This window comes from Erwinia psychrophila, from assembly GCF_039023475.1.
Taxonomy (GTDB): domain Bacteria; phylum Pseudomonadota; class Gammaproteobacteria; order Enterobacterales; family Enterobacteriaceae; genus Erwinia.
The window spans coordinates 57672-114109 of the sequence record NZ_JBCHVB010000008.1 but is presented as its reverse complement, the minus strand read 5'-3'; the positions used below and the strand labels follow the sequence as shown (position 1 = coordinate 114109).

The 56438-nt window shown below is 57.0% G+C and carries 56 protein-coding genes (2 of these 56 cut by a window edge); 34 read left to right on the top strand and 22 right to left on the bottom strand.

Annotated elements, in window-relative coordinates:
- The 6 genes from ubiI to AAH446_RS17375 form a co-directional block, all read left to right on the top strand.
- Positions 1–885, top strand: the 3' portion of a protein-coding gene (ubiI, locus tag AAH446_RS17400) for an FAD-dependent 2-octaprenylphenol hydroxylase (protein ID WP_342907934.1). 318 nt of this gene lie to the left of the window's left edge; 885 of the gene's 1203 nt are visible here — the last part of the coding sequence; its start codon lies off the left edge, out of view; its stop codon occupies positions 883–885.
- A gap of 470 nt (positions 886–1355) precedes the next feature.
- A complete protein-coding gene (gene yacL / locus AAH446_RS17395; RefSeq protein WP_342907933.1) occupies positions 1356–1718 on the top strand; it encodes a protein YacL in 363 nt (120 codons plus the stop codon).
- A 442-nt stretch (positions 1719–2160) separates the two neighbouring features.
- On the top strand, positions 2161–3120 hold the full coding sequence (locus AAH446_RS17390; protein ID WP_342907932.1) for a 2-keto-3-deoxygluconate permease 1: 960 nt from the start codon (positions 2161–2163) through the stop codon (positions 3118–3120).
- A complete protein-coding gene (gene dtnK, locus AAH446_RS17385) occupies positions 3117–4385 on the top strand; it encodes a D-threonate kinase (RefSeq protein ID WP_342907931.1) in 1269 nt (422 codons plus the stop codon). Before AAH446_RS17390 ends, dtnK begins: the two co-directional genes overlap by 4 nt.
- Positions 4386–4401: 16 nt before the next feature.
- Positions 4402–5358: a D-threonate 4-phosphate dehydrogenase gene (locus tag AAH446_RS17380; RefSeq protein WP_342908010.1), complete on the top strand. Its 957-nt coding sequence runs from the start codon at positions 4402–4404 to the stop codon at positions 5356–5358.
- 6 nt (positions 5359–5364) lie between these two features.
- Positions 5365–6126, top strand: a complete 762-nt coding sequence (locus tag AAH446_RS17375) for a DeoR/GlpR family DNA-binding transcription regulator (RefSeq protein WP_342907930.1) — start codon at positions 5365–5367, stop codon at positions 6124–6126.
- A gap of 49 nt (positions 6127–6175) precedes the next feature.
- On the opposite strand, the gene speD is transcribed toward AAH446_RS17375, so the two are convergent.
- The 3 genes from speD to AAH446_RS17360 form a co-directional block, all read right to left on the bottom strand.
- Complete coding sequence (gene speD / locus AAH446_RS17370) at positions 6176–6985, bottom strand: adenosylmethionine decarboxylase (RefSeq protein ID WP_342907929.1); 810 nt, start codon at positions 6983–6985, stop codon at positions 6176–6178.
- 27 nt (positions 6986–7012) lie between these two features.
- On the bottom strand, positions 7013–7870 hold the full coding sequence (speE, locus tag AAH446_RS17365) for a polyamine aminopropyltransferase (RefSeq protein ID WP_342907928.1): 858 nt from the start codon (positions 7868–7870) through the stop codon (positions 7013–7015).
- Between the two features lie 114 nt (positions 7871–7984).
- Entirely contained in the window at positions 7985–8332 is a 348-nt protein-coding gene (locus tag AAH446_RS17360) for a YacC family pilotin-like protein (protein WP_342907927.1), read from the bottom strand.
- Positions 8333–8530: 198 nt separating this feature from the next.
- Between AAH446_RS17360 and cueO the strand changes: the two genes are divergently transcribed.
- Positions 8531–10144 (top strand): multicopper oxidase CueO, encoded by a 1614-nt coding sequence (gene cueO / locus AAH446_RS17355; protein ID WP_342907926.1) that lies wholly within the window; start codon positions 8531–8533, stop codon positions 10142–10144.
- Between the two features lie 170 nt (positions 10145–10314).
- Here the strand turns inward: cueO and AAH446_RS17350 are convergent, their stop codons facing one another.
- A complete protein-coding gene (locus AAH446_RS17350) occupies positions 10315–11328 on the bottom strand; it encodes a zinc-dependent alcohol dehydrogenase family protein (RefSeq protein ID WP_342907925.1) in 1014 nt (337 codons plus the stop codon).
- A gap of 97 nt (positions 11329–11425) precedes the next feature.
- On the opposite strand from AAH446_RS17350, the gene AAH446_RS17345 reads away from it, so the two are divergent.
- Entirely contained in the window at positions 11426–11806 is a 381-nt protein-coding gene (locus AAH446_RS17345) for a winged helix-turn-helix transcriptional regulator (protein WP_342907924.1), read from the top strand.
- A gap of 276 nt (positions 11807–12082) precedes the next feature.
- The gene (locus tag AAH446_RS17340) at positions 12083–12685 is read left to right on the top strand and encodes a LysE family translocator (protein WP_342907923.1); all 603 of its coding nucleotides are present in this window, start codon (positions 12083–12085) and stop codon (positions 12683–12685) included.
- Positions 12686–12794: 109 nt separating this feature from the next.
- Here the strand turns inward: AAH446_RS17340 and AAH446_RS17335 are convergent, their stop codons facing one another.
- A complete protein-coding gene (locus AAH446_RS17335; RefSeq protein ID WP_342907922.1) occupies positions 12795–13694 on the bottom strand; it encodes a LysR family transcriptional regulator in 900 nt (299 codons plus the stop codon).
- Between the two features lie 98 nt (positions 13695–13792).
- Here AAH446_RS17335 and AAH446_RS17330 point away from each other — a divergent pair, with 98 nt between their 5' ends.
- A complete protein-coding gene (locus AAH446_RS17330; protein ID WP_342907921.1) occupies positions 13793–14320 on the top strand; it encodes a GNAT family N-acetyltransferase in 528 nt (175 codons plus the stop codon).
- Positions 14317–14928, top strand: a complete 612-nt coding sequence (locus AAH446_RS17325) for an MFS transporter (protein WP_342907920.1) — start codon at positions 14317–14319, stop codon at positions 14926–14928. The genes AAH446_RS17330 and AAH446_RS17325 overlap by 4 nt, the downstream gene beginning before the upstream one ends.
- A gap of 169 nt (positions 14929–15097) precedes the next feature.
- Here the strand turns inward: AAH446_RS17325 and AAH446_RS17320 are convergent, their stop codons facing one another.
- Positions 15098–16213 (bottom strand): lactonase family protein, encoded by a 1116-nt coding sequence (locus tag AAH446_RS17320; protein WP_342907919.1) that lies wholly within the window; start codon positions 16211–16213, stop codon positions 15098–15100.
- Positions 16214–16293: 80 nt separating this feature from the next.
- Positions 16294–16458 carry a hypothetical protein gene (locus tag AAH446_RS17315; protein ID WP_342907918.1) on the bottom strand — a complete coding sequence of 55 codons (165 nt, stop codon included), beginning with the start codon at positions 16456–16458 and terminating at the stop codon, positions 16294–16296.
- Between the two features lie 308 nt (positions 16459–16766).
- Here AAH446_RS17315 and AAH446_RS17310 point away from each other — a divergent pair, with 308 nt between their 5' ends.
- From AAH446_RS17310 to AAH446_RS17275, 8 genes are all read left to right on the top strand, one after another.
- Positions 16767–17192 (top strand): RidA family protein, encoded by a 426-nt coding sequence (locus tag AAH446_RS17310; RefSeq protein WP_342907917.1) that lies wholly within the window; start codon positions 16767–16769, stop codon positions 17190–17192.
- Positions 17193–17204: 12 nt separating this feature from the next.
- Positions 17205–17879, top strand: a complete 675-nt coding sequence (locus AAH446_RS17305) for a DUF1028 domain-containing protein (RefSeq protein ID WP_342907916.1) — start codon at positions 17205–17207, stop codon at positions 17877–17879.
- Positions 17880–17895: 16 nt separating this feature from the next.
- Positions 17896–19047, top strand: coding sequence for an acetylornithine deacetylase (argE, locus tag AAH446_RS17300; protein WP_342907915.1), 1152 nt, complete (start codon positions 17896–17898; stop codon positions 19045–19047).
- Positions 19048–19178: 131 nt separating this feature from the next.
- On the top strand, positions 19179–20321 hold the full coding sequence (locus tag AAH446_RS17295) for an ABC transporter ATP-binding protein (RefSeq protein ID WP_342907914.1): 1143 nt from the start codon (positions 19179–19181) through the stop codon (positions 20319–20321).
- A 23-nt stretch (positions 20322–20344) separates the two neighbouring features.
- Positions 20345–21343: an NAD(P)H-quinone oxidoreductase gene (locus AAH446_RS17290; protein WP_342907913.1), complete on the top strand. Its 999-nt coding sequence runs from the start codon at positions 20345–20347 to the stop codon at positions 21341–21343.
- The gene (locus tag AAH446_RS17285; RefSeq protein ID WP_342908009.1) at positions 21343–21954 is read left to right on the top strand and encodes a glutathione S-transferase; all 612 of its coding nucleotides are present in this window, start codon (positions 21343–21345) and stop codon (positions 21952–21954) included. Before AAH446_RS17290 ends, AAH446_RS17285 begins: the two co-directional genes overlap by 1 nt.
- A 12-nt stretch (positions 21955–21966) precedes the next feature.
- The gene (locus AAH446_RS17280) at positions 21967–22416 is read left to right on the top strand and encodes a type II 3-dehydroquinate dehydratase (protein ID WP_342907912.1); all 450 of its coding nucleotides are present in this window, start codon (positions 21967–21969) and stop codon (positions 22414–22416) included.
- A complete protein-coding gene (locus AAH446_RS17275; protein WP_342907911.1) occupies positions 22413–23342 on the top strand; it encodes a 2-hydroxyacid dehydrogenase in 930 nt (309 codons plus the stop codon). The genes AAH446_RS17280 and AAH446_RS17275 overlap by 4 nt, the downstream gene beginning before the upstream one ends.
- 29 nt (positions 23343–23371) lie before the next feature.
- On the opposite strand, the gene AAH446_RS17270 is transcribed toward AAH446_RS17275, so the two are convergent.
- Positions 23372–24334, bottom strand: coding sequence for a LysR family transcriptional regulator (locus AAH446_RS17270; RefSeq protein ID WP_342907910.1), 963 nt, complete (start codon positions 24332–24334; stop codon positions 23372–23374).
- 359 nt (positions 24335–24693) lie between these two features.
- On the opposite strand from AAH446_RS17270, the gene AAH446_RS17265 reads away from it, so the two are divergent.
- The 5 genes from AAH446_RS17265 to AAH446_RS17245 all read left to right on the top strand — a co-directional run bounded on the left by AAH446_RS17265 (position 24694) and on the right by AAH446_RS17245 (position 30058).
- Positions 24694–25722, top strand: a complete 1029-nt coding sequence (locus AAH446_RS17265; protein ID WP_342907909.1) for a polyamine ABC transporter substrate-binding protein — start codon at positions 24694–24696, stop codon at positions 25720–25722.
- 73 nt (positions 25723–25795) lie between these two features.
- Complete coding sequence (locus tag AAH446_RS17260) at positions 25796–26650, top strand: ABC transporter permease (RefSeq protein ID WP_342907908.1); 855 nt, start codon at positions 25796–25798, stop codon at positions 26648–26650.
- Position 26651: 1 nt separating this feature from the next.
- A complete protein-coding gene (locus AAH446_RS17255; RefSeq protein WP_342907907.1) occupies positions 26652–27470 on the top strand; it encodes an ABC transporter permease in 819 nt (272 codons plus the stop codon).
- Between the two features lie 116 nt (positions 27471–27586).
- A complete protein-coding gene (locus tag AAH446_RS17250; protein WP_342907906.1) occupies positions 27587–28837 on the top strand; it encodes a flavin-containing monooxygenase in 1251 nt (416 codons plus the stop codon).
- Positions 28838–28912: 75 nt separating this feature from the next.
- Positions 28913–30058: an alpha-hydroxy acid oxidase gene (locus AAH446_RS17245; protein ID WP_342907905.1), complete on the top strand. Its 1146-nt coding sequence runs from the start codon at positions 28913–28915 to the stop codon at positions 30056–30058.
- A gap of 57 nt (positions 30059–30115) precedes the next feature.
- Here AAH446_RS17245 and AAH446_RS17240 read toward each other — a convergent pair whose 3' ends face one another.
- A complete protein-coding gene (locus tag AAH446_RS17240; RefSeq protein ID WP_463322829.1) occupies positions 30116–30337 on the bottom strand; it encodes an LbetaH domain-containing protein in 222 nt (73 codons plus the stop codon).
- Positions 30338–30388: 51 nt separating this feature from the next.
- Positions 30389–32569, bottom strand: coding sequence for a catalase/peroxidase HPI (katG, locus tag AAH446_RS17235; protein WP_342907904.1), 2181 nt, complete (start codon positions 32567–32569; stop codon positions 30389–30391).
- Between the two features lie 228 nt (positions 32570–32797).
- Between katG and AAH446_RS17230 the strand changes: the two genes are divergently transcribed.
- The 4 genes from AAH446_RS17230 to AAH446_RS17215 all read left to right on the top strand — a co-directional run bounded on the left by AAH446_RS17230 (position 32798) and on the right by AAH446_RS17215 (position 37321).
- Positions 32798–34033 carry an MFS transporter gene (locus AAH446_RS17230; protein ID WP_342907903.1) on the top strand — a complete coding sequence of 412 codons (1236 nt, stop codon included), beginning with the start codon at positions 32798–32800 and terminating at the stop codon, positions 34031–34033.
- Positions 34034–34048: 15 nt separating this feature from the next.
- Complete coding sequence (locus AAH446_RS17225) at positions 34049–35122, top strand: sugar phosphate isomerase/epimerase family protein (RefSeq protein ID WP_342907902.1); 1074 nt, start codon at positions 34049–34051, stop codon at positions 35120–35122.
- Positions 35115–36266, top strand: coding sequence for a Gfo/Idh/MocA family protein (locus AAH446_RS17220; RefSeq protein WP_342908008.1), 1152 nt, complete (start codon positions 35115–35117; stop codon positions 36264–36266). The genes AAH446_RS17225 and AAH446_RS17220 overlap by 8 nt, the downstream gene beginning before the upstream one ends.
- A 74-nt stretch (positions 36267–36340) precedes the next feature.
- On the top strand, positions 36341–37321 hold the full coding sequence (locus AAH446_RS17215; RefSeq protein WP_342907901.1) for a LacI family DNA-binding transcriptional regulator: 981 nt from the start codon (positions 36341–36343) through the stop codon (positions 37319–37321).
- 6 nt (positions 37322–37327) lie between these two features.
- On the opposite strand, the gene AAH446_RS17210 is transcribed toward AAH446_RS17215, so the two are convergent.
- Positions 37328–38176, bottom strand: a complete 849-nt coding sequence (locus AAH446_RS17210; RefSeq protein ID WP_342907900.1) for a sugar phosphate isomerase/epimerase family protein — start codon at positions 38174–38176, stop codon at positions 37328–37330.
- A gap of 213 nt (positions 38177–38389) precedes the next feature.
- A complete protein-coding gene (locus AAH446_RS17205; protein WP_342907899.1) occupies positions 38390–39670 on the bottom strand; it encodes a cystathionine gamma-synthase family protein in 1281 nt (426 codons plus the stop codon).
- Between the two features lie 206 nt (positions 39671–39876).
- Between AAH446_RS17205 and hpt the strand changes: the two genes are divergently transcribed.
- The gene (gene hpt / locus AAH446_RS17200) at positions 39877–40413 is read left to right on the top strand and encodes a hypoxanthine phosphoribosyltransferase (RefSeq protein WP_342907898.1); all 537 of its coding nucleotides are present in this window, start codon (positions 39877–39879) and stop codon (positions 40411–40413) included.
- Between the two features lie 93 nt (positions 40414–40506).
- On the opposite strand, the gene can is transcribed toward hpt, so the two are convergent.
- The gene (can, locus tag AAH446_RS17195) at positions 40507–41169 is read right to left on the bottom strand and encodes a carbonate dehydratase (protein ID WP_342907897.1); all 663 of its coding nucleotides are present in this window, start codon (positions 41167–41169) and stop codon (positions 40507–40509) included.
- A 107-nt stretch (positions 41170–41276) separates the two neighbouring features.
- Between can and AAH446_RS17190 the strand changes: the two genes are divergently transcribed.
- Complete coding sequence (locus AAH446_RS17190; protein ID WP_342907896.1) at positions 41277–42203, top strand: ABC transporter ATP-binding protein; 927 nt, start codon at positions 41277–41279, stop codon at positions 42201–42203.
- Positions 42200–42970: an ABC transporter permease gene (locus AAH446_RS17185; RefSeq protein WP_342907895.1), complete on the top strand. Its 771-nt coding sequence runs from the start codon at positions 42200–42202 to the stop codon at positions 42968–42970. The genes AAH446_RS17190 and AAH446_RS17185 overlap by 4 nt, the downstream gene beginning before the upstream one ends.
- A gap of 155 nt (positions 42971–43125) precedes the next feature.
- Here the strand turns inward: AAH446_RS17185 and panD are convergent, their stop codons facing one another.
- The 9 genes from panD to thpR form a co-directional block, all read right to left on the bottom strand.
- The gene (gene panD / locus AAH446_RS17180; RefSeq protein WP_342907894.1) at positions 43126–43506 is read right to left on the bottom strand and encodes an aspartate 1-decarboxylase; all 381 of its coding nucleotides are present in this window, start codon (positions 43504–43506) and stop codon (positions 43126–43128) included.
- A gap of 70 nt (positions 43507–43576) precedes the next feature.
- On the bottom strand, positions 43577–44431 hold the full coding sequence (gene panC / locus AAH446_RS17175; protein ID WP_342907893.1) for a pantoate--beta-alanine ligase: 855 nt from the start codon (positions 44429–44431) through the stop codon (positions 43577–43579).
- Positions 44432–44446: 15 nt separating this feature from the next.
- Complete coding sequence (gene panB, locus AAH446_RS17170; protein ID WP_342907892.1) at positions 44447–45241, bottom strand: 3-methyl-2-oxobutanoate hydroxymethyltransferase; 795 nt, start codon at positions 45239–45241, stop codon at positions 44447–44449.
- 96 nt (positions 45242–45337) lie between these two features.
- A complete protein-coding gene (gene folK, locus AAH446_RS17165) occupies positions 45338–45817 on the bottom strand; it encodes a 2-amino-4-hydroxy-6-hydroxymethyldihydropteridine diphosphokinase (protein WP_342907891.1) in 480 nt (159 codons plus the stop codon).
- Positions 45814–47232 carry a polynucleotide adenylyltransferase PcnB gene (gene pcnB / locus AAH446_RS17160; RefSeq protein WP_342908007.1) on the bottom strand — a complete coding sequence of 473 codons (1419 nt, stop codon included), beginning with the start codon at positions 47230–47232 and terminating at the stop codon, positions 45814–45816. Before pcnB ends, folK begins: the two co-directional genes overlap by 4 nt.
- Positions 47233–47314: 82 nt before the next feature.
- Positions 47315–48199: a tRNA glutamyl-Q(34) synthetase GluQRS gene (gene gluQRS / locus AAH446_RS17155; protein ID WP_342907890.1), complete on the bottom strand. Its 885-nt coding sequence runs from the start codon at positions 48197–48199 to the stop codon at positions 47315–47317.
- 63 nt (positions 48200–48262) lie between these two features.
- The gene (dksA, locus tag AAH446_RS17150; protein WP_024965698.1) at positions 48263–48718 is read right to left on the bottom strand and encodes an RNA polymerase-binding protein DksA; all 456 of its coding nucleotides are present in this window, start codon (positions 48716–48718) and stop codon (positions 48263–48265) included.
- Positions 48719–48888: 170 nt separating this feature from the next.
- Complete coding sequence (gene sfsA, locus AAH446_RS17145) at positions 48889–49593, bottom strand: DNA/RNA nuclease SfsA (protein ID WP_342907889.1); 705 nt, start codon at positions 49591–49593, stop codon at positions 48889–48891.
- Positions 49594–49600: 7 nt separating this feature from the next.
- Positions 49601–50128 carry an RNA 2',3'-cyclic phosphodiesterase gene (gene thpR / locus AAH446_RS17140; RefSeq protein WP_342907888.1) on the bottom strand — a complete coding sequence of 176 codons (528 nt, stop codon included), beginning with the start codon at positions 50126–50128 and terminating at the stop codon, positions 49601–49603.
- 77 nt (positions 50129–50205) lie between these two features.
- Between thpR and hrpB the strand changes: the two genes are divergently transcribed.
- The 3 genes from hrpB to fhuA form a co-directional block, all read left to right on the top strand.
- On the top strand, positions 50206–52647 hold the full coding sequence (gene hrpB / locus AAH446_RS17135) for an ATP-dependent helicase HrpB (RefSeq protein WP_342907887.1): 2442 nt from the start codon (positions 50206–50208) through the stop codon (positions 52645–52647).
- 107 nt (positions 52648–52754) lie between these two features.
- On the top strand, positions 52755–55334 hold the full coding sequence (gene mrcB, locus AAH446_RS17130; protein ID WP_342907886.1) for a bifunctional glycosyl transferase/transpeptidase: 2580 nt from the start codon (positions 52755–52757) through the stop codon (positions 55332–55334).
- A gap of 441 nt (positions 55335–55775) precedes the next feature.
- Positions 55776–56438: the 5' portion of a ferrichrome porin FhuA gene (gene fhuA / locus AAH446_RS17125; RefSeq protein ID WP_342907885.1), read on the top strand. It continues 1536 nt past the right edge of the window; only the first 663 of its 2199 coding nucleotides appear in the window; its start codon is at positions 55776–55778; its stop codon lies off the right edge, out of view.

Genomic DNA, 56438 nt, shown 5'->3' with positions numbered 1-56438 from the left:
ATTATTGAAAACAGCGTTATTCATCAGGCGCTGTGGCAGAAAGCCAGCGAGCTTAACGATATCACGCTGATCTCACCGGCTGAGCTACAGCAGGTAGCCTTTGGCGATAACGAAGCCTTCGTTACGCTGGCCGACGGCACCATGATGACCGCCAGGCTGCTGGTGGCTGCCGACGGCGCCAACTCCTGGCTGCGCAATAAAGCGGATATCCCGCTGGCGTTTTGGGACTATGAACACCATGCGCTGGTTGCCAATATCCGTACCGAAATGCCGCACGATGCCGTGGCGCGCCAGGTTTTTCATGGCGACGGCATTCTGGCGTTTCTGCCGCTCAGCGATCCAAACCTCTGCTCTATCGTCTGGTCCCTGTCGCCGCAGGAAGCGACACGGCTGCAGTCAATGCCAAAGGCGCTGTTCGATCAGCAGCTGTCGGTCGCCTTCGATCTACGGCTCGGCCTCTGCTCGGTAGAAAGCGAGCGTCAGACGTTTCCGCTGATGGGCCGCTATGCGCGGAACTTCGCGGCCCACCGGCTGGCGCTGGTAGGGGATGCCGCCCATACGATCCATCCGCTGGCCGGGCAGGGCGTAAACCTGGGCTTTATGGATGCCGCCGCGCTGGTGGGTGAGATCCGTCGCCTGCATCAGCAGGGGAAAGATATTGGTCAGCATCTCTATCTGCGCCGCTATGAGCGCAGCCGCAAGCACAGCGCGGCGATGATGCTGGCCGGTATGCAGGGCTTTCGCGAGTTGTTTAACGGCCACAACCCGGCGAAAAAGCTGCTGCGTGATATTGGCCTCAGCCTGGCGGATAATCTTCCGGGCGTTAAACCCCGCCTGCTGCGTCAGGCGATGGGGCTTAACGATCTGCCCGAGTGGCTGCGTTAAGCGCTTCTTTACCGCACGCGGCGGAACGGGGATTCGTATCAGGCTGCTGCAAACGTAAAGCGAAGGGAAAAGGGACTGGGAGTAAAGCGTCCCGCGCCATGGACGGCGCGGGCCGGGCTATCAGGGACGATGCTTTTTGCGTCTTTACGAGCAGGCCCTGTTCCCGGAGCCAGCATTTCATCCGTAACATCAGGCAAATCGGTGATTCGCCTTTCTCTCGCCTGCGGCACGGGCAGATGAACGCTGTGCCATCCCTCTTATGCCTTCTTTTCATCCTCCTTACGATTATGCAGTTTCCCCTTAAATGCAGGCAGAAGCAGATAAACGCGGTGAAATCGCGCATCCAGCCTGAAATCATGCTGAACCCTCTCTGAAATCGCTGTTTTTCGCCTGAGGGGCTGCAATAATAGAGATATACGCTTTTTAATATGCAGGGTGCCGGACTTCAGGCCTGGCACGGAGATATCAGCATGGAATACGAATTTTTGCGGGATGTGACGGGCGGTGTGAAGGTAGGCATGTCGATGGGCCATGAGGCCGTCGGTCACTGGTTTAATGAGGAAGTCGAAGGGGATCTGTCTTTACTGGATGAAGTGGAAGCGGCCGTCAGCAGCGTTAAAGGCAGCGAGCGGCAGTGGCAGCGTATCGGTCGCGAATATACGCTGTGGCTGGATGAGGAGGAGGTGATTGTCCGCGCCAACTTGCTCAGCGTTGAGGGTGATGAGATGGAAGAGGGGATGAATTACTACGATGAAGAGAGCCTCTGCTTTTGCGGCGTGGAGGATTTTCTGGCGGTGATTGCCGCCTACCGGGCCTTTTTGCAGGGGCGCTGAGGCCTCTCTGGCCTGTCGTACATCGGCTTCTTATCTGGAGAAGCGCTGCCGGCGGTCCCGGTGATATCTCTCTTGTAAGAGCCTCGCGGCAAGCTTTAAGACGTAAGTTTCTGTTTTCCCTGAGGCTGTTTTAGGTCACGCGGTGCCTGACCGCTTACTGCCATAAAGTAAGTTAAAACCACACCCTCTGCCGTTATCCATTACGGATATCGCTGCCATCCGGCTCTGCTCTCTGAAAGCGGCTGAGCCGCTTTTATGCCTTCGACAGTTTTATCCCTCGTTCTAACACCTCCAGCGTCGGTTTATATAACAAGTCCTCTCATTTTGATTTTTTTTAATCAAATGCTATCTGTTTTTTGTGATTATGATCGCTTTAAATCATTCATGATTGATTAGAATCATTCACAGCGACTTATATCCAACACCAGGGTTGTGACAAAAGATGAAACTAAAACAGGCTATTGAGAAAATACCCGGCGGTATGATGGTAGTGCCTTTAGTTGTCGGCGCACTGATTAACACTTTCGCGCCGCAGGCGCTGGAGATCGGTGGTTTTACGTCGGCCTTATTCAAAAACGGCGCCGCGCCGCTTATCGGAGCGTTTCTGCTCTGTATGGGGGCCGGTATCAGCCTGAAGGCGGCGCCTCACGCCGTTATGCAGGGAGGAAGCATCACGCTGACCAAGCTTATTGTCGCCGTGGCGATTGGGCTGCTGGTCGAAAAGCTCGCGGGTCCGGAAGGGATCTACGGCCTGACCGGCATTGCGATTATTTCGGCAATGAGTAATTCCAACGGCGGCCTTTACGCTGCGCTGGTGGGCGAGTTCGGCAATGAGCGCGATGTGGGGGCTATTTCCGTACTGTCATTGAATGACGGGCCGTTTTTCACGCTGATCGCCCTTGGTGCGGCCGGCATGGCCAATATTCCCCTGATGGCGCTTGTCGCGGTGCTGGTGCCGCTGGTGATTGGCATGATCCTGGGCAATATGGATAGCGAGATGCGCCAGTTCCTGACCAAAGGCGGCCCGCTGCTGATCCCTTTCTTTGCCTTTGCGCTGGGCGCCGGGATCAATCTGCACATGCTGCTTGAAGGCGGGATTGCCGGCATCCTTCTGGGCGTTCTGACCACTTTCGTCGGCGGTTTCTTTACTATCCGCGCCGATCGCCTGGTCGGCGGCACGGGCGTGGCGGGCGCGGCGGCATCAAGTACCGCAGGCAACGCGGTGGCAACGCCGCTGGCCATTGCGCAGGCCGATCCTTCGCTTGCCCAGGCAGCGTCCGCCGCCGCGCCGCTGATCGCCGCCTCGGTCATCACCACCGCGATCCTGACGCCGCTGCTTACTTCCTGGGTGGCTAAACGGAATCTTCGTCGCGGAATAACGGAAGGAAAAGAGACGCCATGAAAATGCTGGTTATTGCGGATGATTTTACCGGTGCCAACGACACTGGCGTTCAGATGGCCAAAAAAGGCGCGCGTACCGAGGTGCTGCTGCATGGCAAAGTTGCCGCTAACAGCAAGGCTGATGTGGTAATCATCAACACCGAAAGCCGCGCCTGCGATGCGCAGACCGCCGCCGCGCGCGTCGCTGAGGCGATTAACAATCAGGCCGTTGCCGTACCGCTCGTCTATAAAAAGATCGATTCAACCTTTCGCGGCAACGTCGGGGCGGAGATTGCCGCCGCCATGAAGGCAACCGGGGCGCGGACAGCCATTATTGCCGCAGCCATCCCTGCGGCTGGCAGAGTGACGGTTGACGGCTGCTGTCTGGTAAATCAGGTTCCCGTGCATGAAACGGAATTTGCCAGCGATCCAAAAACCCCCGTCACCTCATCCCATATAGCCACGATTCTGGCCCGTCAGTGCGATCTCCCGGTGGCAGAACTCCCGCTCGCGGAGGTTCGTTCTGCCTCGCTGGGCCAGACGCTTGCGCGGCTTACCGCCAGCGGCGATACCCTGGTGGTGGCCGATGCGGTAACCGATGCGGATTTAACGGCGATTGCCGCTGCGGCTGCCGGGCTGACGTGCCGCTATCTGTTGGTTGGCGCGGCGGGACTGGCAAATGCGCTGCCGCCTTCGCTCTATCTGACCTCACGCTCTCATCTTCCGCTGCTGGCCGTGGCCGGTTCCATGAGTGAAGCCACCCGGCAGCAGATTGCCAGCGCCGCCCGTGAAGAGCAGCTGGCGATCCTGGACGTTGATGTGACCGCGCTACCCGGTGAAGAAGCCTCCAGAGAGATTGACCAACTGGCGGCAAAAGCGGCAGACATTTTACAGCGCAGGCAGCACTGCGTGATCAGAACCTGCCGCGACGAGCAGGATCGGCTGCGGATTGACGCGCTCTGTCAGCGCTGGCACCTGAGCCGGGCGGAGCTGGGCGACGTCATCAGCCAGCGCATTGCGGAACTGACGCTGGCGATCCTGAACCGTGCCCGGATTGGCGGGCTCTTTCTGACGGGCGGCGATATTGCCATTGCCGTCGCCCGCATACTGAATGCGCAGGGCTACCGCATTGAAGGTGAGATTGCGCCCTGCGTTCCCTGGGGCACGCTGACCCAAAGTGATATTGACGACCTGCCGGTGATCACCAAAGCGGGTGGGTTTGGCGATGAAGATACGCTGCGTAAAGCAATCTGGTTTACAGAGGAGTTGTACCGTGAAGAAAAATAGAGTGGTGGCGATTACCATGGGCGATCCGGCGGGAATAGGACCGGAAATTATTATCAAATCGCTGGCGGAAGGCGAGCTGTCAGGTATACCGGCAGTGGTGGTGGGCTGCGCCGCCACGCTTCGCCGGGTGCTGGAGAGGCAGATCACGCCCCAGGCGGTTATTCGCGTGCTGGAGAGCGTGAGCGATGCGCAGTATGCGCCTGGCGTGATTAACGTGATCGACGAGCCGCTGGCAGAGCCGGAGAAACTGCAACCGGGCGTGATACAGGCGGCGGCGGGCGATCTGGCTTACCGCTGCGTGAAGCGGGCGACCGCGCTGGCCATGGCGGGGGAGGTGCAGGCGATAGCGACCGCACCGCTGAACAAAGAGGCGCTGCATCTGGCTGGTCATGCTTATCCGGGCCATACAGAATTGCTGGCGCAGCTGACCGGCAGCAAAGACTATGCGATGGTACTTTACACTGACCGTCTGAAGGTGATTCACGTCACCACGCACATTGCCCTGCGCAAGTTTCTGGATACGCTTAACCGCGAGCGCGTGGAAACGGTTATTGGTATGGCGGACAGCTTTCTGAAGCGGGTCGGTATCGCACAGCCGCGCATTGCCGTGGCGGGCGTTAATCCCCACGCCGGAGAGCATGGTCTGTTTGGCGATGAAGAGATCACTACCGTCGGCCCCGCCGTAGAGGCGATGAAAGCGCAGGGTTATCAGGTCACCGGCCCCTGCCCACCGGACACGGTTTTCCTGCAATGCCATCAGGGTCACTACGATATGGTGGTGGCGATGTACCACGATCAGGGGCATATTCCACTCAAGCTGCTTGGCTTTTATGAAGGGGTCAATATTACCGCCGGCCTGCCGTTTATCCGCACTTCGGCAGACCACGGGACGGCGTTTGATATTGCCTGGACAGGAAAAGCGAAGTCTGAGAGCATGGCGATTTCCATCCAGCTAGCCATGCAGCTTGCATAGGGATTTATGAAGGGACAAAGTCGCCTTGAACAGATTATGGACTATCTGAAGAGCCATAATCTGGTGACCGTCGATCAGCTGGTGAACGCCATTTCCGCGTCACCGGCGACCATCCGGCGGGATCTGATTAAGCTCGATCGCGAAGGCGTGATCAGCCGCACCCACGGCGGCGTCACGCTGAACCGTTTTATCCCCGCTCAGCCGACCACGCTGGAGAAAATGCAGCGTAATCTTACCGAGAAACAGGCCATCGCCCAGGCCGCCGCCGCGCTGGTCAGCGCGGGCGATGCTGTATTGCTGGATGCGGGTACGACGATGCTTGAACTGGCGCGCCAGCTTACCCATCTCCCGCTACGGGTGATCACCTCGGATCTGCATATCGCCCTGTTCCTGTCAGCGTTTAAGCAGATTGAAGTCACCATTATCGGCGGACGAATCGATGATTCCAGCCAGTCCTGCATTGGCGATCATGGTCGCCGGCTGCTGAGAAATCTTAATCCGGATCTGGCCTTTGTCAGCTGTAACTCCTGGAGCATGGAGAAGGGAATTACCACGCCAACGGAGGAGAAAGCGGGTCTGAAATCGGATCTGCTGCTTAACGCCCGTCGCCGGGTGTTGCTGGCGGACAGCAGTAAATATGGCGCTTGGTCGCTGTTCTGCGTGGCCCCGCTGCAAAACCTCACCGATATCATTACCGATACCCGACTCAGCGAGGAGGCGAGAGAGACGCTGCATGGCCAGGCGTTCAGCCTGACGCTGGCCCGCTAACAAAAACGGGCGACCCAGAGGCCGCCCGTTTTCTGCCGTTCACCGTGCGTTACAGCGTTTTGATGCCAATGGCGGGAATATTACGGCCATAGTAAATCTCACGCATCTCTTTCCACAGCAAATCGGTAATGCGCTTATGCTCCTGCGGGCTCAGCTCTTCCGGTTTGGTGTTGAAAAGGTAGTGTTTGAGATCGAACTCTTTCAGCAGCATCTTGGTGTGAAACATATTTTCCTGATAGACGTTAACATCCATCATGTCATACATCGCCTTCATATCTTCCGACATAAAGTTCTGTATGGAATTGATCTGATGATCGATGTAGTGCTTCACGCCGTTCACATCGCGGGTAAAGCCGCGTACGCGATAGTCGATGGTCACGATATCGGATTCCAGCTGATGGATCAGATAGTTCAACGCCTTCAGCGGTGAGATCACGCCGCAGGTAGAGACTTCGATATCGGCACGGAAGGTGCACAAACCGCCTTCAGGATGGCTTTCAGGATAGGTGTGTACGCAGATATGGCTCTTATCAAGGTGCGCCACGACGGAGTTCGGTAGCGGACCTGGGTGCTCGGAGGTGTCAATATCCTTGGGATCGACCGGCTCTTCGCTGACGAGGATCGTCACGCTGGCGCCCTGCGGCTCATAGTCCTGGCGGGCGATATTCAGCACGTTTGCGCCAATTATCGAACAGGTCTCGCTGAGGATCTCCGTCAGTCGGTTAGCATTATACTGCTCATCAATGTACGCAATGTATCCGTCACGCTCTGCATCTGTATTCGCGTAACAGATATCGTAGATACAAAAACTCAGGCTTTTGGTCAGGTTGTTGAAGCCATGTAGTTTAAGCTTTTGCAATTTCGTTCACCCCCTTAAAATGCCCGGTCAGTCGGCCAGCGCATTCAACAGATATTGTGGCAGGGCAAAGCTGCCAGTATGGATCGCCGGATTGTAGTAGCGGCAGTTCAGGCCTGCGGCCGCAAAGCGTGCCGCCAGCGTTTCCGCATCAATCTGGCGCAGCGCCGGGTTATCACTTGCCCAGGCAAAGGTCATGATGCCGCCGTAATAGGTCGGGATCGCGGCCTGGTAAAAGCTGACGTCATCAAAATAGTGGCTCAGCTTGCGATGGCTGTTAATCGCCTCATCCTGCTGCAGGAAGCAAACGCCATTCTGCGCCACAAAGATGCCATTTTCATTAAGGCAGCGGCGGCATCCCTCATAAAATTCGGAGGTAAACAGGCTCTCTCCCGGACCGATTGGATCGGTACAGTCGGAGATGATCACATCAAACTTGTCGCTGCACTGATTGACGAAATTCACGCCGTCATCAATCACCAGCGTAAAGCGCGGATCGTCATAGGCACCCGCGCTGTGATTCGGCAGGTATTGCTTACAGAAAGTCACCACGCCAGCATCGATCTCCACCATGGTGATCTGCTCGATGTTTTTGTGACGGCTCACTTCACGCAGCATGGCACCGTCGCCGCCGCCGATTATCAGCACGCGCTTCGCGTTGCCGTGGGCCAGCAGCGGAACGTGCGTCATCATCTCATGATAAATGAACTCATCCCGCTCGGTGGTCTGTACCACGCCATCCAGCGCCATCACGCGGCCTAAAGCGGCGTTTTCAAAGATGATCAGATCCTGGTGGCCGGTCTGCTCACGGTACAGGACATTATCGACAGAAAAATACTGTCCAAACCCGGCATGAAGCGTTTCATGCCACATTTCTTGTTCGGCCATGGTGGGGGCTCTCCTTCCTCATAACAGCCACGAAAAATGGGCGCGACATAATAGCTAACTCTGACCGTGGTTGCACGGTCAAATTATCAGCAGGGACGGATCACGCAGGGGGGATTACTTCACGTAGGCGAGCAGGCTCAGGGAATCCCGCGCCAGTGACTTACATTTCGTATCGTTAGGCACGGCGATACCGCTTAAATCGCGATAGCTCTCTTCACCCAGCACTTTCATATCAAAATTGCTGTAGTTGCTTAAATCCCAGCGGTTTTGCTGGGCAAAAAAGATCAGCGCCCGACGGATTTGACCATCCGGCAGTTCCTGATAACCACAGTCGTTTTTCAGATAGACAAAAACGGCGGTCAGATCCGCCAGATCTTCCGCTTCAGACTCGCTCAGCGCAAAACTTGTCGATGAGAAGCTAAAGAGACTCAGTAACAGCAGAGTCTTGATGCTTTTCTTCATAATTGTTCTCAACCATTTCCGGTAGCCTGACGTTAGCACAGTTATCGGCAGGCTTCAGACAATTTTGCCGGAAAAAGCGCGGCCTGCCGCCTTGTTAAGCCGCCGTTGAAAAGCGCGCATTTGCAGGACTTGACCTTACCGTTAGGGGAAGGGTTATGCTTCGGCAGGGTATTCGCCGCCAGGATGAGGACAGAAGTAATGCAACGTCGTGAATTTATTAAGCTGAGTGCCGCCATGGGGGCCGCCAGCGCGCTACCGTTCTGGAGCCAGTCGCTGATGGCCGCGCAGCCCCGGGTCAGCCTGCCGCTGCCGAAACAGCTAACGGCCGATGCTCAGGGCGTGATTAATATCACCGCGCAGCAGGGTAAGACAGTCTGGCAGGAAAAAACCGTTTCCACCTGGGGCTATAACGGCGATCTGCTGGGGCCGGCGATCGTGCTCGACAGCGGCACGCCGGTCACCATTAACGTGCGGAACACGCTGCCGGAGGCGACCACCGTGCACTGGCATGGCCTGGCGCTGGCGGGCGATGTTGACGGCGGCCCGCAGGCGCTGATTGCGCCCGGCGCCACCCGCACCGTCAGCTTTACGCCCGATCAGCCCGCCGCCACCTGCTGGTTTCATCCTCACCAGCATGGGCGGACGGGGTATCAGGTCGCGCAGGGGCTGGCCGGCCTGGTGTTGATCAAAGATGCTGCCAGCGAAAAACTGCTGTTGCCAAAAATCTGGGGCGTGGATGATATCCCGGTCATTCTTCAGGACAAAAGGGTGAGCGAAGCGGGCGATAAAATCGACTATCAGCTGGATGTCATGAGCGCGGCGGTGGGCTGGTTCGGCAACATTATGCTGACTAACGGCGCCATCTATCCGCAGCTCGCCGTCCCCCGTGGCTGGCTGCGCCTTCGCCTGCTGAACGGCTGCAATGCGCGCTCGCTCAATCTGACCGCCAGCGACAACCGCACGCTCTATGTGATCGCCAGCGATGGCGGACTGCTGGCTGAACCGGTAGCCGTAACGCAGCTACCTATGCTGCCGGGCGAGCGCTTCGAAGTGCTGGTGGATACCGGCGATGGCAACGCGTTCGATCTGCAAACGCTGCCCGTACGGCAGATGGGCATGACGCTGGCGCCGTTCAGCCAGCCGCTCCCGGTACTCACCATCACGCCTTTGCAGGTCCTTGCCAGCGGCACGCTGCCGGACCAGCTGGTGGCGCTGCCTCCGCTACCGTCACAGGAGAAGGGAAAAAGCCGCCTGTTGCAGCTCACCATGGATCCCGAGCTGGATCGCCGTGGCATGCTGGCGCTGATGGAAAAGTATGGTCATGCGGCGATGGCAGGCATGAGCGGTGACGGACACGGTAATGAAGGTGCCGGGAGCGCCGGCGGCCACGAGGGACATGCGCCAGCGATGGGCGGGATGCATCACACGTCGCCTACGGAGCAGGTGGATGATTTCCATAACGGCAATAAAATCAACGGTAAAGCCTTTGATATGACGACGCCGTCATTTGATGTGAAGCGGGGCGAAGTGGAGAAGTGGATCATCTCCGGCGAGCATGATGCCATGCTCCATCCGTTCCATATTCACGGCGCGCAGTTTCGCCTGCTGTCCGAAAACGGTAAGCCACCGGCCCCGCATCGCCGCGGCTGGAAGGATATTGTCAGCGTGGAAGGCGCGCGAAGCGAGGTGCTGATCCGGTTCGATCATCTCGCCGCTAAAGAACACGCCTATATGGCGCACTGCCATCTTCTGGAACACGAAGATACGGGAATGATGCTTGGATTTACGGTGAGTGAAACGGATGATGCGTAACCGGGAGCAGTGATGGTGTTGTGCCCCCATGATATTCACTTCAATCAGTCCGATAAGATCGGTATTTAGATAGTTCCGGTATTGGTTGAGAGGGACATCAGAGGGGCAGTAGCAACGAATCAGAATGTCCGCTTTGAGCGAGAAGCGGACATTGCGAGTCCGCCCTGCGCTTAGTGAGCTACGTCGATAACAATTTTACCAATGTGACTCCCGCTTTTAAGCCGCTTGTAGGCTTCACGGTATGTTGCAAAAGGGAATACTTTATCAATTACTGGCCTGACTTCGTGTTGTTCCATGGCAGCCATCAATGCATCAAAATTCTGCCGTGGGCCGATAGCCGTACCTGCAACGGTAAGACTGCGGGACAGAATATCAATAGGTGGCAATCCGCCTCCGAATCCGCTCGTAAAGCCAACCAGCGTTATATCTCCACCTTTTCGGGTAGAAGCAGCGGATTTCACGATGGTTTTTTCTCCAGCAATGTCAACGACCTTATCGACGCCTTCACCACTCGTAAGTTCCAGAATCTTCTTTTCCCAGTCAGGAAAAGTGCTGTAGTTAACAACTGATTCAGCCCCCATGGCTTTGAGCTTTTCAGCCTTCTCATCTGTTGAGGTAATTGCCAGCACACGAGCACCAAACATTCTTGCAACCTGAAGTGAAAAGAGCGCCACTCCACCTGTCCCCTGAATAAGCACTGTCTGTCCGGGCTGAAGTGGAGATGACAGATTAAGGCCTGTCCAGGCCGTGACAGCAGCGCACGGTAACGATGCCGCTTCAACGTAAGACATATAATCAGGAATTTTAACGACAGCATTCTCATTCAACAGAATATATTCGGCAAGCCATCCATCTGTGGTCATGCCCAGGCTGTCATTTTGATATTCAGGAAGAGCAGGACCACCTATCCAGGCTGGATGACACCCGGATGTAACACGATCCCCCACTTTCGCACGTTTAACCGCGGCCCCTACTGCAACCACCTCGCCAGAGCCGTCTGAGAGAGGAACTCCATTTTCCTGACGGGGTCCACCGTACGCGCCATCAAGAATTGCCTGATCGCGAAAATTCAGTGAAGCTGCCTCTACACGGATCAGTACGTCATGAGCTCCAGGCGTCGGCACTGCTTCGTCATGCATCTCTAAATCGGGTTTGGGACCGGTAGTCCATCGAATTGCTTTCATATCTGTAGCCTCCTGTTTAAGGTTCTGCCAAAATAAAAGACTACTGAGATTTTAACAAGAACCCACTATTTGGTGTGCTACACACTTAGAGGTAAGTATGGTAAAGCAACGTGACTGGCGGTGTGAGGATCCACAACAGCAACTGGTGTGGGCGGCTGCGACACGGGAAGCATTACAGGTCCTGGAAGGTAAGTGGAAAATTGTCATAATCTGCCAGCTTTTTGGCGCAAAAGGTCCATTGCGGTTCTCAGAACTGGAACGACGCGTCGAAGGCGTAAATCAGAAGATGCTTATTCAACAGCTCAGGCAGCTCGAAAAAGACGGAATAATTACCCGTACGATATATCCTGAAGTGCCGCCCAGAGTGGAATACGCACTCACTGAGATCGGTATCAGGTTAGGGCCGTCAATGGCTGAACTAATCGACTGGGCATTCATGCGCAGGGAAGCGTTGGAAAAAGACAAGAGTGCTGTTTGATGTCTGGATTTAAAAAGTACGAACAGATTTTATGAGAGTATGTCCTGAAATATGAGTAATACTTACTGACTCTTCCTGTGAATTAACCTACATCAATGTTTGTAATGTCCGCTTTTGGCACTTAGGAGACGCCGACTGCGCGACCTTTATCTGCTATGAGCGAGGAGCGGACCTTAGATTCATGACGATTACGTGTTTTCGTTGTGCTGAACATTACATCCTTACGGAGCGCCTTGGCTAGCAATCTAAGAGCGCGTCAATTACTATCCAAAGCCTATGGATGTGAACATTTTTGGTTTTATGCCAGCACTACTCCCTGTTGCACTATCCCCCGGAGCAAGCTTCACTCTCGTTATGAACAGTGCTCTCGCAGGAGGTAACAAAGGTTTATTCAGAACTCTTGCCGGAACAGCTTTGGGCATATATACCCATGCGGTTTTTATAGGGCTTGGTATAACCGCTGTGCTCATCTCGTCGCCATCAGCTTTTGCTGTACTTAAAGTTGTTGGAACTGCCTATCTGCTTTGGTTAGGAGTAATGCTAATCCGCAGTGGGATAACTGTGAATACAGGCGGGTTTACTATTACAAAGCATTCGGTGACCTTAAAAGAGGCCTGGCTGGCTAATGTTTTAAACCCTAAAGCCATCCTTTTTTATCTGACTGTCGTTTCACAGTTCGCAGGGATAAAGGGAGGCGTTTGCAACTACCTGATGCTGGCATCAGTTCATATAGTAGTTATGAGCGTCTGGCTTTTAGCAATTAGTCAAACGCTCATATTTTCTGCAAAAAAAACCAACCCATTGATACTCAAAAGATACGTCAACATTGTCGGCGGGATGTTGCTCATTGCTTTTTCGCTACACAGCCTAATCTATTAACTCCTCAGCTATAGCGATGATGTCCGCTCCTGGCACAGAGCGGACGTTTATAATTTTATGAATAATAAGGGATTGTCAGCCTCTTTATAAAAAAACCGTCACACGAAGTTTATTTTTCTTCAGTGAAGATTTTAACTAACTCGTTTAATACCTCATTCATCCCCCTGCTGAGGATCCGATCCTCCCGCATTACCGTCCCGAGAGTCCGGTAAAGAGGGGGCGTCATGGAATAGAGGCTTAGACCCTTTCTTTCTCCCATGCTTGCAACGGACATGCGGGGGACGATGCTGTAACCCAAGCCGGCACGTACCATCCTTTTGATGGCTTCAATACTGCCAAGCTCCATCACAGGGCAGGCAACGTGCCCGGTAAACCGGAACCATTCGTTAATCAGGAAGCGTGTCCCGCTTCCGGGTTCAAAAATAATCAGTGGCATTGACAAAAGGGCTGCTGGAGAAAGCGGTTTTGCGTTCTGCTCTGATGCATCCTTTTCCATAATGATAACAAATTCATCCGGACCCAGCGGGTTGACGTTCAGGCACTTACCTGTTGCTGGCAGGGTTACCAGGCCAATGTCTATACGATTTTCCTCTACGCCTCGGATAATATCTGAAGTATTGCCAGTGCGTACGTCCACTTTCAACAGGGGATGCGCCTGTCGCAGTTGCTGCAGTAAGGGAGGCAGAAGATGAATGCAGGCCGTTGCGCCTGTGCCGACAGTAACGGTGCCGGTTATATCGTCTGAATGCAGGGACACAGATTCAACAGCTGTACGTACCACTGCATCAATTTTCATGCAGTGCTCAGAAAAAGTCAGTCCGGCAGGCGTTGGCTTTATCCCGCGGCTGGTTCGTTCAATAAGCCGGGCTTGTAGCGCCTGTTCCAGCTGTCTTATCTGCAGACTTACTGCCGGTTGCGACAGGCCGAGTGCTTCTGCCGCTCCGGAGAAACTGCCCCGGCTGATGACCAGCCTGAAAGTATTCAGGTGATCGAGGTTCAGCGTTGCCATGCCAAAGTTTTCCTTATGCCACTGATAAGCCTTGCCGCCTGTCTGAGTTTATTCATCCGGGTTAGTCTCTGTATCTGACCGAAAAAGGAACTGTATTAATGGAAATAACCGAAGCAGATGAACTACATGTTCCTGCCATACAACAGATTTATGCATATCACGTATTACATGGCACCGCCACGTTTGAAACCGTGCCGCCGGATGAGACTGAAATGGCAATGCGCCTGAAAAAGGTGTGTGCAGCAGGGTTGCCCTGGTTTGTGGCGGTTGATGAAGGGCGGGTCCGGGGATACTGCTATTTATCATTTTACCGTGAACGGCGTGCTTACCGATTCACCCTGGAAGATTCCGTATACATTGACCCGACGTTTCAGGGCCGGGGTATCGGCAAATTGCTGTTGTCCCATGCGTTAGCGTGGGCAGAAGCCCGTGGCTTTCGTCAGCTCGTGGCCGTGGTGGGTAACAGCGAAAACACCGCCTCCCTGGCCCTGCACCGTGCTGCGGGCTTCAGTATCACTGGCACACTCAGGTCCGTGGGATTCAAGCACGGACGCTGGCTTGATACGGTCATCCTGCAGCGCACGCTCGGAACGGGTGACGCAAAGCTTCCGGGGAGCACAGATTGACAGAAGGACATCTGACAGGTCGCACCATTTTCTGTATCGGCATGACGCAGCTTATTAACTGGGGAATCACGTTTTACATGCCGGGTGCCTTAGGGGCCGCTATCATGGCTGATACGGGTTGGTCTCAGGTTGTCACTTTCTCGGGCCTGACCGTTGCCATGTTCGCCATGGGACTGGTTTCACCTCTGACTGGTCCCATTATGGCCCGTATTGGCGGACGCACGATGATGATGGCAGGCACGTTGACTGTTGCTGTCGGCTGTTTTCTGATGTCGTTTATTCATACCACGCCAGCCTGGATTGCCGTATGGGCCCTGGTAGGGGCTGGGATGCGGTTCGCCCTGTATGACGCCGCGTTTGCGCTGCTTGTCGAAACTGCCGGTGCACGGTCTCGCCGGGCAATCTCTCTGATTACCCTGTTGGGTGGTCTTGCTTCAGCTGCGTTCTGGCCTTTGGGCACCGCACTGCTGCATATCACCGACTGGCGGCACGCCGTCATCGTTTACGGCAGTGCGGGACTGGTAAGCCTGCTTTTTCTGGTCCCTGTTCCGGCAGGCAGTAGGATAAAAATCCCCGTATCCGTCCAGTCCGGACTCCCGGCGTCCTGAAGCCTAACCCTGATACATCGCGCACTAAGTCCCTTTTTTGAGAGTACAGAAAACAGAGGTTTTGTGTACGCTTTACCTTGATGTCACACCCCATGCGAACTTACAAAATCCGCGCAGGGCTGGTCGCTATTTATGGCGACCAGCCCCAACCACACCTTACAACGCAACCTTAATACGCCACTACCGTTACCCAATTTGCATCACCTCCGGCAGGCGCTTCGCTTACCCGCTTAAGCGTTCCGCTTTCAGCATTAATTTCATAGCTGCCGGTAACCGCGCTCTTTTCACCGCTGGCAATCAGCCAGCGGCTATCAGGCGAAATCGCAAAGCCGCGCGGCTGTTTTTCAACCTGCCAGCTATCAATCAGCGTCAGCTTGCCGTCCGCCTTATTCACCCGGTAACCGCTAATTGTGCTGCTGGTCCGCTCGCTGACGTAGAGAAAACGTCCATCCGGCGTCAGGTGAATATCGGCTGCCCAGATACGCGGCGTGGTGTCGCTGTAGCCCGGCGGTCGCTCTTTTCCATGTTCCAGTTTGTATTTTTCAGCAACGGCATTCGGCACCTCCGCCACTTTTACCAGCTCGCCGCTGGCTTCACGACGGAACTGCGTGATAAGGCCGCCCATCTCGCCAATGTTGTAGAGATAGCGGTTATCCGCTGAGAGCACCGAGTGGCGCGGTCCATTCTCTGCGGCAGTGTCGACATAACCCTTACCGAGCGCCGTCAGTTCACCCCCGGCGTTCAGTTTCAGCTGCAGTACGCGATCGGTGCCGAGATTACCGACATAAGCATTTTTCCCGCTGGCATCAACAATCACCGAATGGGCCGCGTGTCCGGTTTTATAGCTACCGACCGGCGGCGCAATCACTTTGCCATCGCTGGCGAGCCGGTAGACGTGCACCACGTCGCCGTCATATGAGGCACCAAGCAGAAAGCGCCCCTGCTGGTCTGTGCTGATATAGGGATAACTGGCCGCCGCGGCCACGGCGTCGGGCTGGCTCAGATCGCCGGTTTTGCTGTCGATGCGCCAGCTCACCACCTGTAGCGGCTTACTGCGAATCGCCGCATAAAGATGTTTGCGATCGGCGCTCAGTACCGTCGGCATCACTTTTCCTGGCGTTTGGGTGTGTCCCAGCAGTTGCAGCGCACCCGTTTGTTCGTTCAGCGCGTATCGCGCGATGGTGCCATCACCGGCTTCTGACACGTAGACGAATGTTTGCGCCAGCAGGGGCGCGCTGGCGGCCATCGATGCTAATAGCGTCACCGCACGTAATATTTTCTTCATGCTGTTTCCTTTGCGTACCAACTACGGACGTTTGGCGTCACAGCGCCAGTTATCGATCAAAAACGGCATCGTTACGCTTCTTATGCGGCAGCGCGTTGCGGGCGCATGCGTCGAAAGCGGCGGCGCTGATAAGCATCGCTTTGCAGTGAGGCCTTAACGAAACCCATGCTGGCGCGGTCAGTCTGGTTAACGTTAAGCGTCAGAATGATGCGGCGGAAAAGCGAGCCTTCATATTGTTGTGTCATGCGTCACCTGTAGGGTTAAAAGCACCGCTATAGGTATACGCAGCAACAGGGGGAAGCGGATAGGGAGTATTGCCAGGTAAAACTTATGCAAACGCCCTGGGGTTTTTGAAATTCATGAGGTTACATCAATTCCCGACGAAGAGTTTATGCCTGGTTTGTGCGCTGGCTCACTGGCAGTTTTTTACTGTCTGGGCAGAGAACCAGGAGATTCGGTTTTTTTAAAGCAGCCCCTCGGTTAATGCTGTTTTGTCTGCCGGGAAGAGAGCGGTATACCTTACCGGGCTTTCCACCCTACACAGCAGGCACATATGAGTACACACACGCGTATCCGCAAATTCAATACCAAAGAAACCTATCCCAACCAGTCGCTGGACAACGATCTCTGTCAGGCCGTCCGTGCGGGCAACACCGTTTATGTGCGCGGGCAGATCGGCACCGATTTTGAAGGGAATCTCATTGGGCTGGGCGACCCGGCTGCTCAGGCCGAACAGGCGATGAAAAACGTCAGGCAGCTGCTGGAAGAAGCCGGTAGCGATCTTTCACACATCGTAAAAACCACCACTTACATTATCGATCCCCGCTACCGCGAGCCGGTCTATCAGGTAGTTGGAAAATGGCTGAAAGGGGTATTCCCCATTTCTACGGGCCTGGTGATTTCCGGCCTGGGGCAGCCGCAGTGGCTGATGGAGATTGACGTCATCGCGGTGATCCCCGACGACTGGCAGCCACAATAAGGAGCGCATGCGATGACGTTATCAATCGTCGGGCGCTGCGCCCGGACCGGTCAAATGGGAATAGCCATCAGCTCTTCCAGTATTGCCGTAGGCGCGCGCTGTCCATGGTTAAGAGCGGGAGCTGGCGCGGTTTCCACACAAAATATCACGCTACCGTCGCTTGGCCCGCAAATTCTGGATCGTCTGCAGCTGGGCGATACGGCAGAAGCGGCGCTTCAGGCGGCTCTTAAGAGCGATCCGCATTTTCAGTATCGCCAGGTTACGGTGCTTTCAGCCGATGGGCAGGCGGCCTGCTTTAGCGGTGATAAAACGCTTGGCGTTAATCATGCGCTGACCGGCGTCAACTGTGTTGCCGCAGGCAATCTGCTGGCGAACACCGATGTGATCCCGGCAATGGTCGTGGCATTTGAGCAGCACGAAGGTCACCTGGCTGACCGTTTGATAGCCGCGATGCAGGCCGGCATGACATCCGGTGGAGAAGCGGGTCCCGTGCACTCGGCGGCCTTGTCGATTGTTGACGATCGGGTCTGGCCGCTAGTCGATCTTCGCCTGGACTGGACCGAGGCGGATCCTGTAAAGGGCCTGGAACGGTTGTGGCAGGCCTACCGGCCACAGATGCAGGACTACATTATTCGTGCGCTCGATCCGACCCAGGCGCCCAGTTACGGCGTGCCGGGCGACGAGTAGAATTTGGAGAAACCTGATGTTAACCAGTCGAACGCTGCTTGAAAAGCTGGTGGCCTTTGATACCACCAGCCGGGAGTCCAATCTGGCGCTGATTGATTTTGTCTGGCGTTATCTGACCGATCTCGGCGTCAGCTGTGAACTGATCCACAATACGGAACGCAGCAAGGCCAATCTCTATGCCCGCCTGGGGCCGGCAGGGAGTGGCGGCGTGATGTTATCCGGCCATAGTGACGTGGTGCCGGTGGATGGGCAGGCCTGGAGCGTGCCGCCCTTTACCCTTACCGAACGTGACTGCAAGCTCTACGGGCGCGGCACGGCTGATATGAAGGGTTTTATCGCCAGTATGCTGGCGGCGGTTCCTCACTTCCTGGCGCAGCCCCTGACCCAGCCGCTGCACCTTGCGATTTCCTACGATGAAGAGGTTGGCTGCCTGGGCGTGCGCAGCCTGCTTGACGCGCTGGCCCAGCGCCCTGACAAGCCAGCTATCTGCCTGATTGGCGAGCCGACCGGGCTAAAAGCGGTCTCAGGACACAAGGGCAAGTCCGGCATGCGCTGCGAGGTGAAAGGCGCTGCCTGCCACTCGGCTTACGCGCCGCAGGGCGTCAACGCCGTTGAATACGCCGCTAAGCTGATCCAGCGCCTGACGGTGATTGGCGAACGCCTGGCTGCGCCGGACCGGCAGGATGCACGATTCGATCCGCCGTTCACTACCGTGCAGACCGGGGTGATTGCTGGTGGCACCGCCTTAAATATCGTGCCGGCTGACTGCACATTTGATTTCGAGGTGCGGACGCTGCCGCAGCAGGATGCGCAGCAGGTGGTCAATGAGTTGGAAGACTACGCACAGAGTGACCTGCTGCCGCAAATGCGCGCGGTAAATCACCACACGGCAATCCACTTTTATTCCCTCAGCAGCTATCCCGGACTGGATACGCCAGCGGACAGTCCCGCCGCCAGGCTGATTGCTCATCTGACGGGCTCCGGCGAATTAAGCACCGTTGCTTTCGGCACCGAAGGTGGGCTCTTTCATCAGAACGGGATTTCCAGCGTGGTTTGCGGGCCGGGCAGCATGGAGCAGGGCCACAAGCCGGACGAGTTTATCACTCTCGATCAGCTGAACGCCTGCGATGAGATGCTGCGTCGTCTCGCGGCCTGGATGAGCCGTTAACCCGTTCAGCGCAGGCTCAGCCCCTGCTTTATGTTTTCCAAACGTCAGCTTCAGGAAGCACTAACCGCGTAAGGCGCAAAGAAGCCGTATGCTGCTGGCAAGCAATAACAGCCCCGTTTTCTGGAGATCTCATGGTAAGCGCAGAAGTTACCCCATTCCCACAGGCCGAGCGTATCCCTGACGCGCCGGTAAAAACCCCAATCGCCGTGCGGCTGGATGGCGTGCTGAAACGCTTTGGTGACGCCATCGCCCTGCATAAAATTTCCCTGACCATTAAAGAGGGGGAATTTATCACGCTGCTGGGGCCATCCGGCTGCGGCAAAACCACCTTGCTCAACCTGATGGCCGGCTTTGCCGAGGCCGACGGCGGCGAAATATTTATTGATGGTGAGCTGGTAACGGAAATCCCGCCCTATCAGCGCGAAATTGGCATTGTGTTTCAGAACTATGCACTTTTTCCGCACATGACGGTAGAAAAGAACGTGGGGTATGGACTGCGGATGCGTGGCGTGCCAAAGGCCGAAATCGCCGGACGCGTCGAGCAGGCTTTGGCGCTGGTTAAGCTGGCAGGGTTCGGCCATCGTAAACCGCGTGAACTCTCCGGCGGCCAGCAGCAGCGCGTCGCACTGGCGCGTGCACTGGTGATCCGCCCGAAGGTGCTGCTGCTGGATGAACCTTTTTCTGCCCTGGATAAAAACCTGCGTCTGTCGATGCAGGTAGAGCTGAAGGCTATTCAGCGCAAGCTGGGTGTAACCACCGTGTTTGTGACACACGATCAGGGCGAGGCGCTAAGTATGAGCGATCGAGTGGTAGTGATGTCGGCAGGGCATGTGCGGCAAATCGGCTCGCCGGATGAGATCTACCGGCGGCCAGACGATCCTTTTGTTGCAGGCTTTGTCGGCGACGTGAATATTTTGCCTGGCCGCTATGCTGGCCGCGATACCCTGGCGGTGATTGAACTGGGCGGTAACACGCTGCGCCTTCCCGCTGAACGGGTGCAGGGCACCATTGGCGAACGGCTGGATGTATATGTCCGGCCTGAGAACATGCAGCTCGGCCCACTTGGCCCGGATTCCTGCCTCAGCGCCACGGTGATCGCCCATGTGTTTCAGGGCGATCATGTCGATGTGCATCTGGATGCACCGGCCTTAGGCAGCGCCATGCTGTTTGCGCGTCAGTCCGGACTGGATTCACTCACCCGCTGGCCGGTCGGCAGCGTGGTCGGCGTGAGTTTTGCCGACGAGGGCGTATGCGCCTTTACCAGCGAAAAGTAGGGACAACATTCATGATACCCGAAATGATGAACGCCATAATCGCCAGCAAGCCGGGCGGTGCAGAAGTGTTACAGGTTGTGCAGCGTCCAGTGCCGGAGGCGGGCGCTGGTGAGGTACTAATCCGCGTGGCAGCCGCAGGCGTTAACCGTCCCGATATTATGCAGCGCAACGGCATGCCGCTGCCGCCCGGCAGTATGGATATTCTGGGTCTCGAAGTCTCCGGCATTGTAGTCGCGTTGGGTGATGGCGTGAAAAGCCCTGCGGTCGGCACCCCGGTTATGGCGCTTCTGAGCGGCGGTGGCTACGCCCAGTATGCCCTTGCAAGGGCCGAACTTTGCCTGCCAGTGCCCGAGAACCTGTCTTTACGTCACGCGGCTGGTCTCCCGGAAGCCGCTTTCACCGTCTGGCATAATCTGTTCGAACTGGGACGGCTGATGCCCGGCGAAACTGTGCTTATCCACGGTGCGGCCAGCGGCGTGGGGACTTTTGCTATTCAGTGCGCTCAGGCCTTCGGTGCTCGCGTCATTGCGACAGCCGGCGGCAGTAAGAAAATTGCTTCGCTACAGCAGCTCGGCGTATGGCGGGCGATCGATCGCCATAACGAAGATTTTGTTGCCGCGATCCTGGATGAAACTCACGGCACGGGCGTGGATGTAGTGCTGGATAACGTCGGCGGCGACTATGTTGCGCGCAATCTGAGCGTTCTTGCGCCGGGTGGTCGCCATGTCAGTCTCGCCTTTATGCAGGGAGCAAAAATCGAGCTGGATCTCCAGCTAGTGATGCGTAAAAGCCTGAGTCTGACCTCCTCGACGCTACGGCCAAAAAGCGTGGCTGAGAAAGCACGGCTGGCTCAGTGCATCCGCGACCATCTGATGCCGCTGGTGGCCGAAGGCAAAATCTTGCCAACGCTTTATCAGACGCTGCCTTTGCAGCAGGCGGCTGAAGCCCATCGCATTCTTGAAGCTAACGCTAACATCGGCAAAGTAGTGTTGCAGACAGATAGCGCCGGAGGTGTTCTTTGATGCAGCTTTATTACGCTTCCACCTCGCCCTACGTGCGTAAGGTGATGGTGGCGGCGCGTTGTCTTGGCCTGGCGGAGGAGATTGAGCTGCTGGCGTCGGCGGCTCATCCAGTCGAACGTGACGAGCGCATCGCCGCTTTTAATCCGTTAGCCAAAGTGCCTGCCCTGCGGACAGAAGAGGGGATATGCCTGTATGACAGCCGGGTGATTTGCGACTACCTCAACGCCAGAGCCGGCGGCACATTAATCCCTGCGCATGGTGATGCCCGCTGGATCTCGCTCACGCGGCAAGCACTGGGCGATGGCCTGCTGGATGCAGCCCTGCTGGCACGCTACGAGTTTAGCGCCCGCCCGCAGGAAAAACAGTGGAAAGCGTGGGCTGAGGCGCAGCTGAATAAGGTTGCCGCCGCGCTGGCTGAAATCGAACGTCATGCGTCCTGTTTCCACCCATTGCCTGACGATCTGGGGCTGATTACCGTCGGCTGCGGGCTGGGCTACCTCGACTTCCGCTTTGCCGGACTTAACTGGCGGAGGGACCATCCGCAAACCGCCGCCTGGTTCGCCACTTTCGATGCGCATCCGGCTATGGCGGCCACGCGCCCTCATGTTTAACCAGGAGCCTGCATGTCACAGCAGATCTATTTTCTTAACGGGCCTAACGCCAACCTGTACGGCCTGGATAAAAGCGGCATCTACGGCAGCGAGAGCTTTGCCAGCATCGTTGAATGCTGCCATCGTCGTGCTGAATCACTTGGCATCACGCTGGTCTTTCGCCAGAGCAATCACGAGGGCGTGCTGGTCGACTGGATCCAGGAAGCGCGTCAGCACGCTGCCGGGCTGATCATCAATGCGGCAGGCCTGACCTACAGCTCAGTGCCAATCCTGGACGCGCTTCTGATGTTTGACGGTCCGGTAATCGAGGTACACATGAGCAATATCTGGCAGCGCGAGCCGTTCCGCCATCATTCAATGGTCTCTAAAGCGGCGACCGGCGTCATTGCCGGGCTGGGCGTACTGGGCTATGAGCTGGCTATCGACGCGGTGGTCAGCCTGGCCGGAGCAAAAAACGCATGAGTACCCTGGTCTTTTACAGCGAGTTCGACAGCTTTGAGGAGTGGTCAGCGTTGCTGTCACCTTATCTGCCGGGAATAACCCTCTGCCGTGCCGGGGAAGTCAAAGATCCCGACGCCGTTGAATTTGCGCTGGTCTGGAAACCCCCGCACGGCTTTTTTGGCCCCTATCGCAATTTAAAACTGCTGGTTAACCTTGGCGCAGGCGTTGATTCACTGGTGGGGCGGGATGATTTGCCTGAGATCCCCATTATCCGTTTATCTGACCCCAACATGGGGCGAATGATGGCGGGGTATGTGCTGTTTGCCGTCTTGCGCTATGCGCGCGATATTCCGGCCTTCGAGCGTGCGCAGCGTGAGCGTCGCTGGCACTATCTGCATCCACGGTTGCCGTCAACAGTGCGCGTTGGCGTGCTGGGGCTGGGAGAACTGGGATCGTATGCGGCGATGGAGCTGGCCAGGCAGGGCTTTGACGTACACGGCTGGTCCCGCTCGCAAAAATCGCTGGAAGGGATCGTTTGCCGCAGCGGCATGACGTCGCTGGATGAGTTTCTCGCCGGGAGCGACATTTTAGTGGTTATGCTACCGCTGACGCCGCAAACGCAGGGTCTGCTCAGCGCAGAGAGGCTGGCGAAGCTGCCTCGCGGAGGCGCTTTTATCAACGTTTCCCGCGGTGCCATTGTGGATCAGGCCGCCCTGACGCAGGCGTTAAGCAACGGAAATATCGGCGAGGCCACGCTGGATGTCTTCGATCGTGAGCCGCTGCCGCCGGACGATCCGCTGTGGGCGATGGACAATGTGCTGATAACGCCGCATCTGGCCTCGGTAGCGATTCCCGCCACCGCCGCGCAGCAGGTAGCCGAAAATATCCAGCGTCTGGCGCGGGGTGAGCCGGTTCTGAACCAGGTCTTTCCAGCACGTGGCTACTAATCGCCCCTCTGCCAGGAAAGACGTCTGAGTTACGCCACGTTCACCACCTGCGGGTCGAAATAGCTTGGTGCGGCCATGCCTGGAATGTACTGGTCCGAAATAAACATCCGGCAGCGTTCGGCGAAGGCATTGACCACCATCGACTGCTGCACGTGTGCCACAGTGGCATAGCCGAGCTGCATCGGTTTATTCACTCCCGCAAGCCGCACGCGGATCACCCGCTTGCCGTCCTGAGAGAGGTTAGCCTTTGGCCGCACATTGGCGATGCCAAAGCCGACGCCGTTAGCCACCATAGCCCGCACCACCTCAATATTGCTGGAGCGCATAACGATATTGGGCGTCACGCCAGCCTCGCTGAACAGGCTGAGAAAGTATTCACGGCTCCAGGGCATATCCAGCAGCACCATAGGCTGGCTGGCTAAATCCTGTAGGGTTACCGCCGACTGGGTGGCAAAAGGATGATGCTCCCCCACCATCACATAGGGCGGCAGCTGGGCCAGCGACTGAAAAGAGATATCATTAGCCGGCACCAGATCGTAGGTCAGCGCGATATCAATATCGGCAGAGCGCAGCTGCTTCAGCAACTGTTCATGGTTGCCCTCTACCAGCGTAATGCGCACGCCGGGAAAGGCGCGGCCAAAGCCGAATACCAGCTCAGGCGTCAGCATAGGGGCCAGCGTATCCAGACAGCCCACGCGCAGCGGGCCACGCACGCTGTTGAACGACTCTGAGGCAATGGTGTAAAGGTTCGACATCTGCACCAGGATCAGCTTCGCCTCTTTCAGTACCAGGTGGCCAATCGTGGTGAGCGAAACCCCCTGCGCATGATGGCGTACAAACAGCTGCACGCCCAGCTCAGCCTCAATATGGGTGATGGCGGCGGAAATCGACGGCGAGGAAACATGGATACGCTCCGATGCGCCTATGATGCTGCCCGCCTCTCCGGAAGCGACAAAATATTCCAACTGGCGTTGGGTTATGCGACTGAGCATGCAGGTTCTCCTGGCAGCGCTGACGCGATCTTGTCGCGTCAGTCATTATGATAGTGCTTCTTGCCATGCATTTATCATGCCTGTGGGCAGATAAAAGCATAATCACCTGCCAGAGCAGGATGTCCCATTCGCTTCTGCCTCATCACTGCTTAAGAAAACCCGTTGTAAAGCCGCGCGACTTTTAGCGTCAGAAATTCTGACGCAAGGGCGAGGGAAATGCTGTTTTACCGGCTTAACGACTCACGGCAGAATCGATCCCACACCAGAAGACCGCCTTTGCACTATTTTGGAGCAGTGCGTGACGCCGACGGTGGTCAATACCCACTACAACAGTCATTTCATTCATTGGGGACGAGAATATGTTGCGTAAGATTTATGCCTTAACATTGTTGACCAGCGTGCTGAGTACGGGAAATGCGATGGCCGCAGAAAAGCTCATCGTCAGCACCTGGGGCGGCAGCTTCAAAGATCTGATCGATCAAACCATCGCGAAAGAGTTCACCAAAGAGACCGGCGTGGAAGTGCAGTTCGTTACCGGCGGCACCATTGACCGTCTGAATAAAGCCAAACTGGCTGGCGGCTCGCCGGAAACAGATGTGACCTTTACTACCGCGCACATTGGCTTCCTGTATGCCAACAGCGGCCTGTTCGAAAAGCTGGACATGAGCAAAATCCCCAATGCAGTTAACCTGGTTAAACAGGCTAAGGTCAGCCCTTATCACCTGGGCGTGTGGGGCTATGTCTACACCATAGGTTATCGTCCGGACCTCGTACCCGAAGGCGAAACTTTCACCAGCTGGAACGATCTGTGGAAGCCTGAACTGAAAGGCTCGCTGGCTCTGCCAGACTGGGACCCCAGCCATATTATTGCGGTTTCGGCAAAACTCTCCGGCGGCGATGCCGCGCACTGGGAACAAGGGCAGGCGAAGCTGAAAGCACTTATTCCCAATATCAAATCTTTCTATACCAACGACGCCAATAGCCAGCAGCTGATCTCCACCGGCGAAACCCCGGTGCAGGTGATGCTGTCGATGAATGCCTACAGCATGATGGCGGAAGGCGTCAACATTAAGCTCGCTATTCCTGAAGAAGGCGCGATCCTTGGCGTAGATACCGTTGGTATCAACAAAGGGACTAAACATGCGGAGTTAGCTTACAAGTTCATGAATATCGCGCTAAAACCCGAAATTCAGGAGCAGGTGGCGAAGATCTATCGCGGCAGCCCAACGGTGACCAACGCCCATATCGATCCAGAGCTGGCGAAGCTGCCCGGCATGTTGACCACTGCCGCCCAGTGGGATGCCACCATCAACACCGATCCGCAACTGCGTGCCGAGAAAACCGCCGAGTGGCGCAAGTGGTTCTCCGAAAACATCATGTCTCACTGAGTTAATCGGGCGGCACCCGCTGCCGCCCAGGCTCAATGGCTGGTCGCAACACTTTATTCAGGCAGCAACGTCTATGACGAGAAAACCGACATTTTTACCCTGGTTCATCATTCCCGCTACGCTGACGGCGTTCGGGCTTGTTGTTGCCATGTTCGCCGTGATGCAGTTCAGCGTGCGGGCCTATATTCCAGGCTCACTGGACGTTGGTGGCTTTACCCTGGCCAATTTCAGCGGCCTGTTCAAAACGCTTTATGCCGAAGCCTTTCTCAATACGGTCATGCTCAGCGCCAAAACGGCGATCTTTGGGCTGCTGCTGAGCTACCCGTTGGCTTACGCGCTGGTGCGTACGCGTACCGCCTGGGTTAAATCCACCATTTTAATTATTGCCATTACGCCGCTTTTCCTTGGCGAAGTGGTACGCACCTATTCGTGGATTATTGTGTTGGGTAACAGCGGCTTCCTGAACAGCCTGATGCTGGGGCTGGGCCTGATCGATAAACCCATCCAGTTTATGTTCACCCAGAGTGGCGTGGTGATGGCGCTGGTGCACGTCACCATGCCGATTATGGTGCTGATGCTGGCCACCGCCATTTCACACATCAACCCGGATTACGAAAAGGCCGCCATCAGCCTGGGCGCAGGGCCAATCCGCACGCTGCTGACGGTAACCATTCCGCTCTCAATCCCCGGCATTGTCGCCAGCCTGACGACGGCCTTTACCTGGACATTCAGCGCTTTCGCCACGCCGCAGTTGATCGGCGGTGGACGCGTCAGCACGGTGGCCACCATGGTCTACCAGCTTGGCTTCTCATCGCTGAACTTCCCGTTCGCTGCGGCAATGAGTATTGCCGGACTGGCGCTGACCATTCTGCTGCTGATCTCGTTGAAACGTATGACGCGCTCGCTGCTGGCGATCGGAGGACATTAATATGATGCGATCGAAACACGACAAAGGGGTGACGCTGCTCGGTCGGCTGCTGGTCATCGCTATTCTGGCGTTTGTTATGCTGCCGACCGTGGTGGTGTTTATCTCTTCATTCAGCAGCACATCGGTCCTGTTTTTCCCGCCTAAGGGATGGTCGCTGCGCTGGTTTGAACGCGCCCTCAACTATGACGATTTCCGTCATGGGTTCTATTCCGGGCTGATTGTTACCGCGTGGGCCTCCACGCTGGCGGTGGTGATAGGGGCCACGCTGGCGATAGCGATCGAGCGCTACAGCTTTCCCTGTAAGCAAGTGCTGGAAGGGATACTGCTGTCGCCGCTGTTTATTCCGCACTTCACCATCGGCCTGGGACTGCTGATGCTGGTTTCACAGTTTGGGATTGGGCGTGGTTATGCGCTGGTGGTGTTCTGCCATGTCCTGCTGGTGCTGCCGTTTGTACTGCGTAGCGTTTACGTCTCGCTGAAAAACCTTGAGCAGCGCATTGAGCTGGCGGCTGCCAGCCTGGGCGCTTCGCCGCTGCGCGTGCTGTGGACCATCACGATGCCGCTGATTTTACCCGGCCTGTTCGGCGGCTGGCTGTTTGCGGCGATCCTTTCATTCAATGAGTTTACTGCTTCACTGTTTATCACTACCCAGGCAACGCAGACCCTGCCGGTGGCGATGTATAACTATGTGCGTGAATTTGCCGATCCAACCCTCGCTGCTATTTCGGTTATTTATATTTCGGTCACAGCAACTCTGTTAATTATTGCTAATAAATACCTCGGCCTGGGGAAAGTATTGAATATTGAAGCGGGGCATTGATACATACCCGAGGCATTACCCTTATTACTGTTAAAAAAGCCTGATTATCATTAATACAACGCCCGTTCAGGATTATTGCTGAAGGAACGGGGGTCGATCATTATTAGGGATTTCACATGTCTGTAGAAAAAATAAATACCGTTATTGTTGGTGCGGGTCAGGCAGGTATTGCGATGAGTGAACATCTGTCACTGATGGGCGTGCCGCATGTTGTGCTGGAGCGCAGCCGTATTGCCGAACGCTGGCGCTCAGAGCGCTGGGACTCTCTGGTCGCCAATGGCCCAGCCTGGCACGATCGCTTTCCGTCGCTGAAATTCGACAACATCTCTCAGGAAGCTTTTCCGCCTAAAGAGCGCATGGCGCAATATTTTGAAGAGTATGTCAGGATGCTTGATGCGCCGGTGCGTACCGGCATTGAGGTTCATCAGGTGCAACGGCTGGCCGGACGTAGCGGTTTTAAAGTAGTCACCTCGGCAGGCGAATTCGAAGCGGATAATGTGGTGGCGGCAACCGGCCCGTTCCAGAAGCCCTCTTTTCCGCAGCTCGTTCCAGAAAGTGCAGCAGTGCAACAGATCCACTCCTCGGTCTATAAAAATCCGCAGCAGCTTCCCGCCGGTGGCGTAATGGTGATAGGCGCGGGTGCTTCAGGCACACAAATCGCTGAGGAACTGAGAAAATCAGGCCGCGACGTCTATCTGTCTGTGGGAGAACACTATCGCCCGCCGCGCTCGTACCGCAATCGCGATTACTGCTGGTGGTTAGGCGCGCTGGGCCTGTGGGATGAAGTGAAAATCAAGCCTAAAAAAGAACATGTGGCCTTTGCTGTCAGCGGCTACGAAGGCGGTAAAACCGTCGATTTCCGCCGTCTGGCGCATATGGGTATTACGCTGGTAGGGATCACCAACGGCTGGGAAAACGGCGTGCTGAGTTTTGCCGGAGGCCTGGCTGAGAATATTGCCGAAGGCGACAAAGCCTATTTTGACGTATTGCGTGATGCCGATGCCTATATTGAGAGGAACGGACTGGATTTGCCACCAGAGCCGCAGGCATGGGAGCTGTTGAGCGATCCTGATTGCCTGATAAACCCGCTGTCTCAACTGGATATAGCCGCCGCAGGCGTCACCACGATTATCTGGGCCACCGGCTTTAAATTTGATTTCAGCTGGCTACAGGTGGACGCTTTTGATGATAAAGGCCTGCCGTTTCATAAGCGCGGTATTTCTGCCGAGCGTGGGATTTATTTCCTGGGCCTGCCCAATTTAGTCAACAGAGCCTCCTCTTTTATTTATGGCGTCTGGCATGATGCGAAATATATCGCCGATCATATCGCCCTGCAAAATGCTTATACTGATTACACCAGGTCTTAATTAGTCTGCACCTCTCTTTCCCTGATATCAGACGGCTAATTAACCTTTAGCCGCTTTTTTTACCGGACGGCTAACGTGACAATTACCTGCATTGAAGAGTTGCGGCATCTGGCGCGTAAGCGGGTGCCGAAGATGTTTTATGACTATGTGGACGCCGGTTCTTGGACAGAATATAGCTACAGAGCCAACGAAGCTGATTTGCAGCGTCTTGAATTTCGCCAGCGCGTAGCCGTCGATATTTCTCACCGCAGCACCGCCAGCAGCATGATAGGACAGGCGGTTTCCATGCCGGTAGCGATTGCCCCCACCGGACTGACCGGCATGGTGCATCCCGATGGTGAGATCCTGGCGGCGCGCGCTGCTAAGGCGTTCGGCATCCCCTTTACGCTGTCGACCATGAGCATCTGCTCAATGGAAGCGGTGGCGCAGGCCACGAATTACTCTCCCTTCTGGTTTCAGCTCTACGTAATGCGCGATCGTCAGTTTGTGGCCAGTCTGATCGAGCGTGCCAGGGCCGCTAACTGTAGCGCACTGGTTATCACCATGGATCTGCAGGTATTCGGCCAGCGGCATAAGGACATAAAAAACGGCCTGTCGACGCCACCGAAAATGACGCTGCGCAATCTGCTTAATATCGCCAGTAAACCGCGCTGGTGTCGTGGTATGTTAGCCACGCGCAACCGCAATTTTGGCAATATTATCGGCCATGCCTGCGGCGTGGCGAATATTGATGCGATGATCGAGTGGACACAGCAGCAGTTTGATTCCAGCTTGTCGTGGCAGGACGTGGAGTGGATAAAACAGCGCTGGGGCGGCAAGCTTATTGTTAAAGGGATTATGGATGCTGAGGATGCGCGTCTGGCGGTTGCAGCCGGTGCCGATGCCGTCATTGTCTCCAATCACGGCGGTCGCCAGCTGGACGGTGTCTCTTCTTCGATATCCCTGTTGCCAGCCATTGTCGGGGCGGTAAAGCAGCAGGCGGAGGTGCATTTTGACGGAGGTATTCGTTCCGGGCAGGATGTGCTTAAAGCCGTTGCGCTGGGTGCGAAGGGCACTTATATCGGGCGCAGCATGCTTTATGGCCTGGGCGCGATGGGGGAGCAGGGCGTCACTACCGCGCTGAATATCATCCGCAATGAGTTTGATCTGTCGATGGCATTTTGCGGTAAAACGGAAGTTGCTGCGGTCGACAGCACTATCCTGCGTAAGAATATCTTCTGACGATTAGTCGCCGCAATCTGACGGATGAATGTCTACCGGCCCATCACGGGCCGATTATCAGACTATTTCTGGCTGTCCGGCCGTTTTTTGCTGACGCTCGCGGATCGTCGTGACTTTGTCACAGTAAACCACGCTGTTTTCAGGAATATCTTTGTTAATAAAAGACATAGCGCCAATAATAACGTTATCGCCGATGCGAACATCCCCGATGATACAACTGTGCGCGCCTATTTCTACATTATCGCCGATGATGGTTTTATCCAGCATGTTCACCAGCACATCTGAAACACCTTCGCCGGGGAGGGCGCTTTCCCTCCCCGGCAGCCGGGCTTAACGCAGGTCGAAACGATCCAGGTTCATCACCTTAGTCCAGGCCGCCACGAAATCCCTGACGAATTTTTCGCGGGCATCGCTACTGGCATAAACCTCAGCGACGGAACGAAGGATCGCATTTGAGCCGAAGACCAGATCCGCACGAGTGGCGGTGAATTTCACCTCTCCGCTCAGGCGGTCGCGCCCCTCAAACAGCTCTTCAGAGACATCGGTGGCTTTCCATTCGTGACGCATATCCAGCAGATTGATGAAAAAGTCATTGCTGAGTACCCCGGTGCGATCGGTGAAGACGCCGTGCGGGCTGCCGTCGAAGTTGGCGCCCATTACGCGCAGGCCGCCCACCAGCACCGTCAGTTCCGGCGGGGTTAACGTCAGCTGCTGCGCTTTATCAATCAGCAGCGCTTCTGTTGAGGTACTGCCTCGTTTCCCACGATAGTTACGCAGCCCGTCGGCGGCAGGGTTGAGCAGCTCAAACAGATCGTTATCCGTCTGCGCCTGAAGCGCATCTACCCGCCCTGGTGAGAAGGGCACCTTAACGTCGATCTCTGCCGCTCTGGCCGCCTGTTCCACGCCTACAACGCCGGCCAGCACAATGATATCGGCCAGTGAGGCTTTGTTCGCTTTCTGCTGAATGGCTTCGAGGAGAGGAAGTACGCGAGCGGCAACCGCATTCACTTCCCACGCTCTTTGTGGCATCAGGGCCAGCCGTGCGCCGTTAGCCCCGCCCCGTTTATCCCCGCCGCGGAAGGTCGAAGCCGATGCCCAGGCGACCGAAACAAGTTCGCTGACGGAGAGGCCCGCCTCAGCGATCTCCGTTTTCAGCTGGTCAATGTCGGTCGCGGTCGGAGAGTAAACCGGCTGCGGCAGCGGATCCTGCCAGATAAGGTCTTCCGCAGGCACTTCCGGACCGATGTAGCGCGCTTTTGGCCCCATATCTCTGTGGGTCAGCTTGTACCAGGCGCGGGCAAAGGCCTCATTAAATGCCTGCGGATCGTTGAGGAACCGGCGGGAAATTTTCTCAAACTCCGGATCGAAGCGCAGCGTCAGATCGGTCACCAGCATAGTCGGCTTGCGTTTTTTCGCCGGATCGAACGGGTCCGGGATCGCATCAGGGGCGTCAACGGCTTCAAACTGAATAGCGCCCGCCGGGCTGCGCGTCTGTACCCACTCATATTTGAACAGGTTTTCGAAGAAGTAGTTGCTCCACTGCGTGGGCGTCTGCGTCCAGGTCACCTCAAGGCCGGAGGTAATGGCATCGGCACCCGCGCCGCTGCCAAACTGGCTGGCCCAGCCCAGACCCTGGGCTTCAATCGGGGCGGCTTCGGGATCAACGCCAACGTGGCTGGCGGCGCCTGCGCCATGGGTTTTCCCCAGCGTATGCCCACCGGCAATCAGCGCAACCGTCTCTTCGTCATTCATCCCCATATTGCCAAAGGTGGCGCGGATGGCGGGGGCGGCTGACGCGGGGTTGCCGCTGTTTTCCGGCCCTTCCGGATTGACGTAAATCAGGCCCATCTCAGTGGCGCCCAGCGGCGCCTGAGCCAGCGATTCCGGATGACGGTGCGCCAGCCAGGTTTTCTCGTCGCCCCAGTTCACATCAAGGTCAGGTTCCCAGACATCCTCACGTCCGGCGCCGAAACCAAAGGTGCGAAAACCGGCGTTTTCCAGCGCGACGTTACCGGCCAGAATATAGAGGTCGGCCCAGGAAATTTTCTGACCATACTTCTGTTTCACCGGCCAGAGCAGACGACGGGCTTTATCCAGGCTGACGTTATCGGGCCAGGCGTTTAAGGGCGCAAAGCGCTGCTGCCCGCGGCCTGCGCCGCCACGGCCATCCGCTGAGCGATAGGTTCCTGCGCTGTGCCAGGCCATGCGGATAAAAAGACCGATGTAACTTCCCCAGTCGGCAGGCCACCAGGGCTGTGAATCCGTCAGCAGGGCTTTCAGATCGCCCTTCAGCGCGTGGTAATCCAGATGGCTGAACGCTTCCCGATAGTTAAACGCTTCTCCCAGCGGATTCGCGCGGCTGGAGTGCTGATTCAGCAGATCCACGCGCAGCCGATCGGGCCACCAGTCGTGATGGCCGGTCCCACCGCCGGCGGCCTGGTTATTGTTACCCTGATGAAAGGGGCATTTTCCGGCAGATAAAGCGTTTTGTGTATCAGTTGGCGTGCTCATTATGATGCTCCATTTTTTGTCTGGCTACACCTTATCCCTCGCCATCAATAAGTCATACCTGTATTAACCTACAGATTTGATAGTCACTGCCTTTGATAAATGGGGTGGGGGAAAGCCGCTATTCTTAAGATTCTGAAAGTGTGATCGGCGTAGAGACAATCTTTTTTGTAATCGATTACTTTTAGGAGATGAAATGTAATCGATTACTATCCGATCGGAGAGCGCATAATGGCTATTTTGCAAAGTTCTGACACTAACCGGATGCCGCAGCGGTGGCTGATACCACGGCTTTCACTGATGATGTTTATGCAGTTTTTTATCTGGGGTAGCTGGTCTGTCACCCTGGGGCTGGTGATGACGCAGCATAATATGTCGCTGCTGATTGGCGATGCTTTTTCTGCCGGCCCTATTGCCTCTATTCTTTCCCCCTTCGTCCTCGGCATGCTGGTAGACCGGTTCTTCCCCTCACAAAAAGTGATGGCGGTGATGAACCTGCTGGGCGCGGGGATCCTGTGGTTTGTCCCTCACGCGCTGGAAACGGCAAATGGCGCGCTGCTGATCGGGTTACTTTTCGGCTATACGCTCTGCTACATGCCGACGCTGGCCCTCTCCAATAACATCGCGTTCCATAGCCTTGCAAGCAGCGACAAAAGTTTTCCAGTGGTGCGCGTATTCGGCACTATCGGCTGGATTGTCGCCGGGATCTTTATTGGCGTAACCGGCATTTCCGCCAGTACGACCATTTTCTCACTGGCGTCGGTTTGTTCTGTCGCGCTGGCCGCCTACAGCCTGACGCTGCCGCACACGCCCGCCGCGGCAAAAGGACTGCCCTTTAAGGTCCGCGATCTCTTTTGCGCGGATGCCTTTGCGCTCCTCAAAGTCCGCCATTTCTTTATCTTTTCCCTGTGCGCCACGCTGATTTCGATCCCTCTTGGCACCTATTACGCCTACACCGCTTCATGGCTGGCGGACGCTGGCGTGGAGAACGTCAGCACCGTGATGTCGTTCGGACAGATGTCGGAAATCTTTTTTATGCTGGTGATCCCGCTGCTGTTCCGCCGGCTTGGCGTGAAGTACATGCTGCTGATCGGCATGTGCGCCTGGTTTGTTCGCTATGCGCTGTTTGCCTCGGGTATGGGTGATGAAGGGCGGGCGCTTATTTATCTCGGCATTCTGCTGCACGGCGTCTGCTACGATTTTTTCTTTGTGGTGGGTTTTATCTACACCGACCGCATTGCCGGCGAGAAGGTAAAAGGGCAGGCGCAGAGCATGATTGTCATGTTTACCTACGGCATCGGCATGCTGCTGGGCTCGCAGATCTCCGGCGCGCTTTACAACAATCTGCTTGCCGGACAGCCCACGGCAGAAAACTGGGCGATTTTCTGGTGGATCCCTGCCGTTGCGGCAGCGGCGATCGCCATTCTTTTCCTCTTCACCTTTAAGTATCGGGATGAAGAGGGTTGATAACGGGAGGTGGGCATGAAAACGTTAAAAGGTCCGGGTATTTTTTTATCGCAGTTTATTGATCGGCAGGCGCCGTTTAATTCCCTGGAAGGGATGGCGCAGTGGGCTTCCGCGCTGGGGTATAAAGCGTTGCAAATCCCCTGTAATCACCCGGCGATTTTCGATGTTGAACAGGCTGCGGAGAGTCAGGCTTATTGCGATGACGTCACGGGCATGCTGGCAAAGTATGACCTCGTCATCAGCGAGCTTTCCACCCATCTGGAAGGGCAGCTTATCGCTGTCCATCCGGCTCACGATGAGGCTTTTGACGGCTTCGCGCCGGCTGAGGTGCGGGGCAACAGCGCTAAGCGCACCGCCTGGGCCACAGGAATGCTGAAGAAAGCGGCGTCGGCGTCGGCGAAGCTGGGCCTGAGCGCTCACGCCACCTTTTCCGGCTCGCTGGCCTGGCCCTATCTCTATCCGTGGCCGCCGCACAATCCGCAGCTGTTCAGCGAGGCCTTTGCTGAACTGGCGCGCCGCTGGCTGCCGGTGCTGGATGAATTCGATCGCCACGGCGTGGATCTCTGTTATGAAATTCATCCCGGCGAAGATTTACATGATGGCGCCACCTTTGAACGCTTTCTGGCTGAGGTGAACCACCATCCGCGCTGCAACATTTTGTTCGACCCGAGCCATTTGCTTCTGCAACACATCGACTACCTGAGCTTTATTGATATCTATCATCCGCGCATTAAAGCCTTTCACGTGAAGGATGCGGAGTATCGGCCCAACGGCCGCAGCGGCGTTTACGGCGGCTATCAGCCCTGGATTAACCGGGCTGGCCGCTTCCGCTCGCCGGGCGATGGTCAGATCGATTTCAACAGCATTTTCAGCAAGCTGGCGCAGTATGACTACGACGGCTGGGCCGTGCTGGAGTGGGAATGCTGTCTGAAAGAGAGTGAGACGGGCGCGCGTGAAGGGGCTGAATTTATTCAGCATCACATCATACCGGTCGCCGGACGCGCCTTCGATGATTTTGCGGCCAGAGAGGATCAAAAGGCGAGCGTCAGAGCGCAGCTGGGCCTGAGCAGAGGAGATTGTGATGATTAATGCCGGCATTATTGGCAGCGGCTTTATCGGTCCGGCGCATATTGAGGCGCTCCGCCGTCTCGGCAACATTCATGTGGTGGCGATTTGTGACAGGGAACAAGCGAAAGCGGAGGCGCATGCGGCGCAGCTGAATGTGCCGCATGCCTACAGCGATGTCGCTACCTTCCTTCAGCACGAGGGGCTGGAGGTGGTACATAACTGTACGCCCAATCACGTCCATGCCGCGATAAACCGCCAGGTACTGCGCGCCGGTAAGCACCTTTTCTCGGAAAAACCGCTCTGCATGACGATGGAGGAAGCCCGCGAGCTGGTCGATCTGGCTGAGCAGGCGGGCGTGGTGCACGGCGTCAGCTTTGTCTATCGTCAGTTTGCCATGGTTCAGCAGGCCGCCAGCATGATGCGACAGGCGGAGCTGGGGCGGCTTTTTTCGGCCCAGGGCAGCTATGTGCAGGACTGGATGCTGGAGGAGACCGACTATAACTGGCGGGTAAATGCGGAAAAAGGCGGTGCCTCAAGGGCCGTTGCGGATATTGGCTCACACTGGTGCGACACTATTCAGTTCACCACCGGGAAAAAGATCGTGGAGGTGATGGCCGATCTCGCCATCGTCTGGCCGGGCCGTAAAGCCAGCGTGCAGCAGGGCGCCACCTTTGGCGGCAGACAGGAAGCGCCGCAGTATGAATCCCATGAAGTCACCACGGAAGATATGGGCTTCGTGCTGTTTCGCTTTGACGACGGCAGTAAAGGCAGCTTCAACGTCTCGCAGGTCTCTGCCGGACGTAAGAACCGGCTGGCGTTTGAAGTGAACGGCAGTATTGCCTCGCTGGCGTGGGATCAGGAGACGCCGCAGCAGCTCTGGATTGGTCATCGCCATCAGGCCAATCAGCTGCTCTCAGACGATCCCTCGCTGCTGAACGCTGACGTTGCGGGACGGGCGCGCTTTCCCGGTGGGCACATTGAAGGCTGGCCGGATGCGTTCCGCAATATGATGCAGCAGTTCTATCTTGCGGTGGCGCAGGGCAGACCACCGGCGCAAAAGGAGGCTGCGTTTGCGACCTTCCACGACGGCGCGCAGGTGATGGCGATTGTTGATGCCATTGTGCGCAGCCATCAGCAGCAGCGCTGGATGAAGGTCGAGTGGTGAAGACGCAGTTAACTTATTGTTGGGGCGGATCTATGATAGCCTGCGTTCCATCTGTTTGAGCAAGAGTTGACCCCATGTCCATTCAAAAGATCGCCCGCCTTGCGGGTGTTTCTGTCGCGACAGTTTCAAGAGTGTTGAATAACAGCGACACCGTAAAAGACAAAAACCGCGAAAAAGTTTTGCAGGCCATTAAAGAGAGCAATTATCAGCCTAACCTGCTGGCACGCCAGCTGCGCACCGCGCGAAGCTCGATGATTCTGGTCATGGTCTCTGATATCTCCAACCCGTTCTGCGCCGAAGTGGTAAAAGGGATCGAGGAGCAGGCTGAAAAAAGCGGCTACCGCATTCTGCTCTGCAACTCCGGCTCGGACATTGAGCGCTCGCGCTCAAGTTTGCAGCTCCTCTCCGGCAAGATCGTTGATGGCATTATTACCATGGACGCCTTCAGCAAGCTGCCTGAACTGACGCGGCTGATTGGCAAAACGCCCTGGGTGCAGTGCGCGGAATATGCCAATGCGGGCGATGTCTCCTGCGTGGGCATTAATGACAGCGACGCTTCACAGCAGATGGTGCGCCACCTGATTAACAGAGGGCGCCGGAAGATTGCGCTGATTAATCATGACCTCAACTACAAGTATGCTCAGCTGCGCCAGCAGGGGTATCTGAGTGAGCTTGAGCGCAGCCAGCTTAGCTGGCAGGCGATTGGCTACGCCAGCGAACTGAGCTTCAGCGCCGGTAAGAAAAATATGCTCCAGCTGCTGGCGGGCGAAGAGCGGCCGGATGCGGTCTTTGCGGTGTCTGACACCTTAGCCGCGGGGGCGATGGCGGCCATTCGCGATGCGGGCCTGCGGGTGCCTGAAGATATTGCCGTAGCGGGGTTTGACGGCTCCGGGCTGGCGGAGATGGTCTCGCCGCCGCTCACCACGATTGCGCAGCCGTCACGGGATATAGGCCGTAAAGCCTGCGAGCTGGTGGTACAGCGAATTGAGAATCCCGAAGCGGTAACCGAACGCATTATCATGGACTGGCACCTGATTGAGCGTGCCAGTACCTGAGTCAGCTTACTGCTGTGCGCGGCTCAGCGCGGCGCGCAGGTTGCGGTGCGAAGTTGTAATAATGCTCCAGGGATCTTTTGGCTTATCGTGTTCAATGATAAACCACTTCACGCCGCTGGCTCTGGCAGCTGGCAGGATCGTTTTCCAGTCCAGCAGGCCTTCGCCCAGCGGCGCGAAATTCATTTCATCATCACGAATGCCGATAGCCGCATTGTCTTTGGCATGGATGGCATAGAAACGGCCAGGATAGGCCTTCAACAGACGCGCCGGGTCCTGACCCCCGCGGGAGACCCATGCTGCATCCAGCTCCAGCTTCAGGTTTTCGCTGCGTGAATGCGTGAGGATGATCTCAAGCGCCGTCACGCCGTCATATTTCTTCATTTCAAAATTGTGATTGTGGTAGGCCAGCTGCATCCCCTCTTTGCGCAACTTTGCGCCCAGCGTATCGAGCCGCTGTGCATACTTGATCCATCCCTGGGTATCATCGGGACGATCCGCTGCCTCAATCCAGGGAACGATAAGCGTTTTGTTGCCGATCGCTTTATTAAATTTGAGTGTCTCCTGCCAGTGATCTTCCAGTGCGGCAAGCTGTACGTGCGAAGAGGTGACTCTAAGCTTATTTTCCTTCAGTACGGCGTTCATCTGCGCCGCGCTAAGGTCGTGTGTGCCAACAATTTCCACGTTCTGGAAGCCCGCTTTGTGCGCCATGGCGAACTGTTCCTGCGCCGAACCTACATTGCGCAAGGTATACATCTGTAACGCGATTTCATCTTCGACGTTGGCCGCCTGAGCGGAAAGCGTGCCCAGGGCTGCGGTGGCTAACATCAGGGTGGTGGCAACAAGTCTGGCAAACATAATGAAGCTCCTTGTGAAAAGTAATCGATTACAAACGATACTGTGAAAAGTCACTGATTACCTTTCAAAATCCCTGGCGGGGGTTAAAACCGTGATCGGCTTCACTTATAAACGGGGATGAGTGACCAGAAGCACTACGGCGGCGGGGATAATCTGGCGGAAAAGAGGGCATTCACGTTCTCTCCGCCGCCGTTGCTGAAGCCGGACGTTGCTTTATACCCGATCCAGCGCCAGCCGCAGATCTTCGATAAGATCGTCTTTATTTTCAATGCCGATCGACAGGCGGATCGTCGCTTCACCGATGCCGATGCGGTCGCGAATGTTCGCAGGCACGCCCGAATGGGTGGTGCTGGCCGGATGGCTGGCAAGCGACTCCGTGCCGCCGAGGCTCACCGCCAGCTTAAACAGGCTCAGCGCGTTAAGCAGCCTGAAGGCGGCGGCCTGGCCGCCGACAACGTCGAAGGAAAATGTCGACCCTGCTCCGCTGCACTGCCGGCTGAAGAGCTGCCCGGCCGGGGAGTCCGGCGGCAGAAAGGCGAGATAGTGCAGCTTGCTGATTTTGGCGTGGTCACGCAGAAAAGCTGCCACCGCCGCAGCGTTATCATTCGCCCGCTCCATGCGCAGCGACAGCGTCTCCAGCGAGCGACCAATCATCCAACTGGTGTGCGGATCGAGCTGGGTGCCGGTTGCGCTGCGTAACGCTTTAACCTGTTTGATCAGCGCCTTGCTGCCCATGACCGCGCCCGCAATCAGATCGGAATGCCCCCCGACATACTTTGTCAGCGAGTAAATTGAAAGGTCCGCACCCTGCTCAATGGGTCGCTGAAAGACCGGGCCCAGCAGCGTGTTATCGCAGGCGATCACCGGGCGGTGCTGCTGTTTCTCTCCAATAGCATCGGCCACCCGTTTAATCAGCGCAATATCGACCAGGCTGTTGGTCGGATTCGCCGGGGACTCGATCAGAATGACCGACACGCGGCCAAGGCGCATCGCCTCACCGGCGGCGGCCTGCACCGACGCCTCGCTGATGCCGTCCGCAAAGCCCACCGCTGCTACCTTCAGGCGGCCAAACGTTTTAGTCAGCAGCGTTTCGGTGCCGCCATACAGCGGCTGTGAGTGCAGGATGACATCGCCGGGCTCGATAAAGGTCAGCAGCGTGGTGGCGATGGCGGACATGCCGGAAGAGAAGAGCGCGGCGCTGTCGGTACGCTCATAAATCGCCAGCCGGTCCTCCACGATCTCACTATTGGGATGATTAAAGCGCGAATAGACCAGGCCGTTAGCGCTCCCTTCAGGCGGTTCGCGGCGGCCCGAGACGTAGTCAAAGAAATCTTTCCCTTCTTCGGCGCTGTTAAACACGAAGGTGGAAGTAAGAAAAACCGGCGGTTTAACCGCGCCCTCTGACAGCGATGGATCGTAACCATAATTAAGCATCTGCGTTTCGGGGTGAAGCTCACGGCTGCCGATATGGGTCTTTTTAGCGTGAAAAGTCATGCACTCTCCTGCCTGTCTGGTTGCGCTCTGCGATAAGATTCAGCATACGTTAACTTGCCCTCAATCGTGCAGATAAATGCCGCTTGTGCGGCTCATTTCAGCCTGCTTACCGGGGCCATATCCTGGCGCAACGTCGAGCGCAGGGGAGGGGAGTGTGATAAACTTCGCGGCTTACTTTAGGCCACTGACAAGATCGACATAACGCTATGAAACACACCGTAGAAGTCATGATCTCTGAAGACGAGATCGCCAAACGTATCGCCGAACTGGGCCAGCAGATCACGGAAAACTACCGTGACAGCGGCAGTGAAATGGTCCTGGTGGGCCTGCTGCGCGGCTCTTTCATGTTTATGGCGGATCTCTGCCGTAAGATCGACGTGCCGCATGAAGTCGATTTTATGACGGCCTCCAGCTACGGCAGCGGGATGTCCAGCAGCCGGGATGTGAAAATCCTGAAGGATCTGGATGAGGATATTCGCGGCAAGGATGTGCTGATCGTGGAAGATATCATCGACTCCGGCAACACGCTGAGCAAGGTGCGCGATATTCTCAGCCTGCGTCAGCCAAAATCACTGGCGATCTGTACGCTGCTGGATAAGCCAGAGCGTCGTGAAGTGGAGGTGCCGGTGGAGTACGTGGGCTTTACCATTCCGGACAAATTCGTGGTGGGTTACGGTATCGACTTCGCGCAGCGCTATCGCCATCTTGCCTACGTGGGCAACGTGGTGATGCTGGAGGAGTAACCGCGTTTTGCGGTGAGTAAGCAGGTGCGTTCGCTCACCGCACAATCGACTAAGGCCGGAAATTCCGGCCTGTTATATGATGCGCGGCAGCTATCAGCTGGGGCTCTCAAGATCGTTGAGCAGATGGGCGATACCGTGGCGGTAGCGCTGCTCCAGAATCTCACGATTGGTGGCGGTGACGCCCAAATCGCGCAGATAGCCATCCTGAATGCCGTAAACCCAGCCGTGGATGCTGACCTTCTGACCGCGCTTCCAGGCAGACTGCATGATGGTAGAGTGGCCCAGGTTATAAACCTGCTCAATGACGTTGATTTCGCAGAGTTTGTCGAAGCGTTTTTCCGGCGGCAGTTCACCCAGTAACGAGCTATGCTTGTACCACAGATCGCGAATGTGCAGCAGCCAGTTGTTAATCAGGCCCAGTTCCGGATTCTCCACCGCCGCCTGCACGCCACCGCAGCCGTAGTGTCCGCAGATGATGATGTGTTCAACTTCCAGCACCTCAACAGCATACTGCACCACGGAAAGGCAGTTCAGGTCCGTGTGGATAACCAGGTTGGCAACGTTACGGTGAACGAACAGCTCACCCGGCTCCAGGCCCGTCAGGCGTTCAGCCGGCACGCGGCTGTCAGAGCAGCCAATCCAGAGAAAACGGGGTTTCTGCGCCAGCGAAAGGCGTTCGAAAAAGCCCGGGTCTTCCTCTTTTAACAGAGTGGACCATTCGCGGTTATTGCTGATAAGGGTATCAATATCTTTCATGTTTATGTCAACCAATGCTCGAATTGCGTTGCAGTAATATAGGCCAACAGGGCGCGATTTAAAACGGTTAACAAAAAAACCACATAAAACAGGGCACGCTTTTACCTATGACTTATGCACTGGAACTTGAAAAACTGACCAAAACCTACGCAGGCGGCGTTCAGGCCCTGAAGGGGATTGACCTGAACGTGGAAGCGGGTGACTTCTACGCGCTGCTTGGCCCCAACGGGGCGGGAAAATCGACCACCATCGGCATCATCAGCTCGCTGGTCAATAAGAGCGCCGGTAAGGTGCGGGTGTTCGGCTACGACCTCCAGCATGATGTGGTCAACGCCAAGCGCCAGCTCGGGCTGGTGCCGCAGGAATTCAACTTTAACCAGTTCGAAACCGTTCAGCAGATCGTGGTCAGCCAGGCGGGCCTCTACGGCGTGGAGAAGCCTGACGCGCTCAAGCGGGCTGAGAAATACCTTAAGCAGCTCGATCTCTGGGATAAGCGCAACGAGCGCGCCCGGATGCTCTCCGGTGGGATGAAGCGCCGTCTGATGATCGCCCGCGCGCTGATGCATGAACCCAAGCTGCTCATCCTGGATGAGCCAACGGCCGGCGTGGATATCGAGCTGCGCCGCTCAATGTGGACCTTCCTGCAGGATTTAAACGCCCAGGGCACCACCATCATTCTGACCACGCACTATCTGGAAGAAGCTGAGATGCTTTGCCGCAACATCGGCATTATCCAGCACGGCGAACTGGTTGAAAATACCTCGATGAAAGGGCTGCTTTCCAAGCTGAAATCGGAAACCTTTATTCTGGATCTGGCGCCGAAAAGCCCGCTGCCGAAGCTTGAAGGCTTTCAGTACCGGCTGGTGGATACCGCAACGCTGGAGGTGGAAGTGCTGCGCGAGCAGGGGCTGAACAGCGTCTTCAGCCAGCTCAGCCATCAGGGCGTACAGGTTTTAAGTATGCGCAATAAGGCTAACCGTCTCGAGGAGCTGTTTGTCGACCTGGTGAACGGTCGCAAAGGAGAGAAAGCATGACACATTTGTACTGGGTCGCCCTGAAAAGCATCTGGGGAAAAGAGATTAACCGTTTTGCGCGCATCTGGATCCAGACGCTGGTGCCGCCGGTCATTACCATGACGCTCTACTTCATTATCTTCGGCAACCTGATCGGCTCACGCATCGGTGAAATGCACGGTTTCTCCTATATGCAGTTTATTGTGCCGGGCCTGATTATGATGGCGGTGATCACCAATGCGTATGCCAACGTCGCCTCGTCGTTCTTCAGCGCCAAGTTCCAGCGCAATATCGAAGAGCTGCTGGTGGCGCCCGTTCCGACGCATATCATCATTGCCGGTTACGTGGGTGGCGGCGTGGCGCGTGGCCTCTGCGTCGGCATTCTGGTGACGGCAATTTCGCTCTTCTTCGTCCCTTTCCAGGTGCACTCATGGCTGATGGTGGCGGTGACGCTGCTGCTGACCGCGATCCTGTTCTCGCTGGCGGGCCTGCTTAACGCGGTATTTGCCCGGACGTTTGACGATATCAGCCTGATCCCGACCTTCGTCCTGACGCCGCTGACCTATCTGGGCGGGGTGTTCTATTCGCTGTCGCTGCTGCCGCCTGTCTGGCAGATGGTCTCCAAGCTGAATCCGATCGTCTATATGATTAGCGGCTTCCGCTACGGCTTCCTCGGCATCAACGATGTGCCGCTGGTCTTTACCCTCGGCGTGCTGGTCGCCTTTATCGTCGCCTTCTATCTGCTGGTCTGGGCGCTGATCCAGCGTGGACGCGGCCTGCGGACCTGATTCTTCTTACTGAAAAGCGGGCATTGCCCGCTTTTTTTTGCGCCATACGCGCCGCTTCCCGGTTATTCCGTCTGCCCTGAAATTGCCCGCCGTCCTGAGATATGAAACCTGAGGGAGAGAGTCGCTTCAGCACAGAGCGGAAAGCGCCGGCTGGATTACGCCACCTGTACCGGTACGGCTTTCGCCAGGCGCTTCATCTGGTTATTCCCTTCGAAATAGGCCACCTTCGGCTGCCACTCCCGCGCTGCGGCATCTTCCATCGTCACGTAGGAACAGATAATCAGAATATCGCCCTCGCAGGCGCAGCGGGCGGCGGCGCCGTTGACAGAGATAATACGGGAGCCGCGTTCGGCGGCAATCGCATAGGTCGAAAAACGCTGGCCGTTGGTAACGTTATAGATATCGATCGCTTCGTACTGGAGAATGCCCGATGCGTCGAGAAAGTCCTGGTCGATGGCGCAGGAACCTTCATAGTTCAGATCCGCCTGAGTCACTGTCACCCGGTGGAGCTTGCCCTGCAGCATGGTACGGATCATAGCCTTATTACCTTTCTTACAGAAATCATCAAAAGAGTCACGGCAGTATTGCCTGAGTCCGGCTCGCTGTCTACTGCGTCAGATCGACCTGCTGATTATCAATCAGGCGGGCTTTTCCCAGCCAGGCGGCCATCAGGATCACGGCACGCTTGCTGTCCACGTTCAGCGGCAGCAGCGTGTCAGCGTCGCAGATAGCCAGGCCATCTGCACGCAGCCCTTTTATGGCCAGCGCGGCTTCACCCTCAGCCAGGATTTCGTCGATATGACGCTCACCGTCGGCCAGCCTTAATGCCATCGCGTTCATGACCTTACTCAGCTCTGGCGCGAGCTTGCGCTCTTCTGCGGTCAGATAGCCGTTGCGCGAACTGAGCGCCAGGCCATCTTTAGCGCGAATGGTGGGAACGCCCACGATCTCAATGTCGTAACCCATGTCCGCCACCATTTTGCGGATCAGCGCCAGCTGCTGATAATCTTTTTCGCCAAAGCAGGCCAGATCGGGCTGCACAAGATTGAAGAGCTTACTGACGATCGTGGAGACGCCGCGAAAATGGCCCGGACGGCTGGCCCCTTCGAGCAGTGAGGAGAGACCCGGTACCTCAACAAAGGTCTGATCGCCGAGCCCTTTGGGGTAGATATCGCCAGGCGCGGGCGCAAAGACCAGGTCGACGTTGCGGCGGTTAAGCTTTTCGCAGTCTTGCTGTAGCGTACGCGGATAGTTCGCCAGATCGTCAGGCCGTTCGAACTGCATTGGATTAACGAAAACGGAAACCACCACAATATCCGCCTGCTCGCGGGCTTCATCCACCAGCGTCATATGGCCTTCGTGCAGGTTGCCCATCGTCGGCACCAGCGCGATGCGCTTGCCTTCCTGGCGCCAGCGGCGGACTTCACGACGCAGCATTGGCAGAGTTTCAATAATCAGCACCGCTCTTCTCCTCGGTTAATGGAAACTGTGTTCTTCGGCAGGGTAAACACCCGCCTCAACGTCCGCCACGTACTGGCGCACCGCCGCGCGGATATCGCCGGTGTCGGCAAGGAAGTTGCGGGCGAATTTCGGAATATGACCGCCGGTAATGCCGAAGGCGTCATGCATCACCAGAATCTGGCCGTCAGTCACCGCGCCGGCGCCGATGCCGATCACCGGGATAGACAACGCCTCCGTAATGCGGGCTGCCAGCGCCACGGGAACGCACTCCAGCACGACCATCTGCGCGCCGGCCGCCTCCAGCGCCAGCGCATCGGCCAGCAGGCCGTCAGCGGCTTCGCTTTCGCGGCCCTGAATTTTGTAACCACCAAATATATTGACTGACTGCGGCGTCAGGCCCAGATGACCGCAGACCGGCACCGCGCGTTCGGTAAGCTGCTTCACCGTCTCAGCCAGCCACTTTCCGCCCTCAAGCTTGACCATATTAGCTCCTGCGCGCATCAGCGCAGCGGCGCTGGCAAAGGTCTGTTCCGGCGTGGCGTAAGTCATAAAGGGCAGATCGGCCATCAGCAGGGCGGCGGGCGCGCCGCGGCGCACGGCCTGAGTATGATAAACAATATCGTTGAGGGTGACCGGCAGCGTTGAATCGTGCCCCTGGACAACCATGCCCAGCGAGTCGCCCACCAGCATGACCTGAATGCCCTCATCGGCAAAAAGACGGGCAAAGCTGTAGTCATAGGCGGTAATGGAGGCAAACTTACGTCCGCTCTTTTTCCACTGGAGAAGAGTGGAGATCGTGGTCGGTTTCATCGCAACCTCTGAAGCTATATTTAGATTGGCGTATCTTAATGGAAGGGATGAAAGTTTGCACCAGGACAGCATGCAGGGTGGGAATTAACGCACTGATTACCAGAAGCGGATGGCGGAGGCGTCCAGCGTCGCGAGAACGTCGGCAGCACGCGTACCGTCAGGGAAGACGATATCCGGCGCGATTTCCAGCAGCGGCGCCAGCATAAACGCGCGGTTTCGCATATCGTAATGCGGCACGGTCAGACGAGGCGAAGCGATGGTCAGTGCGCCATACAGCATGATATCGAGATCGAGCGTGCGCGGGCCCCAGCGCTCGTCTTTACGGACGCGCCCCTGTTCCTGTTCAATGCGCTGGGTGCCATCAAGCAGGGCTTCAGGCGTCAGCAGCGTATCGAGCGCAACGGCGGCGTTAAGGTAGTCAGGCTGGTCGGGCGGACCGTAGGGCGGCGTGCGGTAGAGTGAGGAGGTGGCAACGCGCAGGGTATCCGGCAGGGCATCCAGCGCATCAAGTGCAGATTGCACCTGATGCAGAGGATCGGCAAGATTGCTGCCCAGCGCGAGATAGACGCGGTTCATGCGTTGCTGCTGTTACCGTCGCGGCGTGGGCCAGGGACGCGCTTGCGCGGACGGCGGGTGCGGCGGCGGGGAACCGGATCGTCACCGAGTGTATTGAGCATCGTTTTCTGCTGCGGCGGCGCCGCGACCTGAAACTCATTCCACCAGGCGGAGAGCTTAAGCAGCTCCGGGTTGTTTTCCACTTCAGCACGCAGCGCCAGCAGATCGTAGGCGGCGCGGAATTTTGGATGCTCCATCAGCTTCCAGGCGCGCTTGCCGTGACGGCGGGAGAGACGAAGCTGAAGCTGCCAGATATCACGCACCAGAGAGGTAATGCGTTTCGGGATCGCCAGCGAACGGCAGGCTTCATCCAGCACGTCATTCATCGCCAGCGCAAAGGCGTCATAGTAAGCCAGCCCGCTCTCCTGCGCGATTTTCTGCGCCGCTTCAAGCTGCGGATACCAGAACATGGCCGAGAAAAGGAACGCCGGATTCACGCGCATCTGATTATGGATACGGTTGTCGGTATTTTTCAGCACCTGAACGATCATCCGCTCCATGTTCGTATCGCCCTTTTCCGTAAAGTAGCGGGTCAGAACCGGGAACAGGGGCTGGAACAGCTGATATTCACGCAGCTGGAGATAGGTGCTGTAGCCGTAACCGGCCTGAAGCAGCTTCAGCGTCTCCTCAAAGAGGCGCGCCGGCGGAATATCGTGCAGCAGCGTGGCGAGGCGCGGGATCGGCTCGGCAGTCTCAGCCGCAATGGACATATCCAGCTTGGCGGCGAAGCGGATAACGCGCAGCATCCGCACCGGATCTTCGCGGTAGCGGGTCTCGGGATCGCCAATCAGCCGCACGATGCCCTGTTTAAGATCGTTAAGGCCGCCGACATAATCACGCACCGAAAAATCGGCGACGCTGTAATAGAGGCTGTTGATCGTCAGATCCCGGCGCTGTGCATCGTCTTCAATCGTGCCGAAAATATTGTCACGCAGCAGCATACCGTTCTGGCCACGCTGGGAGGTGTTACGATCTTCCGTCACCTGTTCCGCTTCGTGATGACCGCGGAAGGTCGCCACTTCAATAATTTCCGGACCAAACATGACGTGTGCCAGACGGAAACGGCGGCCAACTAAACGGCAGTTACGGAACAGTTTGCGCATCTGCTCAGGCGTGGCGTTGGTCGTCACATCGAAATCTTTGGGTCTTTTCCCCAGCAGCAGATCGCGCACGCCGCCCCCGACCAGGTAGGCCTCATATCCCGCCTTATTCAGCCGGTAGAGCACCTTGAGGGCATTTTCACTGATGTCTTTACGCGAAATAGTATGGCCGTCGCGAGGGATCACGGTCATCTGATGCACCTGGCCGACCTCGGCGGGTGCCTCTTCTTCGCGACTCAGAACTTTTCGGCAAAAATTAGCAACTCGGGTAAAAATGGGACACCTCGATAGTGACAATGAAGCGGGACGATAAAAAACAGCGGCTAATCATAGCTCAGTGCGGCCCGTTTGAGAATGCTCATCTGCCTGCATCCTCTCTCAAAGCGTCCTGATGCGGAATTGTTGCCGCGTTCCAGTGGATAATAGCCTGCGCCAAAAGCGCCGCCAGCGGCAGATCCTGCCACCCTTCGCTGACCGGCTGACCCAGAAAACGCAGGGCCTGCACCAGCACGGCTCTGGGGTCGCCCCCGGGCAGAGGCGGCGCGCGGTTCTGCTTTGAGAGCTTGTTGCCGTCGGCAGCGATGACCAGCGGCAGGTGAAAATAATCGGGTGCCTGCCAGCCAAAGCGGTCGAAAAGGGCGATCTGCCTGACCGTCGGCTCAATCAGATCGGCACCCCGCACCACTTCCGTGATGCCCTGAAAGCGATCGTCCACCACAACCGCCAGGTTATAGGCAAAGAGGCCATCGCGCCGGTGAATAATAAAATCCTCCTGCGCCAGACCGGGATCTGCCACGATGTCGCCGCGCAGCTGGTCATGAAACTGGCTGACGGGCCGATCGATGCGCAGGCGTAACGCGGCGTTTTCCGGGCCGTGATTGCGCGAGCGACAGTGGCCGTCGTAAAGGCCGCCAATTTGCTGGATGCGGCTGCGTGGGCAGGTGCAGTAGTAGCACTGCTTCTGCGCGATAAGCCAGCTAAGCGCTTCGCGATAGGCGTCATGACGCTGTGACTGCCAGACGATATCACCGTCCCAGTGCAGGCCGTACTGTTCAAGCTGCTGGAGAATGCGCTTTGCCGCGCCGGGCGCTTCGCGGGGAGGATCGATATCTTCGATGCGGACGCGCCACTGGCCCTGCGCTGCGCGCGCGCGCAGAAAACTGCCCAGAGCGGCAATCAGGGAGCCAAAGTGGAGTTCACCGGAGGGGGAGGGCGCAAAGCGACCTGTATAAGCCGATTTCATCGTTGCAGAAGATCGGCAGTGAAGCGGGTAACGTACCTGCCTCACTGCACAATCTGATGGCCGTTAGCCAGCCATCTGTTTTTCGCGGATTTCTGCCAGCGTTTTGCAGTCAATACAGAGATCGGCGGTAGGACGCGCCTCAAGGCGACGAATACCGATTTCAACACCGCAGGATTCACAGAAGCCGAAATCATCGTCTTCCACTTTCTTCAGCGTTTTTTCGATCTTTTTGATCAGCTTGCGCTCGCGGTCACGGTTACGCAGTTCAAGGCTAAATTCCTCTTCCTGTGCAGCGCGGTCAACCGGATCGGGGAAGTTGGCGGCTTCGTCTTGCATGTGCGTTACCGTACGATCAACTTCATCCCGAAGCTGGTTGCGCCAGGCTTCAAGGATCTTCTTGAAATGCTCCAGCTGGGCTTCATTCATGTACTCTTCGCCCGGCTTCTCTTGGTATGGCTCCACCCCAGCGATGGCGAGAATACTCAGGGACGAGGTTTTACGGGTTTGCCCTTCTTGCATGCTGTTTCTCCTGGATAACACGCACTATCGATCCCCAAAGGGGAAAAAAACAGGCCGCTATAAATAACAGAAGCGCTTAAGGTTGGCAATTATTCCTGAACATGCCTTGACAAGCCTGTGAGGAAAAGCGTATTTAGCGCCTCGCCAATAACAGCAAATTGCGTCTGATTTTACAACTCAACAACCAGAGGTTGTTGCAGTGTGATGCCTGTCGGTGAGATTTCCGCCTTGTAACACATCACTTCAACACCGCTCTGTTGCGCCTGAGTCAGTAGTTCTGCGTAGCGCGCATCGATATGACGCGCGGGGGAAACGTCCTCAATCCCCGAATGCAAAACGGCAAAAAACAGCACCGCCCGATCGCCATTTTCAGAAATTTTCGCCAGCTCGCGCAGGTGTTTCTGGCCTCGTTCGGTGACCGCATCCGGAAAATACCCTTTTCCCTGCTGTAACAGCGTCACGGATTTGACTTCAATATAGCAGTTCAGCTGATTATCTGCCCGTAACAGAAAGTCTATGCGGCTCTTTTCTGAGCCATATTTTACTTCGCTACGCAGGCTGGTGTAACCGGCAAAGGCCGGAATACGTTCTGCCTCCAGCGCCTCCCTGACCAGGCCGTTGGCGCGCAGGGTGTTTACGCAAATCCACTCACCCTGCTGCGTCTCCGTCAGCTCCCATCCGTGCGGATATTTTCGCGTCGGGCTGTCGGAAGTGGAGTACCAGACGGTATCGCCCGGCGTGGCGCAGCCCGTCATGGCGCCGGTATTCGCACAGTGTATCGTCAGCGCTTCACCTTCCGGGGTGATGACGTCGGCCAGAAAACGCTTGTAGCGCTTAACCAGCGTCGCCGGGCGCAGTGCGGGATAATAGTCCATAAACGTCCTAAGTTAGCGCCCATCCGGCAATTTCGTCGTAGCGAGTCCGGCCCTGCGCGGTGACCGACTGGTAAAGCGCAAAGCGTTCGACGCGAAACTGCCAGCTGAAATTACGCGGCGGTAACGGGACCGGCTGCATAACATGGCGCAGTAATGTGACATGAGGATGAAAGGGTAGCGGACTTTGATAACATCCGCTGCGGGCAGCCTGGGAACGGAGCAGCTGCGCCAGCTGAATCAGCCCCCGTGGCGCCTGCTTTGGCCCCAGCCAGACCACGCCGGAGCGGGGCCAGTGGCCCGCATCATCCAGCGTCAGCGTAAAAGCAGGCTGCTGGATGCGGGCGGCAAGCTGTTGCAGCGCAGAGGATTTCTCCCCGCTGACGTCGCCGAGGAAGGCCAGCGTCAGGTGCAGGTTCGCGGCGGCGACCGGACGACCCGCCTCCGCGCTGAAAGTCTCAGCACGCCACTGAATCAGGCTCTGCCGGCAGGTTTCCGGCACGCTGATGCCGAAAAACAGCCTTTTACTATCGCGCATAGTGCTCTCCGGTATTCCAGAAACAGGAATGCTACAATGCCCGGCTAATTAAGACCATATCGTTATGGAGCAGAGACGTGAGTTCATTACCGGTCAGTGCCGTTTTACCCGAGCTGCTGCTGGCGCTGCGCGCTTCGCCACAGGTGCTGCTGGCCGCGCCTACCGGGGCAGGAAAATCGACCTGGCTGCCGCTGCAACTGCTCGCTCAGGCCGGTTTCAGCGGTCGTATTCTGCTGCTTGAACCCCGGCGGCTGGCGGCGCGTAACGTGGCGCAGCGGCTGGCAGAACAGCTGAATGAAGAACCGGGTGAAACCATCGGCTACCGGATGCGCTCAGAGCGCCGCACCGGCCCCGCCACGCGTCTTGAAGTGGTCACCGAAGGGATTCTGACCCGCATGTTACAGCAGGATCCGATGCTGGAAGGCGTGTCGTTAGTGATTCTGGATGAATTTCATGAGCGCAGCTTGCAGGCGGATCTGGCGCTGGCGCTGCTGCTGGACGTGCAGCAGGGCCTGCGCGACGATCTGAAGATCCTGCTGATGTCTGCGACGCTTGATAATGCGCGGTTGCAGGCGCTGCTGCCGGATGCGCCATCTCTCTGTTCGGAAGGACGCGCATATCCAGTGGATCGCCGCTACGTCTCTCTGGCTGCCGGCCTCCGCTTTGACAAAGCGGTCGCAAGGCAGGTGAGCCAGCTACTGCGAGAGGAAAGCGGCTCGCTGCTGCTGTTCCTGCCCGGCGTAGGGGAGATCCAACGCGTCCAGACGCAGCTTGCCGCCATGGTGGCGGAAGATGTCGATCTTTGCCCGCTGTACGGTGCGCTGCCGCTGGCCAGCCAGCGCAAAGCCATTCTTCCTGCCCGCAACGGACGACGCAAAGTGGTGCTGGCAACCAACATCGCGGAGACCAGCCTGACCATTGAAGGCATCCGGCTGGTGGTGGACAGTGCGCTGGAGCGTAATGCGGACTTTGATACGCGCACGGGCCTGACCCGCCTGCAAACGCAGCGCGTCAGCCAGGCCTCAATGACCCAGCGTGCCGGACGGGCAGGACGCCTGGAGCCGGGGATCTGCCTGCACCTGATCGATCGGGAGCAGGCGGGACGGGCGGCCAGCCACAGCGATGCGGAAATCCTCCATACCGATCTCGCCTCGCTCTGGCTCGATCTGTTGCAGTGGGGCTGCCGTGACGTCTCCCAGCTTACCTGGCTGGACAGGCCACCGGAGAGCGGCATTCAACAGGCCCGGACGCTGCTGCTTCAGCTTGGTGCCGTCGATGCCGCCGGGCAGCTCACCGCGAAGGGGCGCAGCATGGGCCGGATCGGCAGCGAACCACGTTTTGCGGCGATGCTGATTGAGGCCGGCAGCGATCCGGACCGCGTCGCCACGGCGGCACGGCTGGTGGCGATGCTGGAGGAACCTTCCCGCGACACGCCCGATCTGCGCGACAGTTTTCACCGTTCCCAGCCAAACTGGCAGAGCAGAGCCAGACAGCTCCAGTCGCGTCTCAGGGCTAACGGCGGCACGCCGGATAGCGCCTGGATTGCGCCGCTGCTGGCGGCCGCGTTCCCCGATCGTATCGCCCGGCGGCGCGGCAGCGAAGGACGTTACCAGCTGGCTAACGGCACGGGCGCGATGCTGGAGAGCACCGACGCGCTGAACCGTTATGAGTGGCTGATTGCGCCTGGCCTGTTGCAGAGCAGTACGCAGCCTGACGCCCGCATTCTGCAGGCGATGCCGCTGGATATCGATAGTCTTGTCGCCCAGCGACCTTCGCTGGTTGAACAGCGAACCGAGGTGGAGTGGGACGATGAGCGCGGCACGCTGCGCGCCTGGCGCCGGGAACAGATTGGCGAACTGGTGCTTAAGGTGCAGCCGCTTAACAAACCCGATGAGGAGACGCTGCATCCGGCCATGCTGCGCTGGGTTCGCCGTCGTGGCCTGTCAGTGCTTAACTGGACGCCACAGGCCGAGCAGCTGCGTATCCGTCTGGTCTGCGCGGCCCGCTGGCTGCCTGAAGAAAAGTGGCCTGATGCCAGCGTGGAGGGGCTGCTCGCTTCCCTGACGCAGTGGCTGCTGCCGGTGATGAGCGGCGTCCGGGATGCAAAAGGGTTGAAGCAGATTGACGCGGCCAGCGCATTATTACAATTGCTCACATGGTCACAGCGTCAGCAACTGGATACTGTCCTGCCAACTCATTACACTGTGCCCACCGGTAGCCGCCTCCCCGTTCGCTATGACGAGGAGAAGCCGCCCGCGCTGGCGGTTCGCCTTCAGGAGATGTTTGGCGAGGCGCATAACCCGAGCGTGGCCGCAGGGCGTGTCCCGCTGGTACTGGAGCTGCTTTCCCCCGCCCAGCGCCCGCTGCAAATCACGCGTGATTTAGCGGCCTTCTGGCAGGGCGCTTACCGGGAAGTGCAGAAAGAGATGAAGGGACGCTACCCAAAACACGTCTGGCCGGACGATCCGGCAAATGCGCTGCCCACGCGGCGTACCAAAAAATATTCCGCGCCGTCCTGAACGGCGGCGCGGCGGAATGCATTTCGGAAGGTTCCCGTTCCGAAACTGAATGAGTATCAACAGAGTAGTCGGCCCTGCCGACAGCTGGTGCTGGAGAAGAGAAACAGATGTCTGACGATCGCGAACCCATTGGGCGAAAAGGCAAACAGCCCAAACCCCCGCGCAGAACGGCGGGCCGAGGGCGCCGCAGGGAAGACAATAATGATAAATTTGAGCATGTTCAGGACGATGACCATGAGAACGAGGAGGTAACACCGGTGCCACGTAAAGGAAAAGGGCGTTCGCCACGTAAAAAAAGAGGCTGGCTGAGCCTGCTGCTTAAGCTGCTGCTGGTCTTTATCGTGGCGATGGCCGCGTACGGGGTTTACCTCGACTCGCAGATCCGCAGCCGCATCGATGGCAAAGTCTGGCAGCTGCCGGCGACGGTTTATGGCCGCATGGTCAACCTTGAGCCGGGCATGTCCTGGAACAAGAAAGAGATGATCGCGCTGCTGGAAGGGACGCAGTACCGTGAAGTGACGCGGATGACCCGGCCGGGCGAGTTCACCGTCAAGGGCAACAGCATTGAAATGATCCGTCGTCCCTTCGACTTTCCGGACAGCAAAGAGGGGCAGATTCGCGCCCGCCTGAGCTTCAGCAACGATACGCTTTCTGAAATCAAGAATCTGGACAGCGGCCGTGATTTTGGCTTTTTCCGCCTCGATCCGCGGCTGATTACCATGCTGCAATCGCCAAACGGTGAGCAGCGCCTGTTCGTACCGCGCGCCGGTTTCCCGGATCTGCTGGTGGATACGCTGATTGCTACCGAGGATCGGCACTTTTACACCCATGATGGCGTCAGCCTTTACTCTATTGGCCGCGCTTTCCTCGCCAATATCACCGCAGGCCGGGCGGTGCAGGGCGGCAGTACGCTGACCCAGCAGCTGGTAAAAAACCTGTTTCTGACCAACGAGCGCTCGCTGTGGCGTAAGGCCAATGAAGCCTATATGGCGTTGATTATGGACGCCCGCTACAGCAAGGATCGCATCCTGGAACTCTACCTGAACGAGGTTTATCTCGGTCAGGCAGGCAACGATGAGATCCGCGGTTTCCCACTGGCAAGCCTCTACTACTTTGGCCGTCCGGTCGATGAGCTGAGCCTCGATCAACAGGCGCTGCTGGTAGGTATGGTGAAAGGCGCCTCGCTCTATAACCCGTGGCGCAATCCCAAGCTCTCGCTTGAGCGACGCAACCTGGTGTTACGCCTGCTGCAACAGCAGAAGGTCATTGACCAGGAGCTGTATGACATGCTCAGCGCACGTCCGCTGGGCGTACAGCCGAAGGGCGGGGTGATTACGCCGCAGCCCGCGTTTATGGAGATGGTGCGTAACGAGCTTCAGGCGAAACTGGGTGACAAGGTTAAGGATCTTTCCGGAGTGAAAATCTTCACTACGCTGGATCCCGTCTCTCAGGATGCGGCGGAGAAATCCGTTGAGGATGGCATTCCGACGCTGCGTAAACAGCGCGGCCTGAAAGATCTGGAAACCGCCATGGTGATCGTCGACCGCTTCAGCGGCGAAGTGCGGGCGATGGTCGGCGGCGCCGATCCGCAGTTTGCGGGCTATAACCGTGCGCTGCAGGCGCGTCGCTCGATAGGCTCCCTGGCGAAACCGGCCACCTATCTGACCGCGCTCAGCCAGCCGGATACCTACCGTCTTAACAGCTGGATAGCGGATAAGCCCATCGCGCTTAAGCAGCCGAACGGCAAGGTCTGGAAACCGCAGAATGACGATCGTCGCTTCAGCGGGCAGGTGATGCTGGTGGACGCGCTGACGCATTCGATGAATGTGCCAACGGTGAATCTGGGCATGACGCTGGGCCTGCCGCAAATTGTGGATACCTGGAGCAAGCTTGGCGTGCCGAAGGCCCAGATTCAGCCGGTGCCTGCGATGCTGCTGGGGGCGCTTAACCTGACGCCGATCGAAGTGGCGCAGGCGTTCCAGACCATCGCCAGCGGCGGTAACCGGGCCACGCTTTCCGCGCTGCGCTCGGTGATTGCTGAAGATGGCACCGTGCTCTACCAGAGCTTCCCTCAGGCTGAACGCGCCGTGCCCGCTCAGGCCGCCTACCTGACGCTCTACACCATGCAGCAGGTGGCTAAGCAAGGTACGGCTCACGCGCTGGGCGCACGTTTCCCGGAAGCGCACCTGGCAGGGAAAACCGGTACGACCAATAACCTGGTGGACAGCTGGTTTGCCGGCATTGATGGTAAAGAGGTGGCGATCACCTGGGTAGGCCGCGACAACAATCAGCCGACCAAGCTGTACGGTTCCAGCGGTGCGATGCAGATCTACCGTCGCTATCTGGATAATCAGGCGCCGATGCCGCTGATGCCGACGCCGCCGGAGGATATTGCCTCCATGAACGTCGATTCCGCCGGGAATTTTGTCTGCGGAACGGACAGCACCAGCTGGCGCACTCTGCCCGTCTGGACGCTTGATGCGAATGCGCTTTGCCAGCAGCAGGCGCAGCAGCAGCAACAGCAGCTGGATCAGCTGCTTGAGCAGCAGCAACAGCAGGGCGGCCAGCCACAGCAGCAGCAACAGCAGGGCGGCCAGCCACAGCAGCAGCAACAGCAACAGCCGCAAGGCGAGCAGAAGGATAGCGACGGCGTGGCGGGCTGGATTAAAGATATGTTTGGCAAGTAGTTAATTTCTGTCCCTCAGCCGGCTCATGATGAGCCGGCTGAGGTTCTTGATAAAGTGCCGGCTCCGGGAACAGGGCCTGCTCGTAAAGACGCAAAAAGCATCGTCCCTGATAGCCCGGCCCGCGCCGTCCATGGCGCGGGACGCTTTACTCCCAGTCCCTGTTCCCCGAGCTTTACCTTTGTCAGCAGTCTGAGCCAGCTTTTTTTTGCCTGCGATTTCCCTCAACAAACAGGGTAACCGCTTGACATAAATGGCTTTCATGCAACAAGCCGATCACCGTTCAATTTCTTTACGATCACATCAGATTATTCCGCGGGAAAACGGTGTAAATGCCGGGATTTCCGCTTGCGGTGCTTCCTCCGTTTCGCATATTATCGCTGCGTTATAATAATAATTCTCGTTTACGTTTACATCTCATCAATTTTATTCAGAGAAATGCAAATGGCTACTGAGTCCTTGTTCCGCTTCTCCTTACCAGTGAATACCGCCAGATGTCGGCTGGCCGTTCTTATTGCGATGACGCTCTCCACCTCCGCTTTTGCCGCCGGTGAAGAGACCATTGTCGTTGATGCTACTGCCGTCGCACCTGAGCAGGAAAGCGCCTGGGGCCCCGCGCCGACTATTGCGGCCAAACGCAGCGCGACCGGCACCAAAACCGATACGCCAATCGAAAAAAATCCACAGTCGGTATCGGTGGTGACGCAGGAAGAGATGGCGCTGCACCAGGTCAGCTCGGTCAAAAGCGCATTTAACTATGCGCCGGGCGTGCTGACCGGTAACCGCGGAAGCTCTGATGTTATTGATGCGCTTTCAATTCGCGGCTTCAGCGAAACCAATACCAATCAGTACCTGGATGGCCTGAAGCTTCAGGGGGATAACTACTCTGAATTTGCGATTGATCCTTACTTCCTGGAGCGTGCCGAGCTGCTGCGTGGTCCAGCCTCGGTGCTGTATGGTAAAAGCAATCCGGGCGGCGTAGTTGTGCTGGTCAGCAAGCGCCCGACGACCGAAACGCTACGCGAAGTCCAGTTTCAGATGGGCACCGACAACCTGTTCTCTACCGGCTTTGATTTTGGCGGCGCGATAGATGACGATGGCGTTTAC

What these genes read in the sequence shown, in the direction of transcription:
- yacL (WP_342907933.1), top strand. Translation starts at nt 1,356, where the DNA reads ATGGAATACGAATTTTTGCGGGATGTGACGGGCGGTGTGAAGGTAGGC.
- AAH446_RS17390 (WP_342907932.1), top strand. Translation starts at nt 2,161, where the DNA reads ATGAAACTAAAACAGGCTATTGAGAAAATACCCGGCGGTATGATGGTA.
- dtnK (WP_342907931.1), top strand. Translation starts at nt 3,117, where the DNA reads ATGAAAATGCTGGTTATTGCGGATGATTTTACCGGTGCCAACGACACT.
- AAH446_RS17380 (WP_342908010.1), top strand. Translation starts at nt 4,402, where the DNA reads ATGGGCGATCCGGCGGGAATAGGACCGGAAATTATTATCAAATCGCTG.
- AAH446_RS17375 (WP_342907930.1), top strand. Translation starts at nt 5,365, where the DNA reads ATGAAGGGACAAAGTCGCCTTGAACAGATTATGGACTATCTGAAGAGC.
- speE (WP_342907928.1), bottom strand. Translation starts at nt 7,870, where the DNA reads ATGGCCGAACAAGAAATGTGGCATGAAACGCTTCATGCCGGGTTTGGA.
- AAH446_RS17360 (WP_342907927.1), bottom strand. Translation starts at nt 8,332, where the DNA reads ATGAAGAAAAGCATCAAGACTCTGCTGTTACTGAGTCTCTTTAGCTTC.
- cueO (WP_342907926.1), top strand. Translation starts at nt 8,531, where the DNA reads ATGCAACGTCGTGAATTTATTAAGCTGAGTGCCGCCATGGGGGCCGCC.
- AAH446_RS17350 (WP_342907925.1), bottom strand. Translation starts at nt 11,328, where the DNA reads ATGAAAGCAATTCGATGGACTACCGGTCCCAAACCCGATTTAGAGATG.
- AAH446_RS17345 (WP_342907924.1), top strand. Translation starts at nt 11,426, where the DNA reads ATGGTAAAGCAACGTGACTGGCGGTGTGAGGATCCACAACAGCAACTG.
- AAH446_RS17340 (WP_342907923.1), top strand. Translation starts at nt 12,083, where the DNA reads ATGGATGTGAACATTTTTGGTTTTATGCCAGCACTACTCCCTGTTGCA.
- AAH446_RS17335 (WP_342907922.1), bottom strand. Translation starts at nt 13,694, where the DNA reads ATGGCAACGCTGAACCTCGATCACCTGAATACTTTCAGGCTGGTCATC.
- AAH446_RS17330 (WP_342907921.1), top strand. Translation starts at nt 13,793, where the DNA reads ATGGAAATAACCGAAGCAGATGAACTACATGTTCCTGCCATACAACAG.
- AAH446_RS17320 (WP_342907919.1), bottom strand. Translation starts at nt 16,213, where the DNA reads ATGAAGAAAATATTACGTGCGGTGACGCTATTAGCATCGATGGCCGCC.
- AAH446_RS17315 (WP_342907918.1), bottom strand. Translation starts at nt 16,458, where the DNA reads ATGACACAACAATATGAAGGCTCGCTTTTCCGCCGCATCATTCTGACG.
- AAH446_RS17310 (WP_342907917.1), top strand. Translation starts at nt 16,767, where the DNA reads ATGAGTACACACACGCGTATCCGCAAATTCAATACCAAAGAAACCTAT.
- AAH446_RS17305 (WP_342907916.1), top strand. Translation starts at nt 17,205, where the DNA reads ATGACGTTATCAATCGTCGGGCGCTGCGCCCGGACCGGTCAAATGGGA.
- argE (WP_342907915.1), top strand. Translation starts at nt 17,896, where the DNA reads ATGTTAACCAGTCGAACGCTGCTTGAAAAGCTGGTGGCCTTTGATACC.
- AAH446_RS17295 (WP_342907914.1), top strand. Translation starts at nt 19,179, where the DNA reads ATGGTAAGCGCAGAAGTTACCCCATTCCCACAGGCCGAGCGTATCCCT.
- AAH446_RS17290 (WP_342907913.1), top strand. Translation starts at nt 20,345, where the DNA reads ATGATGAACGCCATAATCGCCAGCAAGCCGGGCGGTGCAGAAGTGTTA.
- AAH446_RS17285 (WP_342908009.1), top strand. Translation starts at nt 21,343, where the DNA reads ATGCAGCTTTATTACGCTTCCACCTCGCCCTACGTGCGTAAGGTGATG.
- AAH446_RS17280 (WP_342907912.1), top strand. Translation starts at nt 21,967, where the DNA reads ATGTCACAGCAGATCTATTTTCTTAACGGGCCTAACGCCAACCTGTAC.
- AAH446_RS17275 (WP_342907911.1), top strand. Translation starts at nt 22,413, where the DNA reads ATGAGTACCCTGGTCTTTTACAGCGAGTTCGACAGCTTTGAGGAGTGG.
- AAH446_RS17270 (WP_342907910.1), bottom strand. Translation starts at nt 24,334, where the DNA reads ATGCTCAGTCGCATAACCCAACGCCAGTTGGAATATTTTGTCGCTTCC.
- AAH446_RS17265 (WP_342907909.1), top strand. Translation starts at nt 24,694, where the DNA reads ATGTTGCGTAAGATTTATGCCTTAACATTGTTGACCAGCGTGCTGAGT.
- AAH446_RS17260 (WP_342907908.1), top strand. Translation starts at nt 25,796, where the DNA reads ATGACGAGAAAACCGACATTTTTACCCTGGTTCATCATTCCCGCTACG.
- AAH446_RS17255 (WP_342907907.1), top strand. Translation starts at nt 26,652, where the DNA reads ATGATGCGATCGAAACACGACAAAGGGGTGACGCTGCTCGGTCGGCTG.
- AAH446_RS17250 (WP_342907906.1), top strand. Translation starts at nt 27,587, where the DNA reads ATGTCTGTAGAAAAAATAAATACCGTTATTGTTGGTGCGGGTCAGGCA.
- katG (WP_342907904.1), bottom strand. Translation starts at nt 32,569, where the DNA reads ATGAGCACGCCAACTGATACACAAAACGCTTTATCTGCCGGAAAATGC.
- AAH446_RS17230 (WP_342907903.1), top strand. Translation starts at nt 32,798, where the DNA reads ATGGCTATTTTGCAAAGTTCTGACACTAACCGGATGCCGCAGCGGTGG.
- AAH446_RS17225 (WP_342907902.1), top strand. Translation starts at nt 34,049, where the DNA reads ATGAAAACGTTAAAAGGTCCGGGTATTTTTTTATCGCAGTTTATTGAT.
- AAH446_RS17220 (WP_342908008.1), top strand. Translation starts at nt 35,115, where the DNA reads ATGATTAATGCCGGCATTATTGGCAGCGGCTTTATCGGTCCGGCGCAT.
- AAH446_RS17215 (WP_342907901.1), top strand. Translation starts at nt 36,341, where the DNA reads ATGTCCATTCAAAAGATCGCCCGCCTTGCGGGTGTTTCTGTCGCGACA.
- AAH446_RS17210 (WP_342907900.1), bottom strand. Translation starts at nt 38,176, where the DNA reads ATGTTTGCCAGACTTGTTGCCACCACCCTGATGTTAGCCACCGCAGCC.
- AAH446_RS17205 (WP_342907899.1), bottom strand. Translation starts at nt 39,670, where the DNA reads ATGACTTTTCACGCTAAAAAGACCCATATCGGCAGCCGTGAGCTTCAC.
- hpt (WP_342907898.1), top strand. Translation starts at nt 39,877, where the DNA reads ATGAAACACACCGTAGAAGTCATGATCTCTGAAGACGAGATCGCCAAA.
- can (WP_342907897.1), bottom strand. Translation starts at nt 41,169, where the DNA reads ATGAAAGATATTGATACCCTTATCAGCAATAACCGCGAATGGTCCACT.
- AAH446_RS17190 (WP_342907896.1), top strand. Translation starts at nt 41,277, where the DNA reads ATGACTTATGCACTGGAACTTGAAAAACTGACCAAAACCTACGCAGGC.
- AAH446_RS17185 (WP_342907895.1), top strand. Translation starts at nt 42,200, where the DNA reads ATGACACATTTGTACTGGGTCGCCCTGAAAAGCATCTGGGGAAAAGAG.
- panD (WP_342907894.1), bottom strand. Translation starts at nt 43,506, where the DNA reads ATGATCCGTACCATGCTGCAGGGCAAGCTCCACCGGGTGACAGTGACT.
- panB (WP_342907892.1), bottom strand. Translation starts at nt 45,241, where the DNA reads ATGAAACCGACCACGATCTCCACTCTTCTCCAGTGGAAAAAGAGCGGA.
- folK (WP_342907891.1), bottom strand. Translation starts at nt 45,817, where the DNA reads ATGAACCGCGTCTATCTCGCGCTGGGCAGCAATCTTGCCGATCCTCTG.
- gluQRS (WP_342907890.1), bottom strand. Translation starts at nt 48,199, where the DNA reads ATGAAATCGGCTTATACAGGTCGCTTTGCGCCCTCCCCCTCCGGTGAA.
- dksA (WP_024965698.1), bottom strand. Translation starts at nt 48,718, where the DNA reads ATGCAAGAAGGGCAAACCCGTAAAACCTCGTCCCTGAGTATTCTCGCC.
- sfsA (WP_342907889.1), bottom strand. Translation starts at nt 49,593, where the DNA reads ATGGACTATTATCCCGCACTGCGCCCGGCGACGCTGGTTAAGCGCTAC.
- thpR (WP_342907888.1), bottom strand. Translation starts at nt 50,128, where the DNA reads ATGCGCGATAGTAAAAGGCTGTTTTTCGGCATCAGCGTGCCGGAAACC.
- mrcB (WP_342907886.1), top strand. Translation starts at nt 52,755, where the DNA reads ATGTCTGACGATCGCGAACCCATTGGGCGAAAAGGCAAACAGCCCAAA.